The following is a 55,061-nucleotide window of genomic DNA, read 5'->3' as shown; positions in this document are numbered from 1 at the left end:
ATCTTGTCGATCTCGCCGGACGTCGCGATCTCGGCCGAGCCGCTGTGGCTCTTCAGCCGTCCGGCGGTGACCGAGACGATCAGGGATTCGATGGTCAGGCCGGCCATCCGCTCGGCGGCATCGACGCACAGCCGGATCGACTGCTCGGCGGCGTCGAGGTCGACGACGACGCCGGACTTGATGCCGTGCGAACGCTGGTGACCGACGCCGATGACCTCGATCGTATGGGTGCGGCCGGGCAGCATCTCGCTGGCCAGGCGCGGCTTCAGGCGCGCGATCAGGCAGGAGATCTTTTCCGAGCCCACGTCGAGCACCGAGATGATCCGGGCGCGGCGCTTCGGCAATGCCTTGATGCGGGGCAATTCGTCCCCGCCGCGATTGAACAGACTCATACCGGCTTGTCCTTCCGGCTACGCTTGATGAGCTTCTCGCGCTCTTCGAGGGCCGCGTTCCGGCGCACCAGGGCGTCGGGAGTGAGCTTGACGACCATGCGATCGGACAGCCGCATGTCGACGGAGACGATGTCCCGCGACAGAAGTCCGTTCTCCCGATCCATTCTCGCTACCTCGGCCAATGCTTCTACCGGCTGGTCTTCGGGCAACAGGACGGACAGGCCGTTCTCCAGTCGCAGATCCCACCGGCGGTCTCCGACGCGAACATACGCCTTGACCCTTGCGCGAAGCTCGGGAAGCACTTCCATTTCATCGATCAGGGCGGCGGCATGGGTTGCGGCGCCGGCGCCCACGACGATGGGCAGCGCGGCGAAACGGCCGGGCACGAAGGGGACGATTTCCTGCCCCTCGCGATTGACCACGACGAATTCCCGGCCCTTCTGCCAGACCGCATAGGGGCGGTGCTCGGAGATGCCGATCTTGACGCGGCCGGGGAAGATCTTGGCGACCGAGGCGCGGTCGATCCAGGGCATCGCCTCCAGCGTCTCGCGGGCCGCGGACGGGTCGAGCGAGATCAGGCTCTGGGAGCCGGTCTGCCACAGCGCCTGCAGAACGTCGATTTCCGAAGTCTCGGCATTGCCGACAACGTCGATGTCCTCGATCGCGAAGCCCAGCGGCTGGGCGACGGAATCGACCACGGTGACCGTATGGCCGCCCTGGACGACGCCGTAGACGACCGATGCGCCGACGACGACGGCCGCCAGGCTCCCGAAGCGCGGCAGCGGCAGATGCGCCACGTCGCCGGCGAGCGCCGAGATCCGGCGGCCGAAGCGCGCGGTGCGCAGCATCAGCCGGCCGGCGGCACCCGGCCGCGGGTCGTCGTGGTGATCATGATAGGCCCCGTAGGGGCGCTGGGCGGTCATCGGCGACATGAGGCATCCTCCACCATCCAGCTGAGAAGTTCGGGGAAGCTGTGACCGGACGCGGCGGCGATGTCGGGGACCAGCGAGGTCTCGGTCATGCCCGGCTGGGTGTTGATCTCCAGCCAGACCACCTCGCCGCCCGGACCGAACCGGTCGTCATAGCGAAAGTCAGAGCGCGACACGCCGCGGCAGCCGAGGGCCGCATGGGCGGCCAGCGACCAGCCCTGGATCTTGCGCGCGACATCCTTGGGCAGGTCGGCCGGCACGATGTGGCTCGATCCGCCGGGCACATATTTGGAATCGTAATCGTAGAAGGCGTGGCCCTCGGTGACGATCTCGCAGACCTCCAGCGCCACGTCGCCCATCACCGCGCAGGTGAGCTCGCGACCGGCGACGAAGCGCTCGATCATCACGATGTCGCCATAGGGCCAGTCGTCGCCATAGAGCTGCTGCGGCGGATGCGGCTGGTCCTCGCGGACGATCAGCACGCCGAAGCTTGAGCCCTCGGCCACCGGCTTGATGACGTAGGGCGTCGGCAGGACGTGGCTTTCGGCCGCATCGAGGCGGTGGCGGAGCTTGGCTTCGGCCACCGGCACCCCGGCCGCCTTGGCGACGATCTTGGCCCGTTCCTTGTGCATGGCCAGCGCCGAGGCCAGCACGCCGGAATGGGTGTAGGGAATTTCTAGATATTCGAGAATGCCCTGGATGGTGCCGTCCTCGCCGAAGGGCCCATGCAGCGCATTGAAGGCGACGTCCGGGCGCAGGTGGGCCAGGGTCTCCGCAACGTTCCGGTCGACATCCACTGTCGTGACGGTGTAGCCGGCGGTCTCGAGCGCAGCCGCGCAGGCCTTGCCGGAAGCAAGGCTCACAGGCCGCTCCGACGAAAACCCTCCCATCAAGACTGCTACATGCTTGCCCATAGAACCCGATCCATCCTCAAAACGAGGGTATCGGCCATTCATCGCAGCTAGATGGTTAAGCGCGGGTTAAGGCACTCGCGCTAAATCAAGAAAATCGTAACGTTGCCACAATGGGGGTGGCAGATATCGGGTCTGGGGTTCTGTTCAATTTGCGTTCGCAGACAGCCGGTCCGTTAACGAATTGTCGATCATCTCCATGGTCGTGACCGTCAGGAGACATGCGATGTCGAACGATCTGCATGATGCCGTAGAGGAAGTAGTGATCCGCGCCAAGCAGGAGCGGACGGTGCTGACGCTGGCCGACGCCGCAAGGCAGATCGCCATCGCCAGGGGTGATACCGACCGCCGCGGGGACGGCGATCTGATGCTCGCCCTGATGAAGGAATCGGCCCGCCGCGGCGTCGCCATGCGCTTCAACTGAGACGCCGCGAAAGATCGAAAGCCCGCGCGGCGCACTGAACTGGCACTTGGGCGTCAGTTGCCGAGAAACGGCTCCACCACGGCGCCGTCGCGGAAGCGGCCGAGCCGCTTGATCTCCCATTCGAGCCGGATGCCCGAATTCTCCAGCACCCGGGAGCGCACCGTCTCCCCGAGGCACTCCAGGTCGTAGGCGGTTGCCGACGCGTCGTTGATCATGAAATTGCAGTGCAAGTCGGACATGTGCGCACCGCCGACGCGAAACCCGCGGCAGCCGGCCTTGTCGACTTCCTTCCAGGCCGAACTGCCGGCCGGGTTCTTGAAGGTCGAGCCGCCGGTCTTCTCGCGGATCGGCTGCACCGTCTCGCGGTGATGCTGGACCTCATCCATCTTCGCGCGGATCTCGGCCTCCCCGGCCGAATAGCCCTCGAAGACCGCCGAGGTGAAGATCAGGTCGCGCGACGCCGCCGAATGGCGATAGGCGTAGCCCATCTCTTCATTGGTCAGGACATGCACGGCGCCCCTGCGATCCAGCGCCCGCACCTCGACGACCCGTTCGCAGGTCTCGACGCCGTTGGCCCCGGCATTCATGCGCAGGGCGCCGCCGATGGCGCCGGGAATGCCGTGGTAGAAATGAAAGCCGCCGAGCCCCGCCTCGAGCGCCGCCGCGGCCAGCCGCTTGTCGGGCAGCGCGGTGCCGGCGCGCAGGGTGCGCTCGCCGATCCGCTCGACCTGGCCGAAGCCCTTGGCGGACAGGCGGATCACCACGCCCGGCACCCCGCCGTCGCGCACCAGCAGGTTCGAGCCGATGCCGACGACCAGCACCGGGATCTCCTCGGGCAGCGCCGCCAGGAAGGTCGCCAGATCCGCCTCGTCGGCCGGCTGGAACAACAATTCGGCCGGACCGCCGGCGCGGAACCAGGTGATCTTGTCCATGCCGGCATCCGGCGTCAGCCGTCCCCGGACCGCCTCCAGCCTGCCGCCGAGGGAGGCCAGCAGATTCGTACCCGCCATCAGGCCGAGGCCCGGCCGTTGCCGGCGGCCAGCGCTTCCAGATCCTTCGGCAGCGCATAGGCCCATTGCGAGATCGAGCCGGCGCCGAGGCAGACCACCATGTCGCCGGGCTCGGCCAGATTATGGATCAGCGGGGCGAGTTCTTCCGGCCCGTCGATGAGGCGCGCGTCGCGATGGCCGCCGAGCTTCAGCCGTTCGACCAGGATCTCGGAGCTGACGAAGTCGATCGGCTCCTCGCCGGCCGCATAGACCGGCGCGATGATCACCGTGTCGGCGTCGTTGAAGCAGGCGGCGAAGTCGGCGAACAACGCCTGCAGACGGCTGTAGCGGTGCGGCTGGACCACCGCGATGACCCGGCCGCTGGCCGACGAGCGCGCCGCCGACAGCGCGGCCCGGATCTCCACCGGATGGTGGCCGTAGTCGTCGTAGATCGCGACCTCGCCGACGACGCCGGTCAGGGTGAAGCGCCGCTTGACGCCGCCGAAGCCAGCGAGGCCCTTGCGAATGGAGTCGCCCGAGATGTTCAGGCGGTGCGCCACGGCAATCGCGGCGGTCGCGTTGGAGACGTTGTGGCGGCCCGGCATCGGCAGGACGAGGCCGTCGATGCGCTCGGTCGTGCCCTTCACCCGGTCGCGGATCGAGATGTCGAAATGCGACTTGCCGGCGGTAAAGCTGACATTCTCGAAGCGCACGTCGGCCTGCAGGTTCTCGCCATAGGTGATGATGCGGCGATCCTCGATGCGCGAGACCAGCGCCTGCACTTCCGGATGGTCGAGGCACATCACGCCGAAGCCGTAGAAGGGCACGTTCTCGACGAAGGCGCAGAACGCCTCGCGCACCTTGTCGAAGGTGCCGTAATGGTCGAGATGCTCGGGATCGATATTGGTCACGACGGCGATATCGGCAGGCAACTTCAGGAATGTGCCGTCGGATTCGTCGGCCTCGACCACCATCCACTCGCCCTCGCCCATGCGGGCGTTGGTGCCATAGGCGTTGATGATGCCGCCATTGACCACGGTCGGGTCGAGATCGCCGGCATCCAGGAGGGTCGCGACCATCGAGGTGGTCGTCGTCTTGCCATGGGTGCCGCCGATGGCGATGGCATGGCGGAAGCGCATCAGTTCGGCCAGCATCTCGGCGCGGCGCACGATCGGCAGCAGTCGCTCGCGGGCGGCGGCGAGCTCCGGATTGCTGCGCTTGATCGCCGTGGAGACGACCACGACTTCGGCCTGGCCGAGATTCTCGGCGGAATGGCCGACGAAGATCTTCACGCCCAGTTCGCGCAGGCGCTGGACATTGGCGTTCTCGCCCTGGTCGGAGCCCTGGACGTTATAGCCGAGATTGACCAGCACCTCGGCGATGCCGCTCATCCCGATGCCGCCGATCCCGATGAAATGGACCGGTCCGATGTTCGGCGGCATCTTCATGACCGCATCCCCCTGATTTCATGTGTGTTCAGCTTGGTTTCACGGCCTGCGGCATAGACTCAACGAGGTCGGCAAGCAACTCCGCCGCGTCCGGTATCCCCGCCGCACGCGCCGCCGCGGCCATCGCCGCGGCCTTTGCCGGTTCGTCGGCGATGCCGGCGATCAGCCCGGCGAGGCGTTCTGGCGTCAGCTGCGCCTGCGGCTCGACCAGCGCCCCGCCCTCGGCCTCCAGCCGCGCCGCATTGGCGGCCTGGTCGTGGTCGAGCGCATAGGGATAGGGCACGAGGATTGCCGGCCGGCCGACCACCGCGATCTCCGACACCGTCGAGGCGCCGGAGCGGCTGATCACCAGATGCGCCGCGCCGATCCGCTCGGCCATGTCGGAGAAGAACGGCGCGACCGTCGCGGGAATGCCCTCGGCTTCGTAGAAGCGGCGCACGGTCTCCTCGTCCTCGGCCCGCGCCTGCTGGGTGACGACCAGCCGCCGGCGCAGCGCCTCGGGCAGATGCGCGATCGCCTCGGGCATGACCTGCGAGAAGAACTGGGCGCCTTGGCTGCCGCCGAAGACGACGAGGTTGAACGGCGCGTCGGCCGCGGCCGGCCTGTAGGCCTGGCGCGCCGCGAGGATCACCGCCGGGCGCACCGGATTGCCGGTGACGGTGATCTTGCTGACGATGGCCGGATCGGCCTTGCCCTGCGGGATGCCGGCGGCGATGCGGTCGACCCGCGGCGCCAGGAACTTGTTCGCCCGGCCCATCACGGCGTTCTGCTCGTGGATCATGGTGGGGCGTCCGGCGCGCTGCGCTGCCATCAGCGGCGGCACGGTCGGATAGCCACCGAAGCCGACGACCACCGCCGGGCGGATTTCGCGGATCAGCGCGCCGGCCTCGCGGAAGCCACGCCACAGGGTCCACAGCGCCGAGAACACCTTGACCGGGTTCTTCGAGGCGAATGTCGCCGAGCGGACGCGGTGGATCTCCTTGACCGGAAACCGGTCGGCGAAGCGGCCGGCGCGGTCGTCGGTGACGAGATGGACGTCGTGGCCGCGCGCGACGAGTTCGTGCGCCAGCGCCTCGGCCGGAAACAGATGGCCGCCCGTGCCGCCGGCGGAAAGCAGGATCGTGGTCATGGTCAGGCGATATCCATGCGGGCCGCCGGACGCAAGCGTGCGCCGCGACGGGCTGTCATGCTCCGACGGCCTCTCAGGGCACGGCGGCGTTTGTATGGCCGAAGCTGTGTCAGGCGGGGCTGTGCATCTGCCAGGTCCGCTCCAGAAGCCGGTCGGTATGCGAGCGGTTCTCGGGGCGCCGGCGGGTCAGCGCCAGGATGAAGCCGGCGGAGACCGCCACGGCCAGCATCGACGAGCCACCGTAGGAGATGAAGGGCAGCGTCATGCCCTTGGCCGGCATCAGCTGCAGGTTCACCGCCATGTTGATGATCGACTGCAGGCCGAACAGCAGGACGAGCCCGGCGATCGCCAGCCGGCTGAAGACGTCGCGCTGGACCAGCGCCACCTGCAGGCCGCGGATCACGATGAAGGCGAAGATCGCCGCCAGCAGCGCGCAGGTGACGATGCCGAATTCCTCGGCCAGCACGGAGAAGGCAAAGTCGGTGTGGCTGTCGGGCAGCATCCGCTTGACGGTGCCCTCGCCCGGTCCCTGCCCAAGCCAGCCGCCGCGCATGATCGCCTCGCGGGCGGTGTCGGTCTGGAAGGTGTCGCCCTCGCCGGTGAGGAAGCGATCGATGCGGCTCGCGACATGCGGGAAGGCGAGATAGGCCAGGAGCGCGCCGCCGGCGCCGATGCCGCCGAGAACGGCGATCCACAGCCAGGACAGGCCGGCCATGAAGAACAGCCCGCCCCAGGCGCCGGCGACCAGGATGGTCTGGCCGAGATCGGGCTGGGCGACGAGCAGCGCCACCGCCACCAGCAGCAGGATCAGCGCGAAGAGATTGCCGGGGATCTCGGCGCGGCGCTGGTTCTCGGCGAACAGCCAGGCGCAGATCACCACGAAGGCCGGCTTCATGAATTCCGACGGCTGCAGGTTGAGCGGGCCGAGGTCGATCCAGCGGCGGGCGCCCTTGATCTCGGTGCCGAAGAACAGCGCCATCACCATCAGCGCCATGGAGACGGCGAGCATGATAAGCGCGGTGCGGCGCACGCCCCGCGGGCTGAGCAGCGAACAGGCGAACATCACCAGCGCCGAGGGGATCAGGAAGACCGCGTGCCGCTTGACGAAGTGGAAGGGCTCGAGCCCGATGCGCTCGGCGACGGGCGGGCTGGCCGCGAAGGACAGGACCAGGCCGCCGACCAGCAGCGTCAGGAACGCCGCCAGGAACCAGCGATCGACGCCCCACCACCAGTCACTGATCACACCACGCTTGATCCGGCTCGTCATCGTCATCCCTTCCGGATCATCGCCATGTCCGGCAGCTTGCGTACCGCGTCGCGGAAGGCGTCGCCCCGAACCTCGAAATTGCGGAACTGGTCGAAGCTGGCACAGGCCGGCGACAGGAGGACGACCGCCTCCGCCCCCTCGCCCTGCGCTGCCGCGTCCGCCGCAGCATCGGCCGCCGCGCGTTCCACCGCGACCTCCAGCGTACCGGAAATTTCGTAAGGAATTCGTTTACCAAGCGTGGCGGCAAAGGACGGCGCCGCCTTGCCGATCAGATAGGCCTTGGCGATCCGCGGGAAGAACGGCGACAGCGAACCGATGCCGCCCTCTTTGGGCAGGCCGCCGGCGATCCAGTGGATTCGCGGAAAGGCCGCCAGAGCCGGCGCCGCGGCCTCGGCATTGGTCGCCTTGGAATCGTTGACGAACAGCACGGGGCCGGCCCGGCCGACCTCTTCCATGCGGTGCGCCAGCCCGGGGAAGCTCTCGAGGCCTGCGGCGATCTCCTCATCGGACAGGCCCAGCGCGGTGAAGACGGCGACCGCCGCAGCGGCGTTCTGGCCGTTGTGGCGACCGCGCAACGACCCGATTTCGGACAGGTCGAAGCTCGCCTCGGGGCGGCCCTCCATGCGCCGGTGCAGCACCCGGCCGTCGAAGCCGACCCCGGCATCGAGCCCGTCGGTCTGCGAGATCCGCACGACGGTGTGGCCTTCCGATTCCAGTTCGTCGGCGATCTGGCGGCAATGGGGGTCGTCGACGCCGACAATGGCAAGCTGCGAGCCCGCCACCAGCCGTGCCTTGACCGCCGCGTAGCTGCTCATCGAGCCGTGGCGGTCGAGATGGTCCGGGGTCAGGTTGAGCAGCAGCCCGATCGACGGCTCGATCGTCGGCGCGAGGTCGATCTGATAGGACGAGCACTCAACGACGTAGTGGCGCTCGGGCGCCGGCGGCGCGAGGGTCATAACCGCGACGCCGATATTGCCGCCGAGCTGCACGTCGCGCCCGGCATGAGCGAGGCAATGGGCGATCAGCGCCGTCGTCGTCGACTTGCCGTTAGTGCCGGTGATGGCGACGAAGGGCGCCGTCGGCGCCAGCGACCGGCGCTCGCGGCAGAACAGCTCGATGTCGCCGATCACCTCGACGTCGGCCGCATAGGCCAGAGCGACAGTCCAGTGCGGCCGCGGATGGGTCAGCGGCACGCCCGGCGACAGCACCAGCGCGGCAAAGTGCGACCAATCCACCGAGGCCAGATCGACGGTCGGGATGCCCTCGGCGATCGCCGCCTCGACGCTGGCCGGGTTGTCGTCCCATGCCGCAACCTCGGCGCCGCCCTCCTGCAAGGCGCGTGCGGTCGCCCGGCCCGAGCCCCCCAGCCCGAACAGCGCCACCGACTTGCCAGAGAATGCGCGCGCCGGGATCATCACTTACCTCAGCTTCAGGGTCGACAGGCCGACGAAGGCTAGCATGAAGGCGATGATCCAGAAGCGGATCACGACCTGGCTCTCGGTCCAGCCGAGCTTTTCGAAATGGTGGTGGATGGGCGCCATCAGGAAGACCCGCCGCCCGGTCAGCTTGAACCAACCGACCTGGATGATCACCGACAGCGCCTCGATGACGAACAGGCCGCCGATGATGGCGAGGACGATCTCGTGCTTGGTGGCGACGGCAACCGTGCCGGTCATGCCGCCCAGCGCCAGCGAGCCGGTGTCGCCCATGAAGATGGCAGCCGGCGGAGCATTAAACCACAGGAAGCCGAGTCCCGCGCCGATCACCGCGCCGCAGATCGGCGCCAGCTCGCCGGTGCCGGCGACATAGTGGATCTGCAGGTAGTTGGCGAAGTTCACATTGCCGGCGACATAGGCGATCAGGCCGAAGGCGCCGGCGGCGATCATGATCGGCACGATCGCCAGGCCGTCGAGACCGTCGGTCAGGTTCACGGCATTGGCCGCGCCGACGACGACGAAGGCGGCGAAGCCGACATAGAACCAGCCGAGATTGAGGAGGATTTCCTTGACGAAAGGAAACGCCAGCGAGGTCGCGAAATCGCCCGTGCCGGCATAGATGATCAGCACCGCCGCGACGCCGGCGATCAGGAACTCCAGCGCCAACCGCATCTTACCGGAAAAGCCCTTGTCGCTCTGCTTGGTTACCTTGAGATAGTCGTCGTAGAAGCCGATCGAGCCGAAGCCGAGCGTCACCAGCAGCACCGTCCAGACATAGAGATTTCGCAGGTCCGCCCACAGCAGCGTCGCCGTCAAGAAGCCGGTCAGCATCATCAGGCCGCCCATGGTCGGCGTGCCGGCCTTCTTGAAATGTGTCTGCGGTCCGTCGGCGCGGATCGGCTGGCCGCGGCCTTGGCGCACGCGCAGATTGGCGATCACGACGGGGCCGAACAGAAAGACGACGAGGAAGCCGGTAATCATCGCCGCCCCGGTGCGGAAGGTGATGTACCGGAAGACGTTGAACAGCGGAAAATCGGCACCGAACTGGCCGAGATAGGCAATCATTAAGCGGCTCCCGCTGGGTCTGTATCGTCCGCCGGCGGTTCGGCCGGGGACATGGCGTCGCGGGAGGAGGTCTCCGGCGCGTCGGTGGCTGCCGCCTTGGGCGGATAGAGGGCGAGGAGCCTGTCGACCAGCGGCGAGAAGCCGATGCTCTTGGACGCCTTGACCATGACGACGTCGCCGGTGCGCATGGTCTTCAGGAGGCTGTCCAGCAATTCGCCGGCATTCTCGTGCCATTCGCGGCGCACGCGCGATCCCAGCACGTCGTCGAGCGCCTTCATCTCGTCGCCGGCCAGGAAGACAAGGTCGACGCCGGCCGCCTCGATGGGTTCGACCAGGCCGGCATGCAGGCTTGGGGCCTTGTCGCCGAGTTCCAGCATGTCGCCGAGGACGGCGATGCGGCGACCGCCCTCGCCCGGCTGCGCGGCGCTTAGCACGTCGAGCGCGGCGCGCATTGAGGCTGGGTTGGCGTTGTAGCTCTCGTCGATCAGCTCGACATGGCCGCCGGCCGGCATCGGCAGGAGGTCGCGCCCGCCGCGTCCCTTGACGGCGCGCCAGTCCTTCAGCGCGTCGGCGACCCGGTGAAGGTCGGCATGGGCCAGCGACGCCGCGCCGAGGACGGCGAGGACGTTCTGCGCCATGTGGCGGCCGCGGGAGGTCAGTTCGACGTGCACCGTGTCGCCGCCGATATCGGCCTCCATCACCGAATGCTCGCCGGTCGGCGCGAAGCACAGGAGCCGGAAATCGGCGCCGGCACTTTCGCCGAAGGTGCGGATCTCGGTGACGCCGGCCTTGCGGGCCATGGTCGCCAGCGGGCCGCATTGCGGATCGTCGGCGTTGAGGATGGCGGTGCCGTCGCTGACCAGCCCCTCGAATATCTCGGCCTTTGCCTCGGCGATCTCGTCGAGGTCGCGGAAATGGCCTAGATGGGCCGGCGCGATCAGGGTGATGATCGCCAGATTCGGCCGCACCAGCTTGACCAGCGGCCGGATCTCGCCGGGATGGTTCATGCCGATCTCGAAGATGGCGAAGCGGGCGTCGCGCGGCAGGCGGGCGAGGCTCAGGGGCACGCCCCAGTGATTGTTGAAGGAGGCGACGCTCGCATGGACCTTGCCCTCGGCGGCGAGACCATGGCGCAGGGCCTCCTTGGTGGTGGTTTTGCCGACGCTGCCGGTCACCGCCACGATGGTCGCCTTGGAGCGCGCCCGCGCGGCTTCCGCCAGGCGCGACATCGCCTTCAGGACGTCGTCGACGATCAGCAGCGGCGATTGCACCCGGCCGAGCGCCGGCAGCTTCTGCTCGGAGACGACATGCAGCGCCGCCCCCGCCTTGGTCGCGGCGGTCAGGAAATCATGGCCGTCGAAGCGGTCGCCCTGGATGGCGAAGAAGGCGTCGCCCGCCTCCAGCGTCCGCGTATCGATGGAGATGCCTGAGATCGTCGCCGGCAGATCGCCGAGCGGACGGGCATGCATCGCCGCCGCCATGGCGTCGACGTCCCACAGTGCTGCGTTCATCGGGCCGCCTCCGTGAGTGCTGCGCGGACCTCTTCATGGTCGCTGAAATGATGGGTGATGCCGGCGACCGTCTGGCCGACCTCGTGGCCCTTGCCGGCGATCACCACGGTGTCGCCGGTGCGCGCGCTCGCCACGGCCTCGCGGATCGCGGCGCGCCGGTCGCCGATCTCGCGGGCGCCGTCGGCGGCGGCCATGATCTCGGCGCGGATCGCCGCGGGCTCCTCGGAGCGGGGATTGTCGTCGGTGACGATGACGATGTCGGCGAGGCGCGCGGCGATCTCGCCCATCATCGGCCGCTTGGCCCGGTCGCGGTCGCCGCCACAGCCGATCACCACGAGGACGCGGCCCGTCGTGAACGGCCGCACGGCCGCCAGCACGTTCTCCAGCGCCTCGGGCTTGTGCGCGTAGTCGACGAAGACCGGCGCGCCGTCCGCCGTGGTGCCGGCAAGGTCGAGCCGTCCGGCGGCGCCCTTCAGATGCTCCAGCGCCGCCAGCGCATCGGCGGTCGCAACCCCGGTCGAAATGGCGAGACCGGCGGCGACGAGGGCATTGGCCATCTGGAACTCGCCGGCCAGCGGCAGCACCACCCGGTGGATGCGGCCCTCGGCCTCGATCTCGGCGATCTGGCGCTGGCGCTCCAGTTCGAGCCGCTTCAGCGTCAGGTAATTGCCGCCGCGACCGACGGTCATCACCTTCGCGCCGACGCTCGTCGCCACCTCGATGGCGCGGCCCGACCAGCGGTCGTCGGCGAAGATCACCGCCGGGGCGCCCTTCGGCAGCAGCGTCGTGAACAGCCGCATCTTGGCGGCAAAATAGGATTCGATGTCCGGATGATAGTCGAGATGGTCGTGGCCGAGATTGCTGAAGGCCGCCGCGGCCAGCCGCACGCCGTCGAGTCGGCGCTGGTCGATGCCGTGGCTCGACGCCTCCATGGCCGCATGGGTCACGCCCTCGCCGGCCAGTTCCGCCATCAGCCGCATCAGGGCGATGGGGTCGGGGGTCGTCAGCGAGCCGTATTCGTCGCGGCTTGGCGAGACGACACCGGTGGTGCCGACCGAGGCGGCGGCGAGGCCGCAGCGCGCCCAGATCTGGCGGGTGAAGGTGGCGATGGAGGTCTTGCCGGCCGTCCCAGTGATGGCGACGACGTGGTCCGGCTGGGCGCCATGGAAGCGCGCGGCCATCGCGGCGATCGCCCGGCGCGGATCGGCGGCGCGCAGGACCGGTAGCGTGGTGTCGATCGCGGCCCCCTCGCCGGCCAGAATCGCGGCGGCGCCGCGCGCCTCGGCGTCGGCAACGAAGCGCGCCCCGTCGGCGCGGCTTCCGGCCAAAGCGGCGAACAGGAAGCCGGCACCGGTCTCGCGCGAGTCGACGCACAGGCCGGCGATGTCCGGATCGGACGTCGTCTGCCCCGTGGCAAGATCCTCAGCGAGTTGGGAAAGCTTCATTAACCATGTTCCGAGCTGGACCGAAAAGCCGGCGCATAGCCCGCCGGCCCGTCGGTCTTCTATAGGCAAGCGCCCGTCCGGTGAAGCGCACATCTCGCTGCGGCCCGACGCTTCGGTCCGGCTGTGGCTTTCCTGCGGCAGCGGTCCCGGCCGCCGCAGGCGATCCCCGGTCTAGTAGGAGACCAGCAGCGACTTGCCCTCTTCGCCGAACTCGGGCCGCACGCCCAAGAGGGTCGCCGAACGCCGGATGATGTTGCCGACGGTCGGCGCGGCGTTCATGCCGGCGGTGGCGTAATACTGGCCATCCTCCGGCTGGGGCTCGTCGATGACGACGAGGACGACATAGCGCGGATTGTCCATCGGGAAGGCCGACAGGAAGGCGTTGAACTTCTTGGTGTCGGAGTAGCGCCCGTTGACCACCTTGTTGGCCGTGCCGGTCTTGCCGCCGACGCGGTAGCCGGTGACGTCGGCCTTGTTGCCCGAGCCGCGCTGGTCGGCGACATTCAGCCGGAAGAGATAGCGCATCTCGTCGCTTGTCTTCTCGCTGAGGACCCGCGTGGCGACGGCCTCGGCCTCGGCGCGGCTGCGCGGCAGGAAGGTCGGCGGGATCAGCTTGCCGCCGTTCATCAGCGCGGCGGCGGCGACCGCGGTGTTCAGCGGCGTCGTCGACACACCGTGACCGAAGGAGATCGTCACCGAATTGATCTGCTTCCAGACCTTCGGCTGGGTCGGCGTGGCGACTTCGGGCAGTTCGGTCGTCATGCGCGACAACAGGCCGACGCGGGTCAGGAATTCCCGGTGGCCCTCGATACCGACGGCCTCGGCTTCCTTGGCGCTGCCGATGTTCGAGGAATAGATGAAGACCTCGGGCACGCTGAGCACCCGGCGCTTGCCGTGGAAGTCGGAAATGGTGAAGCCGCCCATGCGGATCGGCCGCGTCGCGTCGAAGCTGTCGGTGATCTTCACCTTGCCGGAATCCAGCGCCATCGCCGTGGTGAAGGCCTTGAAGGTCGAGCCCATCTCGAACAGGCCCGCTGACATGCGGTTCATGCGGTCCTTGTCCAGCGCCTGGCTCGGCTGGTTCGGATCGTAATCCGGCAGCGAAGTCATGGCGACGACCTCGCCGGTGTGGACGTCGAGCACGACGCCGCCGGCGGCGATCGCCTTGTAGCGGGCCATGGCGGCGGCCAGTTCGTCACGCACGATGTGCTGGACGCGCAGGTCGAGCGACAGCTTCACCGGCTCCAGGTCGGTGCCGACGGCAAGGCCCGCATCCTGCAGAGCGCGGTAGCCCTGGTCGTCGATGTATTTCTCCATGCCGGCAGTGCCCTGATTGTCGACATTGGTATGTCCGACAATGAAGCCCGCGGTGGTGCCGCCCGGATAGAAGCGCCGCTTCTCGGTGCGGAAGCCGATGCCCGGGATGCCGAGGTCGAGCACGGCCTGCTGCTGGCCCGGCGTCAGCTCGCGGCGCAGCCAGACGAAGCCTGCATTGCTGGCAAGACGGCGATAGAGCCATTTCGGGTCGAGATCCGGCATGACGCCGAGCAGCAGTTCGCTCGCCTCGTCGGGATCGATGATGCGGCGCGGCTCGGCGAAGAGCGAGGCGGTCTTGATGTCGGTGGCCAGCACCTCGCCGTTGCGGTCGAGGAGGTCCGGGCGGTCCGACATGATCTTGTCGGCGGCGCCATAGGCGGCGGCGCTTTCCGTCGGCGCGACGCCCCACATGACGAGGCGGCCGCCGATGACGCCGTAGATGCCGACGAACAAGCCCATGGCGATGACGAAGCGGCTGCGGTTCTTCGGTCCGCCGCGATGGCGGCGCGGCCGGCCGAAATGGTCGCAGTCCGGCAGCATGGTGCCGGCGGCAGCGGGCTTGTTGCGCTTGAATGGATTGGGGAGTCGCATCACCGCACCACCGTGTCGGAGCTGTCGGCATAGCCGCCGAGATTGCCGCCGGTTTCGGGCACGAGGTTCACCGGACGCCGGGGCAGCTCGTCGGGCCGCACGATCTGGTCGGGACGCATGGGCTGCAGCTGCAGCTCGTCCTGGAAGACATTGGCGATGCGCTGCAGCCGGTTCGGTTGGTCCAGCAGGCTCCAGTCGGCTTCCAGAAGCGAGATCGTCTCGCGCTCCAGCGCGATGCGGCGCTCGACCTTGGCGACCTCGGTCTCCAGTGTCTCGGCCTCGTGCTTGATCTTGTAGGTCCAGGCTGCCGCAGAAATCATGACTGCAATCAGGACGATATCGAGAGTTTTCAACATGGTACTCAAACTCCGGTATCTGGGAGATCGGCGAGCGACGGCAGACCGGCAAAGCCGAGCTCGTCGGCGTCCTGACGGGCCGGCTCGGCGGTGCGGATGCCGGCGCGCAGCTTGGCCGAGCGGGCGCGGGGATTGCGCTCCGCCTCGGTATCGGTCGCGCCGACGGCGCGGTTGCGCGCCTCGAAGGTCCGGGTGGCCGGCGCCACGTCCGGCAGATGGCGCGAGCCCGACGGCGGCGAGGACCGGTCGCGCAGGAAGCGCTTGACGATGCGGTCTTCCAGCGAGTGGAAGCTGACGATCACCAGCCGGCCGCCGGGCTTCAGCACCCGCTCGGCCGCCACCAGCGCGCGGGCGAGTTCGCCGAGCTCGTCATTGACGAAGATGCGCAGCCCCTGGAAGCTGCGCGTCGCCGGATCGATCTTGTCCTTGGGGCCACGCCCGACGACCTTGCCGATGACGCCGGCGAGATCGAGGGTCCGCGTGAAGGGGTGCTGGAGACGGCGCGCCTCGATGGCCCGGGCGACCCGGCCCGCCTGCTTTTCCTCGCCGAGAATGCCGATGACCCGCAGAAGGTCGCCGACCTTCAGGCGGTTGACGACATCGGCGGCGCTCGGGCCGGCGCCGCTCATGCGCATGTCGAGCGGACCGTCCTTCTGGAAGGAAAAGCCGCGCTCGGCCTCGTCGAGCTGCATGGAGGAGACGCCGACATCGAGGACGATGCCGTCGACGCGACCACCGGCGGCCTCGGCCTGGGTCTCGACGATGCGCTGCAGGTCGCCGAAGCGCCCCTCGACCGGCGTCAGCCGACCGTCACAGCCCTTGGCCAGCTCACGCGCCGTCGCGATGGCCGCGGGGTCGCGATCAATGGCGATGACATCGGCGCCGGCCTCGAGGATAACGCGCGTATAGCCGCCGGCCCCGAAGGTGCCGTCGACGATGATCTCGCCCGGCTTCGGTGCGAGCGCCTCGAGCACTTCTGCGAGAAGCACCGGGATGTGGCGAGCCGGTCCGCCAACCACGGGATCGTCGATCCCGTCGTGACCCGCCATCATTCCGGTGCTCCCGCAGAAGCCTTGCCGCCCGGCGATGTCGCCAGGAGCCGTGCCCGTGCCTCGCTGCGTGCCGCCTCGAACCGCGCCGGCTCCCAGAGCTGGAAGTATTTGCGCGTTCCCACGAAGGCGACCTTGTCCGTGATGCCGGTATGCGAGCGGATGAAGTCCGTCACCACGATCCGCCCCTCCGCATCGAATTTCAGATACGCGCCGTCGCCGTAGGCGAACAGCGCAAGGTCCTGATAGGCCTCGCTGAACGGATCCTGGGTATCCATCTGGCGCTCGAAGCGCTCCAGCAGATCCGGCCCGCCCACTTCCATCACCGGCAGCGAGAGGCTGCGCATGGCGAACAGGTCGCGAATTCCACGCGCGGCGATCACCTGCCGGAACGAGGCCGGCACGGACACCCGACCCTTGGAGTCGATGTTGTTGACGTAGTTGGAGAGGAACCAGTCCATCAGCCGCAGCGCTGCCCGTCGCGACAGATTCCCATCTCATCAAGGCCCCCGCCTGCCTGCCGTGCGACTGGCGCACCATCCCCATGGCGCTGCCCGACTTGCGGCAACTCTTGCCCGCCCCGGACAGCCCGAAGCGCATCGTTTTCTGCCTGAAACGGAGCCCCGACCGGCCCCTGAATGATGGCTTATGGAATATCATGGGCACTCTTGGTCGTCAATGGGATGGTCCCACACGAAGGCGGCGCACGGCCTTCCAAGACGGTCTAGCACCCAGCCGTTAACGGCCTATTAACATTGACGTTTTCCAAACATTCCAAGGTTTCTTGGCGGCCAGGAGTTCAGGCGCAGCAAGACCTCCGACTGCCGGCTGACGGAACGGAAATTCCATAGGAATTCGGGGCGCTTGCGGCGCGAGGGGACGCCAGCCCATGGCCGAACAGAAATATCTGCCGGGACGCCTTCGACTGACAGCCGACTGGGACGATCGGCCGATCCCGGCGACGCGCCCGAAGTGGGAAATGAAAGTGCCAGCCGGCCTGTAAGCCGGGTTCTGTCAGCGGCATGACCGCCGGACGACCATTCCTCTGGGACGACCCTTGCGGGCCGCCTCTAGCAACCTACCCGAACGACCGGCCCGGAGAGGGCTGGCGATCCGTCTTGCGACGGACCGACCACGTCGTTCCTATTCGGTCTTGCTCCCGGTGGGGTTTGCCGTGCCGTCGCTGTTGCCAGAGACGCGGTGGGCTCTTACCCCACCGTTTCACCCTTACCCCGCCAGCACTGCGGCTCCGTCGCGCTTCGTCGCGCAAGCCGCACTGCAGGCGGGGCGGTCTGTTTTCTGTGGCACTTTCCCTGGGATCACTCCCGCCGGACGTTATCCGGCACCGTTTCTCCGTGGAGCCCGGACTTTCCTCCCCCGCCGTCTTTCGACATGTGACGGGAGCGGCCGTCCAGCCGGCTGGCGCCCGCTACGTGTTCCGCACGGCCGGCGAAGTCAACGCCTAATCGTCATCGGCCGCGCGAAGCCTGCTCATTCCGGTGCCGTCGCGGCCAGCTTCGCCTCGGCCTTGGACGGCAGCGCGAACAGCGCCACAAAGCGCTCGGCAATGGCCCGGTCGCCGGTGAGGGTTAGCGCGCCGTCGGCCTCCAGCGCCGCCAGCGGCACCTTGCCGTAGACCGCGCCTGCGATGACCGGCGGCTCGGCGGCCAGGACCACGTCCGCCGTATCCGGCGTTTCGGCGGCGATCTCGATCCGGCCGTCCGCGACATGGGCGAGGAAGCTCTGGTCGCCGACGACGAAGCCGAGCCGCGCGGCAAAGCCGTCGGCCTTTTCGGGATCGAACATGGTGCGCAGCGACAGCATAAGCGAAGACGCGCTGAACGGCATCGCCGGATCGTGCGCCGGCGAGCGCACCGCCCAGCGCCCCAGCGCTTGGAAGATCGGCTCGCACTCATAGCCCCATTCGGTGAGCTCGTAGACCTGCGAGGCCGCCGGCGGCGGCAGCTTTCGCCGCAACAGCACGCCGGCCGCCTCCAGCCCTTCCAGTCGCTGGGTGAGGACATTGGCGCTGAGCCCCGGCAGGGCGGACCGCAGATCGGAGAAGCGGCGCGGCCCCCACATCAGCTCGCGCACAACGAGCAGCGCCCAGCGCTCGCCGAGCAGGTCCATGGCGTGGGCCGCGGCACAGGCATCTTCATAACGACGGCGCTGGCGGGTATCAGGATTCTTGGTTATTTTTTCTAACTTCATTGTTGTCTTTTATAACGTGATGGGTCATCAATCGCAAATACGAGATCGCGAGAGGTGTTCATGTCCCGCCTGATATTCGTCAATCTGCCCGTGGCCGACCTGCCCCGCGCCATTGCCTTCTACGAGGCCGTCGGCGCCGTGCGAAATCCGCAATACTCCAACGAGACGGCCGCCTGCATGGTGTTTTCGGAGACCATCCACGTGATGATCCTGACCCATGCGCGCTTCGCCGACTTCACCCGCAAGCCGATCGCCGACGCGCATGCCACCACCGAGGTGCTGCTCTGCACGACGGTGGACAGCCGCGAGACGGTGGATGCGGTGGTCGGATGGGCGGGCGCGGCCGGCGGTGTCGCCGACGCGACGCCCAGCCAGGATCACGGCTTCATGTACATGCGCAGTTTCGAGGATCCCGACGGTCACATCTGGGAAATCTCCTGGATGGATCCGGCCGCGGTTCCGGCCGACAGCGAGATGGCGACGGCCTGACACGCCGCCGGGCGGATCGCCGGCTCGGCCCGGCGCGCTGCCCCTCGCCCGCCGCGGCATCGGCGCGAACCGGACACCGTCGCGGCCATCCGGCCCCCGGCACGGCGACCCTCGCCCTGCCGCAACGCAGACAGCCCGCAACGAAGGAGGAACGCATGGAATATGTCGATGGATTCGTGGTGCCGGTCCCCGCCGCCAACAAGGACGCCTATCGCGAGATGGCGGTGAAGTTCGCGCCTTTGTTCAAGGAGTTCGGCGCCCTGCGCATGGTCGAATGCTGGGGCGACGACGTGCCCGACGGCAAGGTCACCGACTTTCGCCGCGCGGTGCAGGCCGAGGAGGGCGAGGTCGTCGTCTTCTCCTGGATCACCTGGCCGGACAAGGCGACCCGCGACGCCGGCATGAAACGGGTGATGGAGGATCCGCGCATGCAGCCGGGCGGCGACATGCCCTTCGACGGCAAGCGGATGATCTTCGGCGGCTTCCAGGTCATTCTGGACAGCTGAGCCCATGTCGAAGATTTCCCCCTGCCTCTGGTTCGACACCGAGGCCGAGGCGGCGGCGCGCTTCTACGTCGAGACGTTCCGCGCCTGCGGCCAGACCGCCTCGCTCGGCGACACGCTGCTCTATGGCGAAGCCTTCCCCGACCGGGAGGGCAGCGTCCTGACCATCGGCTTCACGCTGGCCGGACAGGACTTCATCGCGCTGAACGGCGGATCGAGCTTCAAGATCACGCCGGCGGTGTCGCTGTTCGTGTCCTGCGCCGACCAGGCCGAGATCGACGCCTTCTGGGAGCGCTTCCTCGACGGCGGCACGGTGCAGCAATGCGGCTGGATCACCGACCGGTTCGGCCTGTCCTGGCAGATCGTGCCGGCCGCCCTCAAGCGGATGACCCACGACCCGGACAAGGCGCGGGCCGCCCGCGTCATGCAGGCGATGATGGGCATGGTGAAACTGGACCTGGCGTCCCTCGAAGCCGCATATCGAGGCGAGGCCTGACGGGAGCGCGGGCGGGCGTTGTCACCCCTCTGCCCGCCGCGATCCCGATGGAAGCGGCCGCAACCCCCTCGCGGCCGCTTCCATCGTATGTGATGGCCGATCAGGCCTGGGCGAGCTCGCGCTTGACCTTCGAGCAATAGCGCTGGGAGATCGGGTTCATCCGCTTGGCGTAGTGACCGGCATTGTACTTCAGGATCGTGCCGCAGGTGGTGCCGCCGCCGCGCTGCACGGCACCGGCCAGGTAGCGCATGCCCCACTTGATGTTGGTGGCCGGGTCGTAGAGCGCCTTGGTGCTGCCGCGATAGCCCATGCCGCGCGCCGTCGCCGGCTTGATCTGCATCAGCCCGACTTCGCCGGCCGCGCCGGTGACCGACGAGCGGTAGCTGCTCTCGATGTTGATGACCGCATGCGCCAGGTTCAGCGGCACGCCATGGGCGGCGGCTTCCTTGGCGATGATCGTCGCGAACGGCCGGTCGGCGAAGCGCTCGAGCGCTGCGACCTGCGTGGCGGACGTGATCTCGGATGTCGTGTCGTTGGCGAAAGCAGTCGTCATATGGCCGAATGCAAGCGTCGCGGCGAGAGCCACGGCAGTCAGTCTGTACATAAAAACCCCAAGTGATCGATGCCGGCCATCCCCTTGCAGGGCCGGCGCTATTTCCCTCGAAAGCGGCGCACCGCAGTTGCGAAGGACCGCTGTGTGCGGCGCAAAACCATCGGGATTGTGACGAAGCGATCACGCAACATTTCAGGGTGTAACAAACACCGTGAATCAGACGCCTGTGGTTGCGCTTTCATCGGGGTCGAAGGGCGACCGCGGCAGGCTGGTCAGAAGCCGGTGCAGGGTTTCGATCGTCGAGGCGTCGGCGATGCCGTCGACCTGCTCCTGGCGGAAATGCCGCTGGAAGGCGACGGTCGCCTGACGCGTTGCGTCGTCGAAAGTTCCGTCGCACGGCACGCCGTAGCCATAGGCCGCCAGCAGCGACTGATAGGCGGCGACGGGCTCGCCTCGATCGCCGAGGCCGAAGTAGCGTCCGCCCCTCAGCGGCGCCGGATCCACCGCATGGCCGATGCCGGCGGAAAAAAGTTGAAGCCAGGGGAACTTTTCGCCGGGATCGGACTTTCGCGCGGGAGCGACGTCGGAGTGCGCCAGCACGAATTCGGGCCGGATCGCCCACCGCGCGACACAATCGGCACACAATCGCGTCACCGCATCGATCTGCGCGGGCGGGAAATCGGGATAGCCGTTGCCGTGCCCGACATTGACGATCTCGATGCCGATGGAGCGCGAATTGATGTCGTCGCGGCCGCGCCAGCTCCCCGCTCCTGCATGCCAGGCGCGCCTTTCCTCCGGCACCATCTGCACGATCCGCCCGTCCTCGTGGACGAGATAGTGGCAGGACACCTCGCTCTCGGGGGCGCAGAGCCAGCGCATGGCCGCCTCCCCGGTGCCCATGCCGGTATAGTGCAGGATCAGCATGTCCGGCCGCAGTCCGTCGCGGCGTTCGGTATGGTTCGGCGACGGACAGATCTCGTCGACGCCGGCATGGTCTGGAATCACGCCGCGGTCTTTCCTGCAATCTGGCTGTAGGCGTTGTTGATCGCCTTCATCCGCTCGGTGGCGATGAACATGAACTCGTCGGGCACGCCGCGGGCGGCCAGCCGGTCGGGATGGTTCTCGCGCACCAGCGTCAGATAGCGGGCCCGGGTCTCCGACGGCGCGGCGTCCGGGTCGAGCCCGAGCACCGCATAGGGATTGCTGGGTCCCAGAATGTGCCGGATCTTGACGTCGGTGAACTCGGTATCGCTGAGGCCGAAGATGCGGGCCACCTCGGCCAGGAACTCCAGCTCGCGCTCATGCACCAGCCCGTCCGCCTTGGCGATGTGGAACAGCCCGTCGAGAACGTCGGTCAGAAGCTCGCAGGTCTCGCCTTCCTCGCGGCACAGGCCCTTCAGCCGCATCGCATAGGTATCGAAGCCGGCAATGTCCTGCTTGGCGATGTCGTAGAGACGGAAGACGTTGCGCAGTTCCTCCGGCGGGATCTCGAGGATCTCCTGGAACGCCGTCACCTCGCGCGGCGAGACGATGCCGTCGGCCTTGGCCATCTTGGCGGACAGGGCGATCACGGCGACGCCGAAGGCGACGCGCTTGCGCGTGTCGCGATCGCCGCCGAAGATCGCACGGATGCTTTCGAAGATGGCGTCCAGCGTCGCGCGGCTGCCGGCGGGTATGCCCTGCAGCAGCGTGTTGAGGCTCGTCAGAATGTTCATCGCGCCGCCCCGCCGGCCATGTTGTCGAATCGAGATTATCTGCGATCGTTCGCTGCGACGCAAACCGACGGGCGCCGAACGCCTGCGAACAGCCCGTCACCGCCGCAAAATCGCGCCGGCCCGTGCCAAACGACGCCATCGCCCGTTGGTTTCGTGCGCCTGCGCCGGAATTTCGCACCTGCGTCGCCAGCCCCGTTCCAGCCAGCCGTGATCAATGGGAGAGCGGCGCAGACCGCCCGCCGTCGCCGATGCGGGACCCTTGCGTGCGATCCGGGCCGTGCGGCGACCTTCCTTCTTTTGAATTCGAGTGACCCGATGCGCGACCGCCACGAGACCAATTCCTCCACCGCTGCGCGCCGCCGCACCGGACGCCGCCTGGCCATGGCCGGCATGGCGCTGGTTCTGGCGCTTGCCGGCTGCCGCTCCACGGCGCTCAGCGTCGCCGAGCTCGGCCTGTCGGACATGACCGTCGAGGCCTCGCACGAATACCCGATCCACGGCATCGACGTCGCCAAGTACCAGGGCGACATCGACTGGACCGCGGCCCGCCAGGGCGGCGTCGCCTTCGCCTTCCTGAAGGCGACCGAGGGCGGCGACCGGCTCGACGACCGCTTCCACGAGAACTGGCGCGAGGCGCGCGCCGCCGGCGTGCCGCGCGGCGCCTATCACTTCTGGTACCATTGCCGGCCGGGCATCGAGCAGGCCCGCTGGTTCATCGACAATGTCCCGCGCGAAAAGGGCGCCCTGCCCCCGGTCATCGACGTCGAGTGGACGCCTTTCTCGCCGACCTGCACCAAGCGGCCGCCGCGCGAGGACCTGATCCGCGAGGTCATGGCGATGTCCGACGCGCTGGAGCGCCATTACGGCCAGCGCCCGATCCTCTACGTGCCGATCGACGTGCATCGCGAACGCCTGGTGGCCGCCTTCCCGCGCCATGAATTCTGGGTGCGCGCCGTCGCCGACCATCCCGACAACGTCTACGACGACCGCAAATTCCGCTTCTGGCAGTACACCGCCACCGGTTCGGTGCCGGGCATTCGCGGCGAGGTCGACCGCAATGCCTTCGCCGGCTCGCGGGCCGACTGGGCGAAATGGCTGCAGGCGCGCATGCGGCGTTGACGTTCTTCAAAGCGCCATGATGATCACCTAGGCGCGGGTCAAATTCACTTTGCCCCACTTCTGGAGGAACTCGCCGATGCCCGTTGCCAGCCGTCTCGCCCTGACCCTGTCGCTTCTCCTGTCCGGCAGCGGCCTCGCGGCGGCCCAGCAATGCGGCGGCGATTTCGGCGCCTTCCTCCAGGGCGTGCGGGCCGAGGCTGAAGCCAAGGGCCTGTCGGCCGGCGCCATCGACGCGGCCGTTGCCGACATGCGCCAGGACCCGAAGGTGCTCGCCGCCGATCGCGCTCAGGGCGTCTTCGCCCAGGACTGGCAGCAATTCGCCACCCGCATGGTCAATGGCTACCGGCTGCAGCAGGGCAAGGAAAACCTGCAGAAATACGCCAGCGTCCTGTCGCGCATCGAAACCGAGACCGGCGTGCCCGGCCCGGTCATCGCCGCCTTCTGGGGGCTGGAGACCGATTACGGCGCCGTTCTCGGCAATTTCGACACGCTGGCCGCGCTGGCCACCCTCGCCCATGATTGCCGCCGTCCCGAACTCTTCCGCCCGCATCTCCTGGCGGCGATCGAGATCGTCGATCGCGGCTATCTGACCCCGTCCGAGATGAAGGGCGCCTGGGCCGGCGAGATCGGCCAGACCCAGCTTCTGCCCGAGGAATATCTGGAATTCGGCACCGACGGCGATGGCAACGGCCGGATCGACCTGCGCCAGGACGCCGCCGATGTCCTGTTCACCACCGGCAAATACATCCAGTCGCTCGGCTGGCGCGGCGGCGAGCCGTGGCTCGAAGCCGTGCAGGTGCCGTCGGAATTCCCGTGGGACCGCGCCGCTTTGGTCAACAAGGAACCGCGCGCCAATTTCGCCGAGCTCGGCGTGACGAAGGCCGACGGATCGGCGCTGCCGTCCGACCAGCTGCCGGCCTCGCTGATCCTGCCGATGGGACGCGGTGGCCCGGCCTTCCTCGCCTATCCGAATTTCGACATCTACCTGAAGTGGAACAAGTCGCTCGTCTATTCCCTGACCGCGGCCTATTTCTCGACGCGCCTTGCCGGCGCCCCGCCGGTCGACATGGGCAATCCGCAGCCGGGCCTCGACCTTGAGGGCACAAAGCGGCTGCAGCAGCGCCTGACCGATCTCGGCTACGACACCGGCGGCATTGACGGCATCATCGGCGAGAACACACGTGCCGCCGTCCGCAAGGAGCAGATGCGCCTCGGCCTGCCGGCCGATGGCTGGCCGACGCCCGACCTCCTCCGCGCGCTCTAGAGGCGACGACGCCCCGGCGAACGCTCCGCCGGGGCCCCACCGGATCGCCGATGGGCCGGGCGCCCTCGCCATCCGGCCCCGAAGACGCTAAGCACGGCTTATCTCCATCGATGCCCGCGCCGGGACCCGACCATCGGCGGCGCGGGCGGCAGGATGCGCCCGTGACCCAACCCCATTTCCCCGCTCTTCCAGCCACCGTTCCCTTAGAGGCCGGTGCGGATCGGCGGTGCACTCGGCAAGCCCCGCGGTCGCGCGCGTGAGGGACGACACTGTTCCGCCCCTAGAGACGCCCGTCGAGACGGCCGGCGCGGCGAGCCGGATGCCCGTGCCGCTGCAATGGCTGGCGCTGCTGGCGCTTTCGATCCTGATCGGCAGCCTGCTGGAACTCGTCGGCATGCCGGCAGCCATGCTTCTGGGGCCGATGATCGCCGCCATCGTCATCGCGGTGCTCGGCACCACCATCGCCGTGCCCAGGGCACCCTATCACGGCGCCCAGGCGGCGATCGGCTGCCTCGTCGCCTCGTCCATCACGCTGGAGATCCTCGCCACCTTCCTGCGCGACTGGCCGCTCTATGTCGGCGTCGTCCTCGCCGTGGTGACCGCCAGCGGCGTGCTCGGCGGCCTGATGAGCCGCTGGCACGTCCTGCCCGGCACGACGGCGGTCTGGGGCTCCTGGCCCGGCGCCGCCACCGCGATGATGGTCATGGCCGAAGCCTTCGGCGCGGACGCCCGGCTCGTTGGCTTCATGCAGTATCTGCGGGTGATCCTGGTCGCCTTCGCTGCCGCGCTGATGGCGGGGTTCTGGACCAATGGCGACGCCGCGGCCTCTGTCGGCGCGGCGATCGTCTGGTTTCCGGCGCTCGACTGGTCGCATTTCGGCCCGACGCTGGGCTTTGTCGGCCTCGGCATTCTGGTCGGCCGCTTTCTAAAGATACCCGCCGGTCCGTTTCTGCTGCCCATGGCCATCGCCGTCGCGCTCACACTCACCGGCGTCGTTGAATTCCAGCTGCCAGAATGGTTCCTGGTCATCGGCTACGGCATCCTCGGCTGGAAGATCGGCCTCGGCTTCACCCGCGCCGTCCTCGCTCATGCCTGGCAGGCGCTGCCCAAGATCGTCGGCTCGATCCTCCTCCTGATGGCGTTCTGCGGCGGCATCGCCGCGCTTCTGCACGTCTGGCTCGGCATCGATCCGGTGACCGCCTATCTGGCGACCAGCCCCGGCGGCATGGATTCCATCGCCATCATCGCGGCCTCGACCAATGTCGATCTGCCCTTCGTCATGGCGCTGCAAACGGTGCGCTTCGTCATCGTTCTGATCGCCGGCCCGCCGATCGCCCGCCTCGTCGCCCGCCGCATCGGCGCGCGCGACTGAACTCCCGTCGGGGCTTTGCGCTAGTCGCGCGGCGCCGGCTCGCCGGTCTCGTCTCCAGTTGCCGTCTTGCCATTGCGCCGCGCGACCCGTCGCCGGGTCATCGCCCGGCGCAGGGCGCGGCCGCGCACCTTCAGCCAGACGCCCAAATCCTCGACGGTCTCGATCCGGTCGCCATAGAGCTCGGTCAGGGCGGCGCGGAATTCGGCGTAGCCGAAGCGCGCTTCGCCCTCCAGATGTCGGATTACCACCATCCAGGCCGGCGAGACCAGCAGCGACACGGCGGTCACCGCCAGCGCCAGCCGGTAGACGTCGCCGCCGATCGCACCCGACGCAAAGGCCGCCGCCGCCAGCACGAAGGAGAACTCGCCGATCTGCGCCATGGAGAGGCCCGCCTCGACCGCGGTCTTGTGCGGCAGGCCCGCCAGCCGGATCAGCAATATGTTGAGGACGGTCTTGGCCAGGATCACGAAGAGCGAGGCGACCAGCACCAGCACCCAGTTCTCGACGATGTAGTTCAGGTCGATCAGAAGGCCGATGGACAGGAAGAACACCACCAGCAGCAGCGCCTGGATCGGCTCCACCACGTGGATGACCGGCGAGCGCAGGGTCGAGGCGCCGACCACCAGCCCGGCGATGAAGGCACCATAGGCCGGCGACAGGCCGACAAGGCCCGAGAACGAGGCGGCGGCAAAGCAGAAGGCCAGCGATCCGAGGGCGAGGATCTCGACATTGTTCTCCACCGCCGGCGCGAAGGACGGCTTCAGCTTCGGCCGCCGGCCGAGGAACCACAGCAGCCCGCCGAGAACCGCGACGGCGACGGCGATCTTCAGTCCGACATCGACCCAGCTCACCGCTTCCTCGCCGCCCAGCGAGGTCGCGACGATCAGCATCGGCACCACCGCCAGGTCCTGGGCGATCAGCACCGCGACGGCGATCCGCCCCGGTTCCTGGCGAAGCTCGCCGATATCCTCCAGCATCTTCATCGCCACCACGGTCGAGGACAGCGCGATGATGAAGCCGAGGATGATCGCCTCGGCCAGCGTCGCCTCGGAGATCGCCATCAGGCCGAAGGAGATCGCCATGGCGGCGATGAGCTGGCCGCCGGCGATCTGCACCGCCGGCTTCAGCGAGGCGACGAAGGCCTTCAGCGACAATTCCATGCCGATGAAGAACAGGAGCATCAGCACGCCCATCTCGGCGAGCATGGTGACGTTCTCGTTAGAGGTGGAGATGACCCCCAGCGCTGAGGGGCCGAGCAGCACGCCGGCGAGGATGAAGCCGACCAGCGGCGGCTGCCGCAGCCGCATCAGCCCGAGGCCGGCGGTCACCGCGACGACGATCACGAAGGCGATGGCGGTCAGCCCGGTGTCGGCGCCGTGGCCGCCCTGCGCGCCCTGGGCCACCTCCGCGACCGCGTGCTCGACCGTCGCCGTGGCCTCGGTGACCGCTTCCTCCATGTCGTCTCCCCTTGATCCGCCTGCCTGATTCGCGGTTGCGGCACGAAAGGCGAGAACCTTGGCCCGCTTGTGTCCGGCGCGGGTGCGCGTCGGGGCTTTCTCGGTTCTGGCCGGGCGGCGACGGTCGCGATCACCCTGTCACCCTGCCCACGCATCTGTTTCGCCGCTCGGGCGTTCCCATATGGAAACCAGCCATCGAACCGGAGACCCGTCCATGAATGCCGCCGACCCTTCCCTTCATGCCGACCACCAGCGGCGCCTGACGCGCATCAGCCGGGTCGCGCGGCTGATGGACACGGCGATCCGCATTCCCGGCACCGGCATCCGCTTCGGCGGCGATTCCGTGCTGGGCCTGATTCCGGGCGTCGGCGACGCCGCCGGCAGCCTCGTCGGTATCTACATCCTCAACGAAGCCCGGCGGCTCGGCGTGCCCAAGCACAAGCTGGTCAAGATGGCCGGCAATCTCGGCATCGACTTCGCCGTCGGCGCCGTGCCGCTGCTCGGCGACGTGTTCGACGTCTTCTACAAGGCGCACCGGCGCAATCTCGACATCGTCCTCGACCATTTCGGCGAGGCCGGCACCGCCTATGGCGACGCCCTGCGCGATCCGCCGATGAAGGACATCACGCCGAAGCGCGCCTGACCGCTTTCGCGTCTTCGCGCCGACATTCATCCGTGCCACCCTTGGCCGCGACCACGAAGGCGGGGGACGACGGGTGAAGGATGCAGATGCGGCAGTGCGCGGGGACCGGGCAGCGGATGCAATCGCGGGATCGGAACGACCCGTGCAGGCACCGCAGGGCTCGCCCGGCGAGGTGTTCCGCGCCTTCCTGAAACTCGGCGTTTCGGCCTTTGGCGGGCCGATCGCGCACCTGGGCTATTTCCGCGACGAGTTCGTCACCCGGCGACGCTGGGTTGACGAGGCCGGCTATGCCGATCTGGTGGCGCTGTGCCAGTTCCTGCCCGGCCCGGCCTCCAGCCAGGTCGGCTTCGCGCTGGGCCTGATGCGGGCCGGCCCGCTGGGCGGGCTGGCGGCCTGGACCGCCTTCACCCTGCCCTCGGCCATCCTGCTGATCCTCTTTGCGGCCGGCGCGTCGGCCTTCGACAGCGGCATCGGCGCGGCGATTGTCCATGGCCTGAAGATCGTCGCGGTCGCCGTGGTGGCGCAGGCGGTGTTCGGCATGGCGCGCAGCCTCTGCCCCGATCGCACGCGCGCGACCATCGCGGTCGTCGCCGTCGTGGCGGTGGTCGCGCTGGCCGGTTCGCTCGGCCAGATCGCAGCCATTGTCATGGGCGGGCTCGCCGGCCTCTGGTTCTGCCGCGCGGACGCGGCGGTGCTGCCGCCGATCCCCATGGTCCCCGTCTCGCGCACTGCAGGGCTCGTCGCCCTCGCTGTCTTCGCCGTCCTCCTGATCCTGCTGCCGGTCTTCGCCGCCATGGACCCGGCGACGAACGGTGCCGGTCCCGTCGCGTTGTTCGACGCCTTCTACCGGGCCGGGGCGCTGGTCTTCGGCGGCGGCCATGTCGTCCTGCCGCTCCTGCAGGCCTTCGTCGTCGAGCCGGGATGGGCGAGCGACGACGCCTTCCTCGCCGGCTACGGCGCCGCCCAGGCCGTGCCCGGCCCGCTCTTCACCTTCGCCGCCTATCTCGGCGCCATCGCCTCGCCGCAGGGCTACGGCCTGCCGGGCGCGGTGATCGGACTGGTGGCGATCTCGCTGCCCGGCCTGCTGCTCGTCGCGGCGGCGCTGCCCTTCTGGGACGAATTTCGCCGCCGCGTCACGGCGCAGGCCGCCATGCGCGGCGCCAATGCCGCCGTCGTCGGCATTCTCGGTGCGGCGCTCTACGATCCGGTCTTCGTCAGCGCCGTGCGCGGACCCGCCGATTTCGCCCTGGCGCTGGCCGGCTTCGTGGCACTGGTCGTCTGGAAGGCGCCGCCCTGGATGGTCGTCCTCGCCTGCGCCCTCGCCAGCATCGCCATCGCCTAGTCACAGCAACGTCAACGAAGCCGTGATCGGATCATAGCAATCCCTTAAACGACCCATGGCATCCTCATCGCCATCGAGAGCAGGCGTGGGCGCGATGCCGGTGGGGGGATGGGGATGAATTCGCGGGTCGACATGGATATCGGCGTCGATGTTCAGACGCTGTTCCTGACCAATGCCATGATCCTCATCGTCATGGGCCTCGCCTTCTACGCGGCCTGGCGCAAGCAGCCGGACGAAACCTACTGGCCGGCCTGGATCGGCGCGAACTTCGTCATCGCCGCCTCGCTGTTCTCCTACATGGCCTTTCCCGGCGAAGAGCCGAGCTTCGGCCTCGCGCTGCCCAACAGCCTGCTGGTCATCGGCTTCGGGCTGCGCTGGACGGCGGCCCGCCTGTTCGCCCGGCGTCGGGTCTACTGGTCCCTGCTCGTCCTGCCGCCACTGGTCGTTGCGACCATGTTCGCTCTTCCCGGCTGGTTCGACTATCCCGTGGCCTATTACACCGTAAATGCCATTCTGATGCTGTTCGCCGCCGCGACGGCTTGGGAGTTTTACACCGATCGCGAGACTGGCCTCCCTTCACGCTACGGCCTGCTCATCGCCTATGGCGTCATGGCGCTATCCTTCGCCGGTCGCATCGCGCAGGGCATCAACGCCCATACCGCAGAGACTGCACATCTGGTCTTCGACAGCGTGCTGCAGATCCATCTGCTGATCGCGGTGATCCACACCACCGCCAGCGGCGCCTTCGTCCTGTCGATCGCTTATGAGCGGATGGCGAGGGACCTGCGCCACGCGGCAATGCACGATGCCCTGACCGGACTGCCCAATCGCCGCGCCTTCGAGCAGCGGCTGGAGAAGGCGCTGCGGGACCGCAGCCATTTCGCGCTGGTCGTCTTTGATCTTGATCATTTCAAGAGCATCAACGACCGCTACGGCCATGCCGCCGGCGACGCGGGGCTGAAGCGCTGCGCCCACATCTGCCCCTCGGTGCTCCGCCAGCAGGACTTCGTCGCGCGGATCGGCGGCGAGGAATTCGCGGCCATCCTGCCTGGTGTCACCCCGACCGAGGCCTTCATGCTGACGGACCGGGTGCGGGCCACCGTCGCGGCCGCGCGGATTGCGGCGGATGACGGCAGCTTCGGGCTGACGCTCAGTGCCGGCATCGCCCATTCCGCCGAAGGCGAAGCCAGTTTCGACCGGCTGATGCGTGCGGCCGACGCCAACCTCTACCGGGCCAAGAACGGCGGCCGCAATCGCATCGCCGAGACCGCCGCTGCCTGACGCCGCACCGGTGTCACCACCGCCTGGTGCGAGCGATATAGGCCTCCGCCTCGGCGCCGAAGGCCGACCGCAGGGCCGCCTCCTCGCCGCGAATGAAGCGGGCGGTGATCACGAAGGGAAAGACGAGGGCGATCGCCACGGCGGACAGGGCGCCGATCCAGAACGCGAGCCCGACGAGCACCAGCGCCATGCCCGTATAGATCGGGTTGCGGTTGATCCTGAACGGGCCCTCGACGATCAGCGCCTTCGGCACGTCCCGCGGCTCGATCGAGGTGCGCTTGCGCCGGAACCACAGGGCCGACCATGCCGCGAGGAGGACGCCCGCCACGATCAGCGCGATGCCGATCAGCGTCGCGGGCGCCGACACGAAGACGGCGATCGGCAGCACCGATGCCGCCACGACCTCGGCGATGAGAAAGCCGGAGGCCCAGACCGGCGGAAGGTCCGGGAAATCGCGCTTCATCGACATGGTCGTCTCCGTTGGTTTCGTCGCCGGCTCCGCATATGGGGCGCCGCGCGGCCCGGCACGAGGCCCTGCGGCCGGGCTTCGGCCGGGCAGCACATGGCGGGCTGGCTCAGGCATGCGGTGGGATGTGATGGGGATGAGGCGCTCACGAGAGCGCCGGGCCGGTCAGGCCGCCCGCGAGCGCAGCGGGTTCTGCATGGTCTGGCTGAACATCCGGTAGGTCTTCCGGCCGGACGCCTTGGCGGCGTAAAGGGCCGAATCGGCGCGGCAGAACAGCGTGTCCGGCTCCATCCCGGCTTCGGCCATGGCAATGCCGACCGAGGCGCCGAGATCGGACGCCGTGGCGTCGGCGACAGGACCGTTGAGGAGGTCGACGATGGTCGCGGCGAGGGTTTCGGCGGCGGCCGCATCGAGATGGCTGCCGAGCAGCACGGCGAACTCGTCGCCGCCGACGCGGGCGACCAGTTCGGCATCGTCGCAGACCTGCCGCAGCCGGGCCGCCGTCGCCTTCAGGCACTCGTCCCCGAACGCGTGGCCATAGGTGTCGTTGATCGCCTTGAAGCCGTCGAGATCGATCAGCAGCAGCGCGCCGACGGCACGGTCGCCGGCCGTCGTGCCCGCCAGATCGACCAGCCGGCTCTGGAACTGGCTGCGATTGGCGAGCCCCGTCATCACGTCATATTCGGCCAGATAGCGCATCTTGTCGGCCAGCAGCTTCTCTTCGGTGATGTTCTGCTTGAAGCCGAAGATGCGGACCGGCTCGCCGTTCTCGCACTCCACCGAGGCGGTGATGCGGATCCAGCGGTGGCGACCGGTGGCGGTGGTGATCTCGACGTCGAGGCCGAAACCGCCGCGCGTGGCGATCGCCTCGCTGCGGATCTCCTCGAGGATCCGCAGGGACTTTTCCGGATAGCATTTGAGGATCGTGTCGCGGTCGAGCGGCGCGCCGCGCGGCAAGTCGTAGAGATCGTAGACGACGTCGGTCCAGCGCAGCGTGTTCTGCGGCAAGGCGCATTCCCACACGCCCATCCGCGCCGCCTCGGACGCCCGGTCGAAGATCTTGGTCATGTGCGCGAGCTGGCTGTTCTTCTGGCGCAACAGGCGCGAGGTGGCCTCGAGCGCCGAAGACAGGCGCGCGATGCGCGCGCTGCTGTTCCCGCGATAGATCATCGGGGCGCCTCCCCGCCCGGCATCGGGCGCCGCACCGTAGCACACGCCCCGCACGCCGCCGGATCTGTCGCGGCGGTTTCGACGCTGGGCAGGCTCGGCACGTCAGTCGGCATGGCGGGTCACGGTTCCTCGGTCGCGATCACGCCACATTTCTAGAGCGCGACACTTAAGAATTCCCTCGCGCCGCCCCTCTTGATTGATCAGTCAGTCAGCCATGGTCTCCAGGCTGGCGTAGCTCTCGGCCGCGTCGCCATGGTCGAAGGGCGTTTCCACCTCGACGAAGGTGTCGGGGTAAAAGCCGTTGAAGCGGGTGCGCAGGGAGAGGGAATAGGCCCCGATATGGCCGATCTCGATCCAGTCGCCGGTGTCGACGGTTTCCGGCAGCCAGAACGGCCGCGACAGGATGTCGACGCTGTCGCAGGTGGCGCCGCAGACCTTGAAGGCCTGGATGTTCGCCGGGTCGCCATTGCGGCTCTGGCGGGCCGGATCGGGGATGAAGCGCGCCGGCAGGGTGATCTTGCCGGTCCAGGAATCCGACAGCGACGCCCAGATGCCGTCATTGATGTAGAGCCGCTTGCCCTTGCGCAGCAGCACCCGCACGATGAGCGAGAAGGCCCGCGCGACGACCACCCGGCCCGGCTCGGCGACCATCGGCATGTCCGAAAAGCCCCATTCCTCCATGTCGGAGGTCAGGCGTGACATGATCTGACCGAAACCCGGCATCTCCTTCTTCTTGCGGCGCGGGTCGTGGCCGTATTCGGCCGGAAAGCCGCCGCCGACATCGATGCCGGCCAGCGGCACGTCGGCCCGGTTGCGCACCCAGTCGGCCGAGGCGAGCGCCCGCTCGTAGGTGTCCGGGTCCTCGATCTGCGAGCCGACATGGAAGCAGATGCCGACCTTGAAGCCGATCCGGTGGCAGCGCTGCAGGAGCTCCACCGCATGGGCCGGCGCCGCGCCGAACTTCTTCGACAGCTCGTAGGCGGCGCTGCCCTTGGTCTGGATGCGGATGAACAGGGTGATCTTGCCGGGATCGAGATCGAGCGCCCGCACGACGCGCAGGATCTTCACCACCTCGTCCTCGTGGTCGAGGGACATCACCCGGATCCCGTAGGTCTCCAGCGCCAGGCGGATGTCGGACTGGGCCTTCACCGGATGCATGTAGAGCATCTCGGCATCCGGCTGGGCGGCGCGCACCGCCTCGAACTCGCCGGGCGAGGCCACGTCGAAGATGCGCACGCCGGCCCGGCTCAGCGTCTCCAGCACCATCGGCTCGCCATTTGTCTTCACCGCATAGGCGGTGTCGCCGGGAAACGCCGCCATGAAGCGCTCGGCATCGGCGGTCAGGACGGCGGGACGGAAGCAATAGACCGGCACGTCGGGACGAAGCGTCAGGGCGGCATCCTTGGCGGACTTGAAGGTCTGCAACAGGCGGTTCTCCACGGGTGACACTCGGGTCACGGGACGGGTCGGACGAACTGCGGATGAGGGAATCACCCGCACGGCCCGTCATCGCGGCGCAACTAGAGCATGGATCGGCGTTGTCAGCGCCCCTGCCCGTGGCCGGCCTGCGGATCGGCCCCAAGACCGGCCATTCCGGCGGCGGACAGCCGCCTCGTGTGCTCCCTCACAGGGGCCGCTTGTCCGACAGCCGAACAGCGCTCTAAACAGGGACACCCGCCAACAGGAACCATCGCCATGCCCGCCGCCCCGCTTCGCCTGACCGACATCGTCCGTGACATCGAGGCCGGGCGCACGACGCCGCAGGCGGTGCTGGCCGCGACCAACGAGCGGATCGACGGGGGCGACGGTGAGCTCGGTGTCTTCACTCACCGCGCGCCGGAGAGCTCGCACGCCGAGGCGGCTGCGGCGACCGGTCCGCTGGCCGGCGTGCCCTTCGGCGCCAAGGATGTCTTCGACAGTTTCGACATGCCGACCGAGCACGGCTCGGCGATCTATCGCGGCCACCAGCCGGCGGCCGATGCCCCGGTCATCGCGCTGGCGCGGGCCCAGGGCGCGGCCATCGTCGGCAAGACCGCGACGACCGAATTCGCCTCGCTCGATCCGACCCCGACCCGCAATCCGCACAATCCGGACCACACGCCGGGCGGCTCCTCCTCCGGCTCGGCGGCGGGCGTTGCCGCCGGCTACCTCGCCGGCGCCTGCGGCACCCAGACCGGCGGCTCGGTCATCCGTCCCGCCTCCTTCTGCGGCGTCGCCGGCTACAAGCCGAGCTTCCGGCTGTTCCCGACGGTCGGCGTGAAGACCTATTCCTGGTCGCTCGACACGGTCGGCTTCTTCGCCGCCACGGTGCCGGACGTCGCGCTGCTCGCCGCGCTGATCAGCAGCCGGCCGCTGGCCGACACGCCGCCCGCTGATGCCTCGGGGCTGACCATCGGCCTCTACCGTTCGGCGGTCGACGACCTCCTCGAGCCCGACATGGCGGCCGCCTGGGACACGGCCGCCCGCGTCATCGAGGCGGCCGGGGCGAAGCTGATCGAGATTGCCGAGCCGGCCTCGCTCTCGGCGGCCCGCGAGATCCACGCGCCGCTGCAGAATTTCGAGGCGGCGCAGGCGCTGTTCCACGAGCGCACCCGGCACCGCGCCCTGATGGGCCCGAAGGTGCTGGAACAGCTCGACCACGGCGCGGGCGTGACGCCGGAGGAATACGACAATGCGCGGCGCACGGCCCGGATCGGCCGCAAGGCCGCCACCACCCTGTTCGAGAATGCCGACGCGCTGCTGGTGCCCTCCGCCATCGGCGCGGCGCCCCAAAGCCTCCGCTCGACCGGCGACGCGATGTTCAACAAGCTGTGGACCATCACCGGCAATCCCTGCGTCAACGTGCCGGGCCTGCACGCCGCCAACGGCCTGCCGGTGGGCCTGACCATCGTCACCCGTTTCGGACGCGACGCGCGGGCGCTCGCCATTGCCGCCATGCTGGGCGAGCGGCTGGCGATCTGACGATTCACCACGAACCCATCGACCGTCCGCAAATACGGGAACCGAAGTGCTGCAGTGCCGTTCACACCCCGCATATCAACGAGGGGAACCCCACATGCGGATCGAGACTCTGGTCACCATCTTCGGCACCGTCGTGTTCTTCGGAATGCTCGGCGGCATCACCACCGTCGGCGCGATCGTCCTCTTTCCCTGATCGTCGCGACGCCGCTGTCCCCGGCGGCGTCCCCGATCGGGACCATTCCCAAATCTGGCAGCTTCGCCACATTCGCCCCGCTTGAGGGCTCGCGCGCCGTTTCGCTATGCCGTGAGGCCGCGACCGGCGCCAATCGCCTGATCACACTGGCCTTCCTTTGGCTCAGAGCCTCCCCGGAAGGCGCGGTCCGGCTAGACGCAGCGGTTCGCGCGCCAAGCATTGTCCCAAAAAAACACAGGCCGGATGGCGCAGTGCATCGCCGCCCTCACAGGGGCTGCGGGGATTTGGCGCGCCCCGCTGCCGCAGTGCAGCGACGAATTCGCATTTACCCACTGTGTCACGCCGTTACTCTTCGTGTTGTCCGTCAACGAGGAGGCAATGCAAATGGAACTGACGCGTCCGCTGAATTTGCTGATGATCTGTGCCGCGTTTGCATTCGTCGGAGCCATGGTGATCGGCGTCGTGCCCTGATCCCATCCGTCCGACGGGCGCCTGACGGTGCCCCATCGACAAAAAAGCCGGGGCCCTGCCCCGGCTTTTCTCGTTTCGGTCGATGTCTTTCGCTCGCGGCTGATCAGGCCGCCGCGGCCTCGCTCTTGGGAGCGGCGGCCGTTCCGGCCCGCATGCCAAGGATGTGGCAGATCGAATAGACCAGGTCGGCCCGGTTCATCGTGTAGAAATGGAAGTCCGACAGGCCGCGCTTCTGCAGGTCCAGCACCTGCTCGGCACAGACCGCCGCCGCCACGTGGCTGCGGGTCTGCGGGTCTTCTTCCAGCCCGTCGAAACGCTCGGCCAGCCAGGATGGGATCTTGGCCCCGGTGGCGTTGGAGAAGCGCGCGACCTTGACGAAGTCGTGGATCGGCACGATGCCCGGCACGATCGGAATGTAGATGCCGGCGCGGCGCACCCGCTCGACGTAGCGCTCGAAGACGTCGTTATCGAAGAAGAACTGGGTGATCGCACGGGTCGCGCCATTGTCGACCTTGCGCTTCAACAGGTCGATGTCGGTGGCGAAATCCGGGCTTTCCGGATGCTTCTCCGGATAGGCCGCGACGGAGATCTCGAAATCGGCAAAGGCCTTCAGCCCGGCGACCAGCTCGACGGCGTTGCGGTAGCCGTCCTCGCGCGGGACATATTTGCCGCCGACGCCGTTCTGCCCGTCGCCGCGCAGCGCCACGAAATGGCGCACGCCGGTCTCCCAGTACTGGCGCACCACCTCGTCGACCTCTTCCCGGGAGGCATCGACGCAGGTCAGATGCGCGGCCGGGGTCAGCGTGGTCTCCTTGAGGATCCGCTCGATCGTCTGGTGGGTGCGCTCGCGGGTCGAGCCGCCGGCACCGTAGGTCACCGAGACGAAGCTGGGGCCGAGCGGCGCGAGGCGCTCGATCGAACGCCAGAGATTCTCTTCCATCTTCTCGGTCTTCGGCGGGAAGAACTCGAAGGATACGCGAAGTCCGGAACCGGCAAGCGGCGGGGTCTGGCTCATGACAGGGCTCTCTATCAGCTGACGAGGGTTGTGCGGTTCGGGCCGTCGCCTGCCACGAGCAGGCGGGGGTCCCGGGCGATGCAGATGGTCACGGTGAGTTCGCCGGTCTCGCCTCCGCTGGAGACGAGATGGTCGAGGGACACCAGTTCGAGGCCGGCATCGTCCAGATAGCCGGCCAGCGTGTCGTCGGAAAAGCCGAGGCGCAGATGCGCATGCTCGGCGCGCAGGAATTCCAGCTCGTGCGGCGCGAAATCGATGATCGCCAGGCGGCCGCCCGGCGCAACGGCCCGGGCCGCCTCGGCAACGGCGGCCTGCGGGTCTTCCAGATAGTGCAGCACCTGATGGATGGTGACGAGGTCGTAGGCCTGACGCTCGACCGGCAGGTGATAGGCCTCGCCCTGGCGCACGACCGCGTTGCCGATCCCGGCGCTGTCGAGCTTGGCCCGGGCGATCGCCAGCATCTCGCGCGAGGCGTCGATGCCGACCGCACGCTCGCAGCGCGGCGCCAGCACCTCCAGCATGCGGCCGGTGCCGGTGCCCACGTCGAGCAGCGTGCCGATGCGCTTGTTGCCGAGCGCGGCCAGCAGCGCCTGCTCGACTTCGGCGTCAGAGGCATGCAGCGCCCGGATCGTGTCCCAGCTTCCAGCATTGCGGGCGAAATAGTCGGCGGCGCGGCGGGCGCGTTCCACCCGCACCGCGTCCAGCCGCTCGCTGTCGCGCTCGCCCACCGGATCGGCCTCGTCGGCCCAGTTCAGGACGGCATGGACGAGACCGGAGACACTGGCCTCCTCCGACAGGCGGAAATAGGCCCAGGCGCCTTCCTGATAGCGGGTCAGGACACCGGACTCGACCAACAGCTTCAGGTGCCGCGAGATGCGTGGCTGCGACTGGCCGAGAATCGCGGTAAGGTCGCTGACCGTCAGATCGCTTCGCGCCAGAAGCAGGACGAGCCGCAGGCGGGTCGGCTCGGCGACCGCCTTGAGGGCATCGACCAGTCGGCCGAAGGAGAGCTTCTGAATGTCCAGCATGTTCCGTCTCGATTTCGATATAAAGATATCTTTATGTGAAAATACGGACCGATGCAAGCGATACCATGCGCCGCTGACGAATGGTCGGAGCGCCCGCCCCGCCCCGATGGCCGTCGCAGCGCCATGACGCCGCCTCCCGTTTCCTCGGCCGCCCCGGACGCCACCGTCGCGCGGCCCGGCGAGCGCCGCTTCGAGGGGCCCACGCCGGCCTATGACGATGCCGGACTGGTCTTCATCGGCCGCATCTGCTCGCCCTGGACCGAGCGATCGCAATGCCCGAAGAATGTCGGCCGCGCCCGCGAGGCGGGCCAACCCGCCGAAATCCGGCTCGAACCGCGCTGGCGCGAGGGCCTTGCGGGTCTGGGCGCCGGGCAATGGGTGCTGCTCCTGACCTGGCTCGACCAGGCGGATCGCGATCTCGCCTTGCAGATGCCGCGCCATGCCGACGCGCCGCGCGGCACCTTCTCGCTGCGCTCGCCGGTCCGGCCCAATCCGGTCGGCCTGCATCTCGTGCAGATCGTCGCCCTCGACCGCGAGACCGGGATCATCGGCATCGATGCCATCGACGTCCTCGACGGCACGCCGCTCCTCGACATCAAGCCCTATCTCGCGTCGGTCGACGCGCCGCCGGCCTGACGGGACCGACCCTGCCTTGGCCACCGAACGCCAGAAGAGAGTTGCCCGCGCCCTCACCGCCCTGATCCCCCGCGCGCCCTTCATTGACGCCGAGGCGATCCGCGAGGCGGCGCGCGCCCGGCACATGCGCTCCCTGCCGCCCGAACGCGCCGTCTGGCTCGCCGCGGTCGCCCATATCCGCCACGCCCATACCGACTATGACGAACTCATGGACGACGGCTACGACAAGGACGCGGCACGCTTCTTCGTCCTCGACGACACCAATGCGGTGCTTGACGGCTGGGGCGCCACCCGCCATCTCGACCCCGACGCCATCGATGAAGAGCCTTATGCCGGCGCCGTGGCCGACGAAGCCGACGAGACGGACGACGAATGAAGTTCAGGCGTAGATCCACTGCTCGGGAATGCGCGCCTCGACGGCCTCGCCGACCGTGATGCGGCCGGGCTTTTCCACCCAGGCGACGAGGCCGCGGCGGTGCATGGCCGCCTTCACGAAACCCAGCTCTATGTCGCCGCGATCCGGGTAATGCGCCGCGATCGCCGCACCGGAGGACCGGCAGGGGCCGTTGTCGCCGTCGATCCGCAGGGTCACGCCGCCGGCGAACATCAAAAGCGTGCGCGGCGGCAGCCAGGTGAGACGCGCAATGCCGCCGACGAGCAGATTGCCGCCGATCCATTCCGGCCGGATCTTGGGAATGTCCAGCGCTGCGGCGGCCTCGGCCAGTTCGTCGGCAGCCAGCAGCGAGAGCTGGCGCTCGTTGCGCATCCGCGTGCCGCGCGGATACCAGGGCTCGCGTCCCCCTGAGCGCGGCGTCATCCCGCCATGGCGGTCGCCGTCGATGCCGTCGAAGCCGAGGTCGAGATGATCGACCGGCACGGTGGCGAACCCATCACCCTGTGTGCGGAAGAGACCGTCGATCGTGGCGGCGAGCTTGCGCGCCCGCGTGCGTTGCATCTGCATCCGTCGGTGTCGTCCGGCATCGTGTTGGCGGAGACGGCCCGCCTAGCGCGGCGAATCGTCGGTGGTCTCCGCCCGCGTGTGGCTGCGGTCGAAGGTGGCGACACGATAGATGTAGAAGCCGACAATGGCGATGAGCACGGCATTGGAAACCGGCCCGACATAGGATTCCACCGCCTCGTAATTCTGGCCGAGCGCATAGCCCGCATAGGCAAGAAGCGTCGTCCAGGCGGCGCTGCCGATGGCGGAGAAGACCAGGAAGGTGAGGAAGGACATCTTCGCGATGCCGGCCGGCACCGAGATCAGCGTGCGCACCGCCGGAACCAGGCGACCGAACAGCACGGCGGCGATGCCGTATTTGCGGAACCAGCGGTCGGCGGCATCGACATCCTCCGGGGCCATGGTCAGCCAGCGGCCGTGGCGCTCGGTGAAGCGCTTCAGCCGGCGCTCGCCGACGAAGCGGCCGGCATAGTACCAGGGGATGACGCCGAGGAGCGACCCGACCGTGCCGGCGAGGATCACCGTGACCAGCGACATCTGCCCGCTCGCCGACTGGTAGCCAGCCAGTGGCATGATCAGTTCGGAGGGGATCGGCGGAAAGACGTTTTCCAGGAACATCAGGAGCGCGATGCCGAAGGGGCCGAGCGTTTCCATCATGCTGCGGACAAAGGCGTCCATGTCGTCTCCGTTCAGTCTCGCCGCGCAGGGCGCCGTTCACCGTGCAGAAAGCCCCGCATGGCGTTTCGGGTTCCGCCCCGCATGCGGCAGGCGGCCGTCTGCCGGGCGTAAGCCGCCGCGCTTGCCGGTACGCTAGGGGAGTGATCTCATGGCCGGATGACGACCGGTCTCGACACATTCGACGACTTCAGCTGGGCGAACCTCCTCGCCGGCCGGGACGTGCTTGTCCTCGACCCCGACGCGGCGCGGGGCCTTCGCACCGCCAATGCGCTCGACGCCGCCGGAGCCCGCGCAAGCCGCGTCGCCAGCGTGGAGGCGGCGCGCGACCGCATGCTGCGCCGCGCCTTCGTCCTCGCGGTGGTCGCCCTGCCCGGCGAGGCCAGCATCGACGAGGCCCTGCACGCGCAGTTCGCGGCCGCGGGCCTGCATCTGATGCTGCTGGCCGAGCCCGCACGGCACGCCGCGCTGCGGGCCCGCCATCCCGGCGCCCGCGTCGCCGGCCTCGACCTCGGCGAACGCCAGTTCGTCATGCTGCTGACCGGCACCGCCGACGAATAGGCCGCGCGCCTTCCCGCCAGAGGCCCCAAACAATCGCGGCGCCCTGCTGCCCGGCCCAGTTCCGCCAGCCGCCCGCGTCAGGGGGCCGGATGGCTGTCCGCCAGGCACTGGTCGTGATCGGCCAGCACCTCGATCACCCGGCATTGCTCGACCGTCTCGTTCCGGCAGCGGGTCATGCGCGCGACCTCGGCCCGCAGCGCGGTCAGCCGCGCGATCTTTCGGTCGATGTCGGCGAGGTGCTCGGTGGCGATCTCGTCCGCCTTGGCGCAGGGCCGCGTCGGATGACCGGCCAGGTCGAGAAGCTCGCGGATCGCCTCGATGTCGAAGCCGAGTTCGCGCGCATGGCGCACGAAGCCGAGGCGGCGCAGATGCGCCTCGCCATAAAGCCGCCGGTTGCCGGCACTGCGCGGCGGCGCCGGCAGCAGGCCGATCTCCTCGTAATAGCGGATCGTCGGGATCTTCACCCCGGTGCGGCGCGCCAGGTCGCCGATTGCGAGATTCATCGGATTTCACCCTTGCTTCTCTAGTCACTGGAGATTGTAGGGTCGCGCCGAACGCATGAAAAGGAGCCCCGCGATGGCCGACCATTGCTGCGCCAGCACCGCCACACCCGCCGCCCCGACCGAGCCCGCCGCGGCCGAACCGGCACCGACCGCCGCCTGCGGCTGCTCGGGCGGCGTGCCCGTCTTCGACGGCGTCGATCCGCGCTACAAGCGCATCCTGTGGACGGTCATCGCCATCAATGGCGCGATGTTCCTCGTCGAGATGGGCGCCGGCCGCATCGCCGGGTCGCAGGCGCTCATGGCCGATGCGCTGGACTTCCTCGGCGACACGCTGACCTACGGCCTCAGCCTGGCGGTCATCGGCGCGAGCCTGAAGATCCGCGCCTCGGCGGCCCTGTTCAAGGGCGTCTCGCTCAGCCTGATGGCGCTGTGGGTGTTCGGCTCGACGGCCTATCAGGTGGTGGTGCTCGGCGTTCCCAGCGCCCAGATCATGGGGCTGATCGGGCTGCTGGCGCTCGCCGCCAACCTGGCCTCGGTCGGCCTCCTGATGCGCTACAAGGACGGCGACGCCAATGTGCGCTCGGTCTGGCTGTGCTCGCGCAACGACGCGATCGGCAATGTAGTGGTGATGGTCGCCGCCCTCGGCGTCTGGGGTTCGGGCTCGGCCTGGCCCGACCTCGCGGTTGCCGCGGTCATGGCCGGCCTGTTCCTCACCTCGTCTGTCACGATCCTGCGCCAAGCCTTTGCGGAATATGGCGAAACGCCCACTGAGCTCGCAAGCTCGGGGAGCAGCTCCTGACAGGACACGGCACGGGAGCGCATGGCTCCCGCCTTCGCCCCTTGGCGCCCGCCTGGACGCGAACCGGCTGTCCTCAGTCGGTGACGGTGAGGATGGAATGTTCGATCTGGCTGGCGCTGTAGGGCTTCTGCAGCACCGGGCAAACCTGCCATTCGGTTTCCAGCCCCTCCCGGCCGTAGCCGGTGGCGAAGACGATCGGGATGCCGGCCTCCCGCAGCCGCGTGGCGACCGGATAGATCTTCTCGCCGCCGATATTGACGTCGAGAATGGCCACGTCGATTGTCATGCCGGAATCCAGCATGTCATGGGCGCGCTTCAGCCGCATGGCCAGTCCGACGACCTCACAGCCGAGGTCGAACAGCATGTCTTCCAGTTGCATGGCGACGAGGCTCTCGTCCTCGACCACGAACACCTTCAGTCCGGCGACGTAACGAGCAGTGTTATGCGGCTGTGCTTGCAAATTCCTCCACCTCGGACAGGGCCAGTTCGATACGGCAGATGAGGCCGCCGGAGGCAAGGTCAAGGGACAGCGTACCGGATAGTTCGCCTTCGACCACACGGTGCAGCATGCGCATGCCGAACCCTTCGACGAGCGGGCTCGCGGAAACCGGCGCTCCGGCCGTCTCCGTCCAGGCGATGGACAGATGGCGGCCGGCGCCTTCGCCGGCGACCTGCCAGCTCACCACCAGCTCGCCCTCGTCGCTGGACAGCGCGCCGTAGGCGGCCGCATTGGCGGCCAGCTCGTGGAACACCATGCTCAGCGCGATCGCCGAGCGGGCGGTCAGATGCACCTCCGGCCCGGACATGGTGACCTGGCTGCGCGGGAACGGCGACAGCTCCTGGCGCAGCAGCACGCGGAGCCCCGCGGCCTCCCAGCGCCGCTCGGCCAGTACATTGTGGGCGTGGCTCAGCGCCAGGATGCGCGCGTCGAAGGCGGCCCGCGCCTCCTGGGCCTGCGGCAGCTTGCGGAAGCTCTGGCGCGCCATGGACTGGACGGTGGAGAGCGTGTTCTTCACCCGGTGATTGAGCTCGTCGATCAAGAGCCGCTGGCGATCGGCGGCGCGGATCGCGTCGGTCCGGTCGGCACCCTGCACGAAGACGCCGGTCACGCGGCCTTCGGCATCGCGGATCGGATTGTAGGTGAAATCAATGAAAGTTTCGCTCAGCCCCTCGTCGCCCTCGCCGTGGATGAGCAGGCGCACGCCCTCGCCGGTGAAGGACTTGCCGTCGGCATAGACCGCGTCGAGCATCTCGAAGAAGCCCTGCCCCGCCACTTCGGGCAGCGCCTCCCGGATCGGCAGGCCGATCACGTCGCGATGGCCGACGAAGCGGGCATAGCTGTCATTGGCGAAGACGGCGACATGGTCGGGTCCCTGCAGCACCGCGATCATGCCCGGCGCCTGCCGGAACAGCCGGCGGAACTCCTCGCTCTCGGAGCGGGTCTCCTGATAGGCCTCCTCGACCTCGCGGGCATTGCGCAGCAGCGCCAGTTCGCCCGGCACGGCGGCGCTCGGCACGGTGCTCGCCTGTTTCAGCCGCACGATCTCGGTCACGTCGACGGTGTTCTGCACGATGAAGGCGACCGCGCCGTCATCGTCCAGGATCGGCGTGTGCGTGGCGGTCCAGTAGCGTTCCTCGACGCCGCCGCCTTCCGATTGCGGCCGCGGAATCTCGTAGGGAATGAAGGCGATCGTGTCGGGTTCGCCGGTCTCCAGGACCTCGGCGAAGGACGCCCGCAGCCGCCGGCCGCTCTCGCCCTCATTGGGAAACAGGTCGAACAGCTGCCGGCCGACGAGTTCCTCGCGCTGCTTCAGCACGGCCTGCTCATAGGCGCGGTTGACCGAGACGTATCGCAGCTCCCGGTCCAGCACCATGTAGGGGCTGGGAAGCACGTCGAAGATATGGGCGAAGACGAGATCGTTCATGCCAGCGCGGAGGACCTGCAATCCATGCCCGTCATCCCGTCGGGTCCGCGCCCCGGTCCGGCCGGATCGTGGGGAGATGTCGGACGGTATCGGGCGGACACCTTGGTGGGGTTCGGCTTGTCTGTCGGCACATCCGCGCCCTTGTTGACGGCAGGCGACCCCCGGGGGCCGGCGCCGTGCGAATTCGTCTCGTCTTCAATGGAGGCCGGACGGACACCGGCGCCAGAACGCACCGTTATTCCACCCCTCGTCCCCCGTCATCCTAAAATGCCATCCCTGCCATTTGGTTGCTGATGCCATGATGAATCTTCACAGGGAAGCGAGAGCGCGAACAAAACCTTACCAGGCGCAGATGCGCGTATCGGTCGCGGCGCTCGACCAGCAGGCCGGGTCGCCACGCTCGCGCACATAAGTGCCGGGCAAGGGGACGTTGCGATGGCCCAGATTGACGAAGCCGGAGGCATAGCCCGGGCTGTCGATGACGAGGATATAGGTCACGTCCGGCCCGGTGATGGTGAAGCTTCCGGCCGAATCGGTCATCTGGAAGTCGCAGTCGAAATAGCCGTCGTCGGTGCTGTAGCACTCGGCAGGCTTGGCCTGCGCACCCGCATGACCGAGGATCAGAAGCCCCGCTCCGGCGAGGGTCGCGATCGTGGATAGACGTCTGTTCGTCACGGCTGCCCTCCCCTCGCGCCCATTGCGCGAGGACAAAATAGCAGGACACAACCGCGACCGATAGCCGGCTAACACCCTGTTAACCGTCCGGTCCCGTACGCCGGTCCGGCTCCCTTCCGGAAACCGGACCGGCGCGAACCCGTCAGCGCGTCAGGCGCTTGTAGGTCGGACGCTTCGGATTGACCGACTCGGGGCCGAGGCGGCGGATCTTGTCCTGCTCGTAATCCTCGAAATTGCCCTCGAACCATTCGACATGGCTGTCGCCCTCGAAGGCGAGGATGTGCGTCGCCAGCCGGTCGAGGAACATGCGGTCATGGCTGATGACCACGGCGCAGCCGGCGTATTCCTCCAGCGCATCTTCCAGCGCCGTCAGCGTCTCGGTGTCGAGATCGTTGGTCGGCTCGTCGAGCAGGATGACGTTGGAACCGGACTTCAGCATCTTGGCGAGGTGCACGCGGTTGCGCTGGCCGCCCGACAGGGTGCCGACCTTCTGCTGCTGGTTCGGGCCCTTGAAGTTGAAGTTGCCGACATAGGCGCGGCTGTTCATCTCGTATTTGCCGAGCTTCATGATGTCGACGCCGCCGGAGATTTCCTCCCAGACGGTGTTGTTCGGCGTCAGGTCGTCGCGGCTCTGATCGACATAGCCGAGATCGACGGTCTCGCCGATCTTGATCTCGCCGCTGTCGGGCTTCTCCTGGCCGGTGAGCATCTTGAACAGCGTCGACTTGCCGGCGCCGTTCGGGCCGATGATGCCGACGATGCCGCCGGCCGGCAGCTTGAAGGAGAGGTTCTCGATCAGCACCCGGTCGCCGTAGCTCTTGGTCAGGTTCTCGACCTCGATCACCCGGTTGCCGAGGCGCTCGCCGGTCGGGATGACGATCTTGCCGTCGGCCGGCTTGCGGTTCTCGGCGGCCTCGACCAGCTCGTTATAGGCGCGGATACGCGCCTTCGACTTGGTCTGGCGGGCCTTGGCGCCCTGCTGGATCCACTCGCGCTCGCGGGTGATGGCACGCATACGGGCGTCGTCCTCGCGGCCCTCCTGCTGCATGCGCTTCTGCTTCTTCTCCAGATAGACCGAGTAGTTGCCCTCGTAGGGCACGCCATGGCCGCGATCGAGCTCGAGAATCCAGCCGGTGACGTTGTCGAGGAAGTAGCGATCATGGGTGATCATCAGCACCGAGCCCTCGTACTCGCGCAGGTGCTTTTCCAGCCACAGGATCGTCTCGGCATCGAGATGGTTGGTCGGCTCGTCGAGCAGCAGGATGTCGGGCTTCGATAGGAGCAGCTGGCACAGCGCGACGCGGCGCTTCTCACCGCCCGACAGCGGCGCGATCTCGGCGTCCGGCGGCGGGCAGCGCAGCGCGTCCATCGCCATCTCCACCTGGTTCTCCAGATCCCACAAATTCTGGGCGTCGATGACGTCCTGGAGCTTGGCGCCCTCCTCCGCGGTCTCCTCGGAGTAGTTCATCATCAGTTCGTTGTAGCGGTCGAGGATCGCCTGCTTGTCGGCGACGCCGAGCATGACGTTCTCGAACACCGTCTTCGACTCGTCGAGATGCGGCTCCTGCGGCAGGTAGCCGACGGTCGCGCCCTCGGCGGCCCAGGCCTCGCCGGTGAAGTCCTTGTCCTCGCCGGCCATGATCTTGAGCAGCGTCGACTTGCCGGCGCCGTTCGGGCCGAGAATGCCGATCTTGGCGTCGGGGTAGAAGGAGAGATGGATGTTCTCCAGGACCTTCTTGTTGCCGTAGGCCTTCGAAAGTCCGGACATGTGATAGATGAACTGGCGTGCCATTGCGCGCTGCCGCTCCGTATCGAGATGGAAAGAGAAGTTGCGCCGTACGTAAGCCATCGGAGCAGGCGGAGCAACGGCCGCGACGCGAAGAGGCGCGGCAGACGCTCCCTCGCAACAGCGCACCGCTCGCCTATCCTTGTCGCCAGCCGCAACGCTGCCGAGGAGCCAGCCCATGTCCATCGCCCTGATCGTGGGGGTCGGCGACGGCCTTTCCGCCTCGCTCGCCCGCCAGCTCGCCGCCCGTGGGCATCATCTGGTGCTGGCCGCCCGCGATACCGACAAGCTCGCCGACCTCGAAGCCGAGACCGGTGCGACGACCACCGCCTGCGACGCCGCCGATCCGGCTGCCGTGTCCCGCCTGTTCGAACAGGTGGACGGCATCGACGGCGACCTCGCGGTGGCGATCTACAATCCGTCGGCGCGGCTGCGCGGCCCGCTGGTCGATCTCGACCCCGCCGAGGTCCGCCGGGCGCTGGACGTCACCGCCTATGGCGCCTTCCTCGTCGCCCAGGCCGCTGCCCGGCGCATGCTCGCACAGGGCCACGGCACCATCCTGTTCACCGGCGCCTCGGCCGGCGTGAAGGGCTTTGCCCGGTCGGCCCCCTTCGCCATGGGCAAGTTCGCCCTGCGCGGTCTCGCCCAGTCCATGGCCCGCGAGCTGCATCCGCAGAACGTCCATGTCGGCCACGTCGTCATCGACGGCGCGATCCGTAATCCGGGTCGCAGCGAGCCGGCCGACCAGCCCGATTCCATGCTCGATCCCGACGCGATCGCCGGGACCTATCTGGCGCTCATCGACCAGCATCGCTCGGCCTGGAGCTGGGAGATCGAGCTGCGCCCCTTCGTCGAGCGCTTCTGACCGCGGCAGGCGCGCGCCGAGGCACCGGGCGCGCCGTCCCCGGCATCGCGGTTGCCAAGCGCAACGCCCTGCCGCATCACTGGCGCCACGAGGGATCGCAAGCGAGGGGAAGACACATGCTGACCGTATGGGGACGCCGGAATTCGTCGAATGTCCAGGTGGTGATGTGGGGCATCGCCGAACTCGGGCTCCAAGCCACGCGCCACGATGCCGGCCACAAATACGGCGGCACCGACACGCCGGAATACCGGGCGATGAACCCCAATGGTCTCGTGCCGGTGCTGAAGGATGGCGACGACGAGCCGCTGTTCGAATCCGCCGTGATCCTGCGCTATCTCGCCAGCCGCTACGGTGCCGCGCCGTTCTGGCCGGACGACGTCTCGGCCCGCGCCCAGATCGACAAATGGGCCGAATGGGCCAAGCTCAACATCTGGCTGAATTTCAGCGGCCCGGTGTTCTGGCAGATCGTCCGGGTTCCGGAGGCCGACCGCAACGCCGCCGCCATCGCCGCAGCGGTACAGGCGCTCAAGCCGCGCTTCGACATCGCCGAGGCGCGCATCGCCGAACACGGCTACATCGCCGGCAAGGACTTCACCCTCGCCGACCTGCAGTTCGGACACCTGCTCTACCGCTATTACGACCTGCCCATCGACCGGCCGTCGCACCCCGCCATCGAACGCTACTACGCCGGCCTCACCGAGCGCCCGGCCTATCGCGAGCACGTCATGGTGTCCTACGACGACCTGCGCGTGGTGTAATGCCCTGCCCCTGCAGCGCCCCTCTCGGCGGGCGCTGCTGGGCCGGCTTGTCGCGATCAATCCGACGGGCGCTTGTTGCTGAGCCCGGGAACCGGCGCCTACTGGCAGATATAGCCGGCATAGACCCAGCCGGTCGGCTCGCCATCGGCCTCGACGAGGTACCAGGACCCGTCGTCATTTGAATCGATGATGTCGACATAGGTCCGCTGACCCAGCCGGGTCAGTTCCGGATAGCGCGAGCCCGGGCCTTCCCGGACCGACAGGTAATAGTCGCCATTGGGATCGAGGTCGCACACTTCGGCGGCACTGGCAGGCGCCGTGCCCGCCCCGACGGCCAGCATCACCAGCATCATTCCCGAGATCGTCGCGGACCGCAGCATCGCCCTGAACTCCTGTGCGCGACGCCGGATCAGTGCCGGCGTCCCGCCATGAGTGGCGCGTCCGGCAGGGCGTGACCATGCCCCGGCGTCCGGATTGCACGTCCGGGCGTCCGCTCGCGATCAGCTGGCGTCGCGCGGCGGGAAACAACGGCGCCGCCGCGCGCGGGCTCAGTCGTCGGCGATGATCGTCTGGATGCGCCGGGTCAGATCGCCCATGTCGAAGGGCTTGGTCACCACCTGCATGCCGTGTTCCAGATGGCCGTGATTGAGGACGGCGTTCTCGGCATAGCCGGTGATGAACAGCACCTTCAGGCCGGCGCGTACCTGCCGCGCCGCTTCGGCCACCTGCCGCCCGTTCATGCCGTTCGGCAGGCCGACATCGGTGATCAGCAGGTCGATGCGGGCCTCGGATTCGATCACCTTCATGCCCGACGGGCCGTCGCCGGCCTCGAGCGCGGTGTAGCCGAGCTCCTCCAGAACGTCGACGACCAGCATGCGCACCAGCGGCTCGTCGTCGATCACCAGCACCGTCCTGCCGGTCTCGGTCGGCGCGACCGCCGGCACCGGCAGCGCCGCGTCCTCGCTGTCGTCCTTGGTGCCGAGATAGCGCGGCAGGTAGATGCACACCATCGTGCCCTGGCCGAGCTCGGAATAGATCCGCACCTGGCCGCCCGACTGGCGGGCAAAACCATAGATCATCGACAGGCCGAGGCCGGTGCCCATGCCGATCGGCTTGGTCGTGAAGAACGGGTCGAAGGCCTTTTCCACCACATCCGGCGTCATGCCCGAGCCATTGTCGCGGACGCAGAGCGAGATGTACTGGCCGGGGGCGAGATCGCGCTCCCGCGCCGCGCGGCCGTCGAGCCAGCGGTTCGCCGTCTCGATGGTGATCTTGCCGCCGTCCGGCATGGCGTCGCGGGCATTGATGCACAGGTTCAGCAGGGCGTTTTCCAGCTGGTTGGGATCGACGAGAACACTCCACACGCCGCCGCCGACGACGCTCTCGACGCCGATCGCCGGGCCGACCGTGCGCCGGATCAGTTCCTCCATGCCGCTGATCAGGGCGCCGGTGTTGGTCGGCTTGGGATCGAGCGTCTGGCGCCGCGAAAAGGCGAGCAGCCGGTGCGTCAGCGCCGCGGCGCGCTTGGCCGCGCCCTGGGCCGCGACGAGATAGCGGTCGGCTTCGCTCAGCCGCCCCTGCGCCAGGCGCGTGCCCATCAGGTCCAGCGAGCCCGAAATGCCGGCCAGGAGATTGTTGAAATCATGGGCCAGGCCGCCCGTGAGCTGGCCGACGGCTTCCATCTTCTGCGACTGGCGCAGCGCTTCCTGCGCCCGCTCCAGTTCGGCCGCGGCGTCCTTCTCGGCGTTCACGTCGCGGGCAACCGCGTGGATGAACTGCTCGTCGGGCACGGCCGTCCAGGACAGCCAGACATAGCTGCCGTCGCGTGTGCGGTAGCGGTTCTCGAAGCGCAGGGTCGAGAGACCGTCGGAAAGCCGGCCGGCCTCGGCTTGTGTCGCTTCGGTATCGTCGGGGTGGATCAGGTCGAGGAAGGAGGTGCCGACGAGGTCCGCCTCGTCCCAGCCGAGCAGCGTCGTCCAGGCCGGGTTGGTGGCGAGGATGGTGCCGTCGAACCGCGCCACCAGCATCAGGTCGGTCGACAGACGCCACATGCGGTCGCGGTCCGCCGTGCGCTCGGCCACCAGACGTTCCATATCCTCGCTTTGCCGCGCCTTGGCATCGCGCGCCTCGACGATGTCCTGCATGTCGACGCAGGTGCCGATCCAGCGCAAGGCCGCGCCCTCCTGCGCGGCACGGGCCGGCACGCAGCGGCCGAGGAACCAGCGATAGACGCCATCCTCGCGGCGCAGGCGGTACTCGATCTCGAACGGCTCCTCGGCGGCGCGCCGCTCGTCCCAGACGGCCAGCGCCCGGGCGCGGTCGTCGGGATGCAGCGCCTCGCTCCAGCCGAAGCCCGCCAGCGCCTCGGCCGACATGCCGGTAAAGGCCTGCAGGAATGGGTTGGTATAGTCGTAGCGCCCGTCGGCATCCGTGGTGAACAGCACCAGCGGCAGCGCTTCGGCGAAGGTCCGGAACCGCGCCTCGCTCTCGCGGAGCGCCGCCTGGCTGCGACGCTGCTCGGTCAGATCCAGCATCGCCCCGAGCATGCGCACGGCCTGCCCGGTCTCGTCGCGGATCACATGGCCGCGGTCGAGCACGTCCGCATAGCTGCCGTCGGCGCGCAGGAACCGGTATTCGTCGACCCAGCTGGTCTCCGTCCCGTCGATCGCCGCATGGATGCTGGCGTCGACCCGCGCGCGGTCCTCCGGGTGAATGTGGCCGATCCACCATTCACCGGTCGGCTCGACATCGTCCGGCTTGTGGCCATAGGCGGTCTCCAGCGCCTCGTTCCAGAGCACGTGATTGGTGGCGAAGTGCCAGTCCCAGATCGCGTCGTTGGTGGCGCGAACCGCGAGGCGGTAGCGCTCGGCAGTTTCCCGCGCCACGGCCTCGGTCTGCTTCTGTTCGGTCACGTCGCGGAAGAACACGGCGAGCCCGTCCTCGACCGGATAGGCCCGCGCCTCGACCCAGATCGCCCGGCCGTCAGGCCAGACATAGCGATGCTCCAGCGCGACCGGGACCCGCTCGCTCATCGCCTTCTTGTAGAGCCGGCCGAGTTCGCCGTCCTCGGTCCCCGGATAGAGCTCCCAGTGCGAGCGCCCGATCAGTTCCCCCCGCGGGCGGCTTTCCAGACGCTCGGCCTCGACATTGAAGTCGATCACCCGGAACTCGCGGTCGAGCAGGGCAAAGCCCTCGCCCATTCCGTCGAGCACGCCCTTGGCGCGGGCCTCGCTCTCGCGCAGGCGGCGTTCAGCCAGCACCTGGCCGGTGATCTCGTTGCAGGGACAGAAGAAGCCGGCGATGGCGCCGGTCTCGTCGCGCACGGGGGTGTAGGAGAAGCTGAAATGCGTCTCCTCGAGATAGCCCCGGCGCTGCATGTGCAGCGTGATGTCGTCCATGTGGACCGGCTCGCCCGCATAGGCCTGGTCGACGATCGGCACGAGGTCGGCGCGGATCTCCTGCCACACGTCGAGGAAGTCGCGGCCGAGCGCTGCGGGGTGCTTCGATGCGAGGATCTCGGAATAGGCATCGTTGTAGAGCAGCGTGCGGTCCGGCCCCCAGGCGATGAACATCGCCTGGTTGGACGACAGCATGACGCCGACCAGCGTCTTCAGCGCCGGCGGCCAGTGCCGCGGCGGCCCGAGCGGCGTGTCGGCCCAAGGGAATGTGCGCAGGCATTCGCCCGTCGCGCCGCCGCCGGCCAGAAATGCCGGAATGGCCGAAGAGGCGTCGCCAACCTGCTGATCTGTCATGCTCTTAACATCGCCTCTGCTCACCCCGGCCAGCAGTTAGTGCCCGTGGCCGAATCCGCCATCCCCGCCCCCCTCACCGTCCTTGCCGAAGGGCGGGAGCGACGGCTGGGAGAGCCGAGAGGCGCGAATTGTCCGGATCGTGCGTTCCGCAGGCCGTCTCGAGCGGCCGCTTCATCTCGCGTATCGGTCACAGAATGTCGGACGACGCAAGAGGCAGGCCGGGCAGGTTCCACACCCGGCTATCGATCAAATGCCGAGCGTGCTTTCAGGCCGCGCGAACCGGCATCGCTCACGCCCCCAAAGGTGCGTTCTCAGATCGGCATGCGGAAGGTGAAGCGGGTCTCGTCCGGCGTCGAGGCGGCGTCCAGCGTGCCGTCATGGGCCTCGGCGATCTGTGAGGCGATGTAGAGGCCGAGGCCCAGTCCCTGCTGGCTCGGACGCGTGTCGGCGCGAAAGAACGGCTGGAACAGATTGCCCATCGCCGCGTCGGGGATCGGCGCGCCGTGATTGCGCACCGACAGCTCGAATCCGCCGTCGTCGGTGCGTGCCTCGACCATGATCGGCCGGTCCTCGGCGCCGTGGGTCAAGGCGTTGCCGAGAAGGTTCGACAGGAGCTGGCCGACCCGCGAGCGGTCGCAGGGCACCGGGCGGTCGATCGTCAGATCCACCTCGACCCGGGCATCCGGCCGGATGGAGCGCAATTCGTCGACCACCTGGCGCAGCGTCTCCTCGATCGGCACATCGGCGTCGCGAGACAGGCTGAGGCCGCCGCCGAGCCGCGCCCGGGCGAGATCGAGCACGTTGTCGATGATGCCGCCCATGCGCACGACGCTGCCGCGCATCAGCCCGACGATGTTCCGGGCGCGCTCGTCCAGCGGCCGCTTCGCCAGCATGCTGACGCCGGCGTCGATGGAGGCGAGCGGGTTGCGCAGATCGTGGCCGAGAACCGCGATGAACTGCTCGCGCAGATGGGCCAGTTCCCGCGCATTGGCCAGTTCCGCCTCGCTCGTCGCCAGCTTCTCCTGACCGTCGAGATGCGAGGCGATCAGGTCGGCAAACAGCGTGAACATGCCGGCGGTCGTCTCATCCTTGAGGGTCGCCGGCAGCGGATCGATGGCGCAGAGCGTGCCGAAGAACGCCCCGTCGGCGCGGATGATCGGCACCGAGATATAGCTGCGGAAGCCGTACATCTTCGGCGTCGGATGATTGCAGTAGATGCCGTCCTGCTCGACGTCGTCGATGATGACAGCCTGACGGCTTTCCTCGATCTCGTGGCAGATCGTGGTCTCCACCTGCAATTCGTCGCCGGGGGTGAGGCCGAAGCCGATCCGGTCGAGGGCGCTGCAGGTGACCCAGCGCTCGCCCGTGACCCGGGCCACGGCGACGAAGCGCATGCCCGTCACGCGCGCCAGGACCTCGAGAATCGTCGGGACCGCCGGAATCCTGCCGATCGCGTCGACGTCTTTCTGCAAATCAGTCTGCACGCTTCAAGCAACTTTCCTGCTGCGCCGGTATCCCGCTCCGCTCGCGATCATGGCGTCTCAGTAATAGTGACGCAAGCACACGGTCCGTTCCGGCGACGCGGTCGCGTCCCTCTCATTGCAGGCCGACGGGGTCGACGATCCCGGCGGCACAGCCGCCCCGCATGCGTGGCGCCGCCCGGATCAGCGCGCCGACATCCGCCTCCGGCGTGATCTCGCCCTTCAGGCCGACGATCAGTTCCCGCACGATCCGGCGGCCGCCGTCATTGACGCAGCCGACCCGCACCCGCTGGCCGGCGCCGCGGCCGAACGCCGCGTCGAAGGCGTCCCGGATCTCGGCCGCCCTCACCTCCCGCCCGATCGCCCCGGTAAACAGCCGGCGCACCGGCGAGGCGTTGATCGCGCCAAGCACGATGAGCGAGTCGGCGAAATATTCCTCGGCATCGGCCCGGTAGCAGGTGCCGTGGCGAAGCCATTCGTGGCGGTCGAGGGCGGAGCGGGCGCCGGGCATCGCCTCGGCCAGCGCCGCCGCGGTGTCGGGCTCCAGCGGCAACGGGGCGAGGTCGGACCAGCGCCCGGCCTTGTCGAGCCGCTGCTGCGCCGGTGCGACGCCGCAATATTCGGTGCCGCGCGGATGCGGCCACAGGCCGTGCAGGGAGAAATTGTCGGCATCGAAGCGGCCCGGGCGTTGCGACCGGCATTCGGGCCGCCCCGGCCGGGTCTCGCAGAAGGCCGGCTGCCAGCTGATCGCCAGCACCAGATCGCGATGGGCATTGCGCCCGGCATCCGAATCCCGCCGGCGGGCCGGCGCGGCTCCTTCGCCCGCCGACTCGACGCGGCGCACACGCTCGCCGCAGGTCTTGGCAATCCAGCGCTGCGCCGGATCGGCGCCCGGAATTTCCACCTGATAATGGCTGCCGTCGCGGCGGTTCTCGCCGATCAGCTTGTAGGCCCGGTCGACGACCAGCCGCTCTCTCTGCCGGTCGGGACCACCGCGGATGGACAAGGTCGCGTCGCAGGCCTCGCGGGCGATGACGAAGCCCTCCAGCGGCTCCTGCGCGCGCGCGCCGCTCGTCCCGGGCCATGCCAGGATCAGCGCGAGCCCCATTGCGATCATGCCGTTCCGTGCGAAGCCGTTCATGCGGCGTCCTTCTCCCCTCCAGCCCGAGCCTGATTGTGCACGCCGGACGGCGATCGGCCAACCACCGCAGGGTCCGCGACACATGCCTGGCGGCTTGCGGTCAGGACGCCGCGTTGTCGGCGGCGGCCTCGATCCGGCCGCAGCCGACCGCGACCCAGCGCCGGTCCGGCTCGGCGCCCTGAATGCGGACGAGATAATGGGTCGCCGGCGCGCCGCTGCGCGCGATCAGCGCATAGGCCTTGCCGGGCTCGGTGGCGACGGTCCCGGGATTGGACGGATCGGTCAGCGAGGCCAGCGCCGGACAGCGCGCCTCGGCGATGAAGCGGCCGGTCACGGGCGTCTGCGCGACAACCGGCAAGGCCGCGAGAAGAAGGAGGGTGGCGAGAACCGTGCGTGTCATGGTCCCGGCGATAGAGCGGAACCGCGGCGGACGAAAGGCGAAACCCGCATCGTCGCCCGGCATCGCCCGCGCGCAACGGACCGGCCGCCCATTCCCGCCTCCATTGCGCCCCCGATCGCCGTGCGCGACCCGGCGAAT

General features: G+C 68.3%; 55 protein-coding genes and 1 other RNA gene (1 of these 56 only partly in view). 18 read left to right on the top strand and 38 right to left on the bottom strand.

The window, feature by feature from the left end:
* The 3 genes in view from ftsA to H9Q09_RS07760 are tightly spaced (each overlapping or abutting the next) and all read right to left on the bottom strand, a layout consistent with a single transcriptional unit that may run on beyond the window.
* Positions 1–392, bottom strand: partial view of a cell division protein FtsA gene (ftsA, locus tag H9Q09_RS07770; protein ID WP_187390555.1) — the 5' portion only. It extends 934 nt beyond the left edge of the window; only the first 392 of its 1,326 coding nucleotides appear in the window; the start codon lies at positions 390–392; its stop codon lies off the left edge, out of view.
* Positions 389–1,324, bottom strand: a complete 936-nt coding sequence (locus H9Q09_RS07765; RefSeq protein WP_024351994.1) for a cell division protein FtsQ/DivIB — start codon at positions 1,322–1,324, stop codon at positions 389–391. Before H9Q09_RS07765 ends, ftsA begins: the two co-directional genes overlap by 4 nt.
* Positions 1,312–2,235: a D-alanine--D-alanine ligase gene (locus H9Q09_RS07760; protein WP_187390554.1), complete on the bottom strand. Its 924-nt coding sequence runs from the start codon at positions 2,233–2,235 to the stop codon at positions 1,312–1,314. Before H9Q09_RS07760 ends, H9Q09_RS07765 begins: the two co-directional genes overlap by 13 nt.
* Before the next feature lie 223 nt (positions 2,236–2,458).
* Here H9Q09_RS07760 and H9Q09_RS07755 point away from each other — a divergent pair, with 223 nt between their 5' ends.
* Entirely contained in the window at positions 2,459–2,656 is a 198-nt protein-coding gene (locus H9Q09_RS07755; protein ID WP_024351996.1) for a hypothetical protein, read from the top strand.
* A gap of 53 nt (positions 2,657–2,709) precedes the next feature.
* On the opposite strand, the gene murB is transcribed toward H9Q09_RS07755, so the two are convergent.
* From murB to H9Q09_RS07685, 14 genes are all read right to left on the bottom strand, one after another.
* The gene (murB, locus tag H9Q09_RS07750; RefSeq protein ID WP_187390553.1) at positions 2,710–3,666 is read right to left on the bottom strand and encodes a UDP-N-acetylmuramate dehydrogenase; all 957 of its coding nucleotides are present in this window, start codon (positions 3,664–3,666) and stop codon (positions 2,710–2,712) included.
* Positions 3,666–5,093: a UDP-N-acetylmuramate--L-alanine ligase gene (gene murC / locus H9Q09_RS07745; RefSeq protein WP_187390552.1), complete on the bottom strand. Its 1,428-nt coding sequence runs from the start codon at positions 5,091–5,093 to the stop codon at positions 3,666–3,668. Before murC ends, murB begins: the two co-directional genes overlap by 1 nt.
* Positions 5,094–5,121: 28 nt before the next feature.
* Positions 5,122–6,228, bottom strand: a complete 1,107-nt coding sequence (murG, locus tag H9Q09_RS07740; RefSeq protein WP_187390672.1) for an undecaprenyldiphospho-muramoylpentapeptide beta-N-acetylglucosaminyltransferase — start codon at positions 6,226–6,228, stop codon at positions 5,122–5,124.
* 103 nt (positions 6,229–6,331) lie between these two features.
* Complete coding sequence (gene ftsW / locus H9Q09_RS07735; protein WP_187390551.1) at positions 6,332–7,489, bottom strand: putative lipid II flippase FtsW; 1,158 nt, start codon at positions 7,487–7,489, stop codon at positions 6,332–6,334.
* Between the two features lie 2 nt (positions 7,490–7,491).
* Positions 7,492–8,904 carry a UDP-N-acetylmuramoyl-L-alanine--D-glutamate ligase gene (gene murD, locus H9Q09_RS07730; protein ID WP_187390550.1) on the bottom strand — a complete coding sequence of 471 codons (1,413 nt, stop codon included), beginning with the start codon at positions 8,902–8,904 and terminating at the stop codon, positions 7,492–7,494.
* Between the two features lie 3 nt (positions 8,905–8,907).
* Positions 8,908–9,990, bottom strand: a complete 1,083-nt coding sequence (gene mraY / locus H9Q09_RS07725) for a phospho-N-acetylmuramoyl-pentapeptide-transferase (protein WP_024352002.1) — start codon at positions 9,988–9,990, stop codon at positions 8,908–8,910.
* A complete protein-coding gene (locus H9Q09_RS07720) occupies positions 9,990–11,501 on the bottom strand; it encodes a UDP-N-acetylmuramoylalanyl-D-glutamyl-2,6-diaminopimelate--D-alanyl-D-alanine ligase (RefSeq protein ID WP_187390549.1) in 1,512 nt (503 codons plus the stop codon). The genes mraY and H9Q09_RS07720 overlap by 1 nt, the downstream gene beginning before the upstream one ends.
* Complete coding sequence (locus H9Q09_RS07715; protein WP_187390548.1) at positions 11,498–12,946, bottom strand: UDP-N-acetylmuramoyl-L-alanyl-D-glutamate--2,6-diaminopimelate ligase; 1,449 nt, start codon at positions 12,944–12,946, stop codon at positions 11,498–11,500. The genes H9Q09_RS07720 and H9Q09_RS07715 overlap by 4 nt, the downstream gene beginning before the upstream one ends.
* 171 nt (positions 12,947–13,117) lie before the next feature.
* Complete coding sequence (locus tag H9Q09_RS07710) at positions 13,118–14,803, bottom strand: penicillin-binding protein 2 (RefSeq protein ID WP_228239879.1); 1,686 nt, start codon at positions 14,801–14,803, stop codon at positions 13,118–13,120.
* 50 nt (positions 14,804–14,853) lie between these two features.
* Positions 14,854–15,210 (bottom strand): hypothetical protein, encoded by a 357-nt coding sequence (locus H9Q09_RS07705; RefSeq protein ID WP_024352006.1) that lies wholly within the window; start codon positions 15,208–15,210, stop codon positions 14,854–14,856.
* A 5-nt stretch (positions 15,211–15,215) separates the two neighbouring features.
* Positions 15,216–16,259, bottom strand: a complete 1,044-nt coding sequence (gene rsmH / locus H9Q09_RS07700; RefSeq protein WP_246716062.1) for a 16S rRNA (cytosine(1402)-N(4))-methyltransferase RsmH — start codon at positions 16,257–16,259, stop codon at positions 15,216–15,218.
* Positions 16,259–16,720 carry a division/cell wall cluster transcriptional repressor MraZ gene (mraZ, locus tag H9Q09_RS07695; RefSeq protein ID WP_024352008.1) on the bottom strand — a complete coding sequence of 154 codons (462 nt, stop codon included), beginning with the start codon at positions 16,718–16,720 and terminating at the stop codon, positions 16,259–16,261. The genes rsmH and mraZ overlap by 1 nt, the downstream gene beginning before the upstream one ends.
* Before the next feature lie 523 nt (positions 16,721–17,243).
* An RNA gene (gene rnpB / locus H9Q09_RS07690) (RNase P RNA component class A) lies at positions 17,244–17,682 on the bottom strand.
* A gap of 68 nt (positions 17,683–17,750) precedes the next feature.
* Entirely contained in the window at positions 17,751–18,470 is a 720-nt protein-coding gene (locus H9Q09_RS07685; RefSeq protein ID WP_024352009.1) for a winged helix-turn-helix transcriptional regulator, read from the bottom strand.
* Between the two features lie 60 nt (positions 18,471–18,530).
* Here H9Q09_RS07685 and H9Q09_RS07680 point away from each other — a divergent pair, with 60 nt between their 5' ends.
* From H9Q09_RS07680 to H9Q09_RS07670, 3 genes are all read left to right on the top strand, one after another.
* Positions 18,531–18,959 carry a VOC family protein gene (locus H9Q09_RS07680; RefSeq protein WP_187390546.1) on the top strand — a complete coding sequence of 143 codons (429 nt, stop codon included), beginning with the start codon at positions 18,531–18,533 and terminating at the stop codon, positions 18,957–18,959.
* Positions 18,960–19,114: 155 nt separating this feature from the next.
* Positions 19,115–19,465: a DUF1428 domain-containing protein gene (locus tag H9Q09_RS07675; RefSeq protein WP_024352011.1), complete on the top strand. Its 351-nt coding sequence runs from the start codon at positions 19,115–19,117 to the stop codon at positions 19,463–19,465.
* Between the two features lie 4 nt (positions 19,466–19,469).
* Complete coding sequence (locus H9Q09_RS07670; protein ID WP_187390545.1) at positions 19,470–19,958, top strand: VOC family protein; 489 nt, start codon at positions 19,470–19,472, stop codon at positions 19,956–19,958.
* 100 nt (positions 19,959–20,058) lie between these two features.
* Here the strand turns inward: H9Q09_RS07670 and H9Q09_RS07665 are convergent, their stop codons facing one another.
* The 3 genes from H9Q09_RS07665 to H9Q09_RS07655 all read right to left on the bottom strand — a co-directional run bounded on the left by H9Q09_RS07665 (position 20,059) and on the right by H9Q09_RS07655 (position 22,226).
* On the bottom strand, positions 20,059–20,562 hold the full coding sequence (locus H9Q09_RS07665; protein ID WP_187390544.1) for a lytic transglycosylase domain-containing protein: 504 nt from the start codon (positions 20,560–20,562) through the stop codon (positions 20,059–20,061).
* 165 nt (positions 20,563–20,727) lie between these two features.
* Positions 20,728–21,516 carry an N-acetylmuramoyl-L-alanine amidase gene (locus tag H9Q09_RS07660; RefSeq protein WP_187390543.1) on the bottom strand — a complete coding sequence of 263 codons (789 nt, stop codon included), beginning with the start codon at positions 21,514–21,516 and terminating at the stop codon, positions 20,728–20,730.
* Positions 21,513–22,226: a DnaJ family molecular chaperone gene (locus H9Q09_RS07655; protein ID WP_187390542.1), complete on the bottom strand. Its 714-nt coding sequence runs from the start codon at positions 22,224–22,226 to the stop codon at positions 21,513–21,515. The genes H9Q09_RS07660 and H9Q09_RS07655 overlap by 4 nt, the downstream gene beginning before the upstream one ends.
* Positions 22,227–22,541: 315 nt before the next feature.
* Between H9Q09_RS07655 and H9Q09_RS07650 the strand changes: the two genes are divergently transcribed.
* The 3 genes from H9Q09_RS07650 to H9Q09_RS07640 all read left to right on the top strand — a co-directional run bounded on the left by H9Q09_RS07650 (position 22,542) and on the right by H9Q09_RS07640 (position 25,981).
* Positions 22,542–23,345, top strand: coding sequence for a GH25 family lysozyme (locus tag H9Q09_RS07650; RefSeq protein ID WP_187390541.1), 804 nt, complete (start codon positions 22,542–22,544; stop codon positions 23,343–23,345).
* A gap of 76 nt (positions 23,346–23,421) precedes the next feature.
* On the top strand, positions 23,422–24,609 hold the full coding sequence (locus tag H9Q09_RS07645; RefSeq protein ID WP_187390540.1) for a lytic murein transglycosylase: 1,188 nt from the start codon (positions 23,422–23,424) through the stop codon (positions 24,607–24,609).
* Positions 24,610–24,865: 256 nt separating this feature from the next.
* On the top strand, positions 24,866–25,981 hold the full coding sequence (locus H9Q09_RS07640; RefSeq protein ID WP_348646287.1) for an AbrB family transcriptional regulator: 1,116 nt from the start codon (positions 24,866–24,868) through the stop codon (positions 25,979–25,981).
* 20 nt (positions 25,982–26,001) lie between these two features.
* Here H9Q09_RS07640 and H9Q09_RS07635 read toward each other — a convergent pair whose 3' ends face one another.
* On the bottom strand, positions 26,002–27,438 hold the full coding sequence (locus tag H9Q09_RS07635; protein WP_187390538.1) for a cation:proton antiporter: 1,437 nt from the start codon (positions 27,436–27,438) through the stop codon (positions 26,002–26,004).
* Positions 27,439–27,652: 214 nt separating this feature from the next.
* On the opposite strand from H9Q09_RS07635, the gene H9Q09_RS07630 reads away from it, so the two are divergent.
* The 3 genes from H9Q09_RS07630 to H9Q09_RS07620 all read left to right on the top strand — a co-directional run bounded on the left by H9Q09_RS07630 (position 27,653) and on the right by H9Q09_RS07620 (position 30,704).
* Positions 27,653–28,081 (top strand): DUF4112 domain-containing protein, encoded by a 429-nt coding sequence (locus H9Q09_RS07630; protein WP_024352020.1) that lies wholly within the window; start codon positions 27,653–27,655, stop codon positions 28,079–28,081.
* A 142-nt stretch (positions 28,082–28,223) separates the two neighbouring features.
* The gene (gene chrA / locus H9Q09_RS07625) at positions 28,224–29,423 is read left to right on the top strand and encodes a chromate efflux transporter (RefSeq protein WP_348646286.1); all 1,200 of its coding nucleotides are present in this window, start codon (positions 28,224–28,226) and stop codon (positions 29,421–29,423) included.
* 114 nt (positions 29,424–29,537) lie between these two features.
* Positions 29,538–30,704, top strand: coding sequence for a GGDEF domain-containing protein (locus H9Q09_RS07620; RefSeq protein WP_024352022.1), 1,167 nt, complete (start codon positions 29,538–29,540; stop codon positions 30,702–30,704).
* Positions 30,705–30,717: 13 nt separating this feature from the next.
* Here the strand turns inward: H9Q09_RS07620 and H9Q09_RS07615 are convergent, their stop codons facing one another.
* The 3 genes from H9Q09_RS07615 to H9Q09_RS07605 form a co-directional block, all read right to left on the bottom strand.
* Positions 30,718–31,173, bottom strand: coding sequence for an isoprenylcysteine carboxylmethyltransferase family protein (locus H9Q09_RS07615; protein WP_187390537.1), 456 nt, complete (start codon positions 31,171–31,173; stop codon positions 30,718–30,720).
* Between the two features lie 162 nt (positions 31,174–31,335).
* Positions 31,336–32,340, bottom strand: coding sequence for a diguanylate cyclase (locus H9Q09_RS07610; protein WP_187390536.1), 1,005 nt, complete (start codon positions 32,338–32,340; stop codon positions 31,336–31,338).
* Between the two features lie 204 nt (positions 32,341–32,544).
* A complete protein-coding gene (locus tag H9Q09_RS07605) occupies positions 32,545–33,765 on the bottom strand; it encodes an alanine racemase (protein ID WP_024352025.1) in 1,221 nt (406 codons plus the stop codon).
* 270 nt (positions 33,766–34,035) lie between these two features.
* On the opposite strand from H9Q09_RS07605, the gene H9Q09_RS07600 reads away from it, so the two are divergent.
* Both H9Q09_RS07600 and H9Q09_RS07595 read left to right on the top strand, forming a co-directional pair.
* Positions 34,036–35,301 carry an amidase gene (locus tag H9Q09_RS07600; protein ID WP_187390535.1) on the top strand — a complete coding sequence of 422 codons (1,266 nt, stop codon included), beginning with the start codon at positions 34,036–34,038 and terminating at the stop codon, positions 35,299–35,301.
* Positions 35,302–35,737: 436 nt separating this feature from the next.
* Positions 35,738–35,965: a hypothetical protein gene (locus H9Q09_RS07595; protein ID WP_187390534.1), complete on the top strand. Its 228-nt coding sequence runs from the start codon at positions 35,738–35,740 to the stop codon at positions 35,963–35,965.
* Between the two features lie 103 nt (positions 35,966–36,068).
* On the opposite strand, the gene metF is transcribed toward H9Q09_RS07595, so the two are convergent.
* Positions 36,069–36,980, bottom strand: coding sequence for a methylenetetrahydrofolate reductase [NAD(P)H] (gene metF, locus H9Q09_RS07590; RefSeq protein WP_009210182.1), 912 nt, complete (start codon positions 36,978–36,980; stop codon positions 36,069–36,071).
* Positions 36,981–36,994: 14 nt separating this feature from the next.
* Positions 36,995–38,008, bottom strand: coding sequence for a metalloregulator ArsR/SmtB family transcription factor (locus tag H9Q09_RS07585; RefSeq protein ID WP_187390533.1), 1,014 nt, complete (start codon positions 38,006–38,008; stop codon positions 36,995–36,997).
* Between the two features lie 123 nt (positions 38,009–38,131).
* On the opposite strand from H9Q09_RS07585, the gene tsaA reads away from it, so the two are divergent.
* Both tsaA and H9Q09_RS07575 read left to right on the top strand, forming a co-directional pair.
* Positions 38,132–38,644 carry a tRNA (N6-threonylcarbamoyladenosine(37)-N6)-methyltransferase TrmO gene (tsaA, locus tag H9Q09_RS07580; protein WP_024352029.1) on the top strand — a complete coding sequence of 171 codons (513 nt, stop codon included), beginning with the start codon at positions 38,132–38,134 and terminating at the stop codon, positions 38,642–38,644.
* 16 nt (positions 38,645–38,660) lie between these two features.
* Positions 38,661–39,020, top strand: a complete 360-nt coding sequence (locus H9Q09_RS07575; protein ID WP_024352030.1) for a DUF2293 domain-containing protein — start codon at positions 38,661–38,663, stop codon at positions 39,018–39,020.
* A gap of 3 nt (positions 39,021–39,023) precedes the next feature.
* On the opposite strand, the gene H9Q09_RS07570 is transcribed toward H9Q09_RS07575, so the two are convergent.
* Together H9Q09_RS07570 and H9Q09_RS07565 are read right to left on the bottom strand one after the other, a co-directional pair.
* Positions 39,024–39,605: a molybdenum cofactor sulfurase gene (locus tag H9Q09_RS07570; protein WP_187390532.1), complete on the bottom strand. Its 582-nt coding sequence runs from the start codon at positions 39,603–39,605 to the stop codon at positions 39,024–39,026.
* A 42-nt stretch (positions 39,606–39,647) separates the two neighbouring features.
* Positions 39,648–40,280: a DedA family protein gene (locus H9Q09_RS07565; RefSeq protein WP_024352032.1), complete on the bottom strand. Its 633-nt coding sequence runs from the start codon at positions 40,278–40,280 to the stop codon at positions 39,648–39,650.
* Between the two features lie 156 nt (positions 40,281–40,436).
* Here H9Q09_RS07565 and H9Q09_RS07560 point away from each other — a divergent pair, with 156 nt between their 5' ends.
* A complete protein-coding gene (locus H9Q09_RS07560) occupies positions 40,437–40,838 on the top strand; it encodes a hypothetical protein (protein WP_024352033.1) in 402 nt (133 codons plus the stop codon).
* 77 nt (positions 40,839–40,915) lie between these two features.
* On the opposite strand, the gene H9Q09_RS07555 is transcribed toward H9Q09_RS07560, so the two are convergent.
* On the bottom strand, positions 40,916–41,341 hold the full coding sequence (locus H9Q09_RS07555; protein ID WP_187390531.1) for a helix-turn-helix domain-containing protein: 426 nt from the start codon (positions 41,339–41,341) through the stop codon (positions 40,916–40,918).
* Between the two features lie 73 nt (positions 41,342–41,414).
* Here H9Q09_RS07555 and H9Q09_RS07550 point away from each other — a divergent pair, with 73 nt between their 5' ends.
* The gene (locus H9Q09_RS07550; protein WP_246716049.1) at positions 41,415–42,140 is read left to right on the top strand and encodes a cation transporter; all 726 of its coding nucleotides are present in this window, start codon (positions 41,415–41,417) and stop codon (positions 42,138–42,140) included.
* A 73-nt stretch (positions 42,141–42,213) separates the two neighbouring features.
* On the opposite strand, the gene H9Q09_RS07545 is transcribed toward H9Q09_RS07550, so the two are convergent.
* From H9Q09_RS07545 to ettA, 4 genes are all read right to left on the bottom strand, one after another.
* Positions 42,214–42,600, bottom strand: coding sequence for a response regulator (locus tag H9Q09_RS07545; protein WP_187390529.1), 387 nt, complete (start codon positions 42,598–42,600; stop codon positions 42,214–42,216).
* Positions 42,581–44,065 carry a PAS domain-containing protein gene (locus tag H9Q09_RS07540; protein WP_246716048.1) on the bottom strand — a complete coding sequence of 495 codons (1,485 nt, stop codon included), beginning with the start codon at positions 44,063–44,065 and terminating at the stop codon, positions 42,581–42,583. Before H9Q09_RS07540 ends, H9Q09_RS07545 begins: the two co-directional genes overlap by 20 nt.
* Positions 44,066–44,404: 339 nt before the next feature.
* Positions 44,405–44,740, bottom strand: a complete 336-nt coding sequence (locus H9Q09_RS07535; RefSeq protein WP_187390528.1) for a hypothetical protein — start codon at positions 44,738–44,740, stop codon at positions 44,405–44,407.
* 142 nt (positions 44,741–44,882) lie between these two features.
* Positions 44,883–46,532 (bottom strand): energy-dependent translational throttle protein EttA, encoded by a 1,650-nt coding sequence (ettA, locus tag H9Q09_RS07530; protein ID WP_024352039.1) that lies wholly within the window; start codon positions 46,530–46,532, stop codon positions 44,883–44,885.
* 172 nt (positions 46,533–46,704) lie between these two features.
* Between ettA and H9Q09_RS07525 the strand changes: the two genes are divergently transcribed.
* Together H9Q09_RS07525 and H9Q09_RS07520 are read left to right on the top strand one after the other, a co-directional pair.
* Positions 46,705–47,391, top strand: coding sequence for an SDR family NAD(P)-dependent oxidoreductase (locus tag H9Q09_RS07525; protein ID WP_187390527.1), 687 nt, complete (start codon positions 46,705–46,707; stop codon positions 47,389–47,391).
* Between the two features lie 116 nt (positions 47,392–47,507).
* Entirely contained in the window at positions 47,508–48,149 is a 642-nt protein-coding gene (locus tag H9Q09_RS07520; protein ID WP_187390526.1) for a glutathione S-transferase family protein, read from the top strand.
* 98 nt (positions 48,150–48,247) lie between these two features.
* Here H9Q09_RS07520 and H9Q09_RS07515 read toward each other — a convergent pair whose 3' ends face one another.
* The 5 genes from H9Q09_RS07515 to H9Q09_RS07495 form a co-directional block, all read right to left on the bottom strand.
* On the bottom strand, positions 48,248–48,529 hold the full coding sequence (locus tag H9Q09_RS07515) for an SH3 domain-containing protein (RefSeq protein ID WP_187390525.1): 282 nt from the start codon (positions 48,527–48,529) through the stop codon (positions 48,248–48,250).
* A 168-nt stretch (positions 48,530–48,697) separates the two neighbouring features.
* Positions 48,698–51,901, bottom strand: coding sequence for a PAS domain S-box protein (locus H9Q09_RS07510; protein ID WP_187390524.1), 3,204 nt, complete (start codon positions 51,899–51,901; stop codon positions 48,698–48,700).
* Positions 51,902–52,212: 311 nt separating this feature from the next.
* Complete coding sequence (locus H9Q09_RS07505; RefSeq protein WP_024352044.1) at positions 52,213–53,385, bottom strand: GAF domain-containing sensor histidine kinase; 1,173 nt, start codon at positions 53,383–53,385, stop codon at positions 52,213–52,215.
* Between the two features lie 112 nt (positions 53,386–53,497).
* The gene (locus H9Q09_RS07500) at positions 53,498–54,523 is read right to left on the bottom strand and encodes a ribonuclease (protein WP_187390523.1); all 1,026 of its coding nucleotides are present in this window, start codon (positions 54,521–54,523) and stop codon (positions 53,498–53,500) included.
* 100 nt (positions 54,524–54,623) lie between these two features.
* A complete protein-coding gene (locus H9Q09_RS07495) occupies positions 54,624–54,923 on the bottom strand; it encodes a hypothetical protein (protein WP_187390522.1) in 300 nt (99 codons plus the stop codon).
* Positions 54,924–55,061: the final 138 nt, after the last annotated feature.

The organism is Aurantimonas sp. DM33-3 (genome assembly GCF_014334315.1).
Classification (GTDB): domain Bacteria; phylum Pseudomonadota; class Alphaproteobacteria; order Rhizobiales; family Rhizobiaceae; genus Aurantimonas; species Aurantimonas coralicida.
Note: the sequence above shows the minus strand (reverse complement) of the source record. Positions and strands in the feature narration are given on the sequence as shown.

What these genes read in the sequence shown, in the direction of transcription:
- H9Q09_RS07680 (WP_187390546.1), top strand. Translation starts at nt 18,531, where the DNA reads ATGTCCCGCCTGATATTCGTCAATCTGCCCGTGGCCGACCTGCCCCGC.
- H9Q09_RS07630 (WP_024352020.1), top strand. Translation starts at nt 27,653, where the DNA reads ATGAATGCCGCCGACCCTTCCCTTCATGCCGACCACCAGCGGCGCCTG.
- H9Q09_RS07600 (WP_187390535.1), top strand. Translation starts at nt 34,036, where the DNA reads ATGCCCGCCGCCCCGCTTCGCCTGACCGACATCGTCCGTGACATCGAG.
- murC (WP_187390552.1), bottom strand. Translation starts at nt 5,093, where the DNA reads ATGAAGATGCCGCCGAACATCGGACCGGTCCATTTCATCGGGATCGGC.
- metF (WP_009210182.1), bottom strand. Translation starts at nt 36,980, where the DNA reads ATGAGCCAGACCCCGCCGCTTGCCGGTTCCGGACTTCGCGTATCCTTC.
- H9Q09_RS07650 (WP_187390541.1), top strand. Translation starts at nt 22,542, where the DNA reads ATGCGCGACCGCCACGAGACCAATTCCTCCACCGCTGCGCGCCGCCGC.
- H9Q09_RS07570 (WP_187390532.1), bottom strand. Translation starts at nt 39,605, where the DNA reads ATGCAGATGCAACGCACGCGGGCGCGCAAGCTCGCCGCCACGATCGAC.
- H9Q09_RS07720 (WP_187390549.1), bottom strand. Translation starts at nt 11,501, where the DNA reads ATGAACGCAGCACTGTGGGACGTCGACGCCATGGCGGCGGCGATGCAT.
- H9Q09_RS07515 (WP_187390525.1), bottom strand. Translation starts at nt 48,529, where the DNA reads ATGCTGCGGTCCGCGACGATCTCGGGAATGATGCTGGTGATGCTGGCC.
- H9Q09_RS07585 (WP_187390533.1), bottom strand. Translation starts at nt 38,008, where the DNA reads ATGCTGGACATTCAGAAGCTCTCCTTCGGCCGACTGGTCGATGCCCTC.
- mraY (WP_024352002.1), bottom strand. Translation starts at nt 9,990, where the DNA reads ATGATTGCCTATCTCGGCCAGTTCGGTGCCGATTTTCCGCTGTTCAAC.
- H9Q09_RS07755 (WP_024351996.1), top strand. Translation starts at nt 2,459, where the DNA reads ATGTCGAACGATCTGCATGATGCCGTAGAGGAAGTAGTGATCCGCGCC.
- H9Q09_RS07715 (WP_187390548.1), bottom strand. Translation starts at nt 12,946, where the DNA reads ATGAAGCTTTCCCAACTCGCTGAGGATCTTGCCACGGGGCAGACGACG.
- H9Q09_RS07710 (WP_228239879.1), bottom strand. Translation starts at nt 14,803, where the DNA reads ATGCTGCCGGACTGCGACCATTTCGGCCGGCCGCGCCGCCATCGCGGC.
- H9Q09_RS07635 (WP_187390538.1), bottom strand. Translation starts at nt 27,438, where the DNA reads ATGGAGGAAGCGGTCACCGAGGCCACGGCGACGGTCGAGCACGCGGTC.
- ftsW (WP_187390551.1), bottom strand. Translation starts at nt 7,489, where the DNA reads ATGACGAGCCGGATCAAGCGTGGTGTGATCAGTGACTGGTGGTGGGGC.
- H9Q09_RS07540 (WP_246716048.1), bottom strand. Translation starts at nt 44,065, where the DNA reads ATGAACGATCTCGTCTTCGCCCATATCTTCGACGTGCTTCCCAGCCCC.
- H9Q09_RS07665 (WP_187390544.1), bottom strand. Translation starts at nt 20,562, where the DNA reads ATGTACAGACTGACTGCCGTGGCTCTCGCCGCGACGCTTGCATTCGGC.
- H9Q09_RS07500 (WP_187390523.1), bottom strand. Translation starts at nt 54,523, where the DNA reads ATGAACGGCTTCGCACGGAACGGCATGATCGCAATGGGGCTCGCGCTG.
- rsmH (WP_246716062.1), bottom strand. Translation starts at nt 16,259, where the DNA reads ATGGCGGGTCACGACGGGATCGACGATCCCGTGGTTGGCGGACCGGCT.
- H9Q09_RS07675 (WP_024352011.1), top strand. Translation starts at nt 19,115, where the DNA reads ATGGAATATGTCGATGGATTCGTGGTGCCGGTCCCCGCCGCCAACAAG.
- H9Q09_RS07655 (WP_187390542.1), bottom strand. Translation starts at nt 22,226, where the DNA reads ATGAACATTCTGACGAGCCTCAACACGCTGCTGCAGGGCATACCCGCC.
- H9Q09_RS07510 (WP_187390524.1), bottom strand. Translation starts at nt 51,901, where the DNA reads ATGACAGATCAGCAGGTTGGCGACGCCTCTTCGGCCATTCCGGCATTT.
- murD (WP_187390550.1), bottom strand. Translation starts at nt 8,904, where the DNA reads ATGATCCCGGCGCGCGCATTCTCTGGCAAGTCGGTGGCGCTGTTCGGG.
- H9Q09_RS07525 (WP_187390527.1), top strand. Translation starts at nt 46,705, where the DNA reads ATGTCCATCGCCCTGATCGTGGGGGTCGGCGACGGCCTTTCCGCCTCG.
- mraZ (WP_024352008.1), bottom strand. Translation starts at nt 16,720, where the DNA reads ATGGACTGGTTCCTCTCCAACTACGTCAACAACATCGACTCCAAGGGT.
- H9Q09_RS07610 (WP_187390536.1), bottom strand. Translation starts at nt 32,340, where the DNA reads ATGATCTATCGCGGGAACAGCAGCGCGCGCATCGCGCGCCTGTCTTCG.
- H9Q09_RS07620 (WP_024352022.1), top strand. Translation starts at nt 29,538, where the DNA reads ATGAATTCGCGGGTCGACATGGATATCGGCGTCGATGTTCAGACGCTG.
- H9Q09_RS07595 (WP_187390534.1), top strand. Translation starts at nt 35,738, where the DNA reads ATGGCGCAGTGCATCGCCGCCCTCACAGGGGCTGCGGGGATTTGGCGC.
- H9Q09_RS07555 (WP_187390531.1), bottom strand. Translation starts at nt 41,341, where the DNA reads ATGAATCTCGCAATCGGCGACCTGGCGCGCCGCACCGGGGTGAAGATC.
- H9Q09_RS07705 (WP_024352006.1), bottom strand. Translation starts at nt 15,210, where the DNA reads ATGTTGAAAACTCTCGATATCGTCCTGATTGCAGTCATGATTTCTGCG.
- H9Q09_RS07685 (WP_024352009.1), bottom strand. Translation starts at nt 18,470, where the DNA reads ATGAAGTTAGAAAAAATAACCAAGAATCCTGATACCCGCCAGCGCCGT.
- H9Q09_RS07615 (WP_187390537.1), bottom strand. Translation starts at nt 31,173, where the DNA reads ATGTCGATGAAGCGCGATTTCCCGGACCTTCCGCCGGTCTGGGCCTCC.
- H9Q09_RS07495 (WP_187390522.1), bottom strand. Translation starts at nt 54,923, where the DNA reads ATGACACGCACGGTTCTCGCCACCCTCCTTCTTCTCGCGGCCTTGCCG.
- tsaA (WP_024352029.1), top strand. Translation starts at nt 38,132, where the DNA reads ATGACGCCGCCTCCCGTTTCCTCGGCCGCCCCGGACGCCACCGTCGCG.
- H9Q09_RS07550 (WP_246716049.1), top strand. Translation starts at nt 41,415, where the DNA reads ATGGCCGACCATTGCTGCGCCAGCACCGCCACACCCGCCGCCCCGACC.
- H9Q09_RS07520 (WP_187390526.1), top strand. Translation starts at nt 47,508, where the DNA reads ATGCTGACCGTATGGGGACGCCGGAATTCGTCGAATGTCCAGGTGGTG.
- H9Q09_RS07760 (WP_187390554.1), bottom strand. Translation starts at nt 2,235, where the DNA reads ATGGGCAAGCATGTAGCAGTCTTGATGGGAGGGTTTTCGTCGGAGCGG.
- ettA (WP_024352039.1), bottom strand. Translation starts at nt 46,532, where the DNA reads ATGGCACGCCAGTTCATCTATCACATGTCCGGACTTTCGAAGGCCTAC.
- H9Q09_RS07565 (WP_024352032.1), bottom strand. Translation starts at nt 40,280, where the DNA reads ATGGACGCCTTTGTCCGCAGCATGATGGAAACGCTCGGCCCCTTCGGC.
- H9Q09_RS07670 (WP_187390545.1), top strand. Translation starts at nt 19,470, where the DNA reads ATGTCGAAGATTTCCCCCTGCCTCTGGTTCGACACCGAGGCCGAGGCG.
- murB (WP_187390553.1), bottom strand. Translation starts at nt 3,666, where the DNA reads ATGGCGGGTACGAATCTGCTGGCCTCCCTCGGCGGCAGGCTGGAGGCG.
- H9Q09_RS07645 (WP_187390540.1), top strand. Translation starts at nt 23,422, where the DNA reads ATGCCCGTTGCCAGCCGTCTCGCCCTGACCCTGTCGCTTCTCCTGTCC.
- H9Q09_RS07765 (WP_024351994.1), bottom strand. Translation starts at nt 1,324, where the DNA reads ATGTCGCCGATGACCGCCCAGCGCCCCTACGGGGCCTATCATGATCAC.
- H9Q09_RS07560 (WP_024352033.1), top strand. Translation starts at nt 40,437, where the DNA reads ATGACGACCGGTCTCGACACATTCGACGACTTCAGCTGGGCGAACCTC.